The organism is Natrinema salsiterrestre (assembly GCF_029502005.1).
Classification (GTDB): domain Archaea; phylum Halobacteriota; class Halobacteria; order Halobacteriales; family Natrialbaceae; genus Natrinema; species Natrinema salsiterrestre.
Window position 1 is genome coordinate 1 of the sequence record NZ_JAMQOT010000007.1, and the last position, 55,260, is coordinate 55,260.

General features: G+C 64.6%; 56 protein-coding genes and 3 tRNA genes (1 of these 59 only partly in view). 28 read left to right on the plus strand and 31 right to left on the minus strand.

The window, feature by feature from the left end; all coding sequences use genetic code 11:
* The coding region (locus NDI89_RS17680; protein WP_277523737.1) for an integrase core domain-containing protein at positions 1-119 on the plus strand (119 nt) is incomplete at its 5' end.
* A gap of 239 nt (positions 120-358) precedes the next feature.
* Here NDI89_RS17680 and NDI89_RS23855 read toward each other — a convergent pair.
* The 3 genes from NDI89_RS23855 to NDI89_RS17695 form a co-directional block, all read right to left on the minus strand.
* Positions 359-514, minus strand: a complete 156-nt coding sequence (locus NDI89_RS23855) for a hypothetical protein (RefSeq protein WP_307729455.1) — start codon at positions 512-514, stop codon at positions 359-361.
* Positions 515-1,404: 890 nt separating this feature from the next.
* The gene (locus NDI89_RS17690) at positions 1,405-1,644 is read right to left on the minus strand and encodes a DUF7563 family protein (RefSeq protein ID WP_277523399.1); all 240 of its coding nucleotides are present in this window, start codon (positions 1,642-1,644) and stop codon (positions 1,405-1,407) included.
* A gap of 184 nt (positions 1,645-1,828) precedes the next feature.
* Positions 1,829-1,901 (minus strand) — tRNA-Pro (locus NDI89_RS17695).
* 82 nt (positions 1,902-1,983) lie between these two features.
* Between NDI89_RS17695 and NDI89_RS17700 the strand changes: the two genes are divergently transcribed.
* Entirely contained in the window at positions 1,984-2,238 is a 255-nt protein-coding gene (locus tag NDI89_RS17700; RefSeq protein WP_277523401.1) for a pro-sigmaK processing inhibitor BofA family protein, read from the plus strand.
* A gap of 18 nt (positions 2,239-2,256) precedes the next feature.
* On the opposite strand, the gene NDI89_RS17705 is transcribed toward NDI89_RS17700, so the two are convergent.
* The 8 genes from NDI89_RS17705 to NDI89_RS17740 all read right to left on the minus strand — a co-directional run bounded on the left by NDI89_RS17705 (position 2,257) and on the right by NDI89_RS17740 (position 9,763).
* Positions 2,257-2,958, minus strand: a complete 702-nt coding sequence (locus NDI89_RS17705; RefSeq protein WP_277523404.1) for a DUF7504 family protein — start codon at positions 2,956-2,958, stop codon at positions 2,257-2,259.
* Between the two features lie 147 nt (positions 2,959-3,105).
* On the minus strand, positions 3,106-5,172 hold the full coding sequence (locus NDI89_RS17710; RefSeq protein WP_277523406.1) for a DEAD/DEAH box helicase: 2,067 nt from the start codon (positions 5,170-5,172) through the stop codon (positions 3,106-3,108).
* Between the two features lie 102 nt (positions 5,173-5,274).
* A complete protein-coding gene (locus tag NDI89_RS17715; RefSeq protein WP_277523408.1) occupies positions 5,275-6,390 on the minus strand; it encodes an ABC transporter substrate-binding protein in 1,116 nt (371 codons plus the stop codon).
* 53 nt (positions 6,391-6,443) lie between these two features.
* Complete coding sequence (locus NDI89_RS17720) at positions 6,444-7,301, minus strand: ABC transporter ATP-binding protein (protein WP_277523411.1); 858 nt, start codon at positions 7,299-7,301, stop codon at positions 6,444-6,446.
* Positions 7,301-8,410 carry a FecCD family ABC transporter permease gene (locus NDI89_RS17725; RefSeq protein ID WP_277523413.1) on the minus strand — a complete coding sequence of 370 codons (1,110 nt, stop codon included), beginning with the start codon at positions 8,408-8,410 and terminating at the stop codon, positions 7,301-7,303. Before NDI89_RS17725 ends, NDI89_RS17720 begins: the two co-directional genes overlap by 1 nt.
* A gap of 127 nt (positions 8,411-8,537) precedes the next feature.
* A complete protein-coding gene (locus NDI89_RS17730) occupies positions 8,538-8,903 on the minus strand; it encodes a cupin domain-containing protein (protein ID WP_277523416.1) in 366 nt (121 codons plus the stop codon).
* Between the two features lie 336 nt (positions 8,904-9,239).
* Complete coding sequence (locus tag NDI89_RS17735) at positions 9,240-9,434, minus strand: cold-shock protein (RefSeq protein ID WP_005554588.1); 195 nt, start codon at positions 9,432-9,434, stop codon at positions 9,240-9,242.
* Between the two features lie 110 nt (positions 9,435-9,544).
* Positions 9,545-9,763, minus strand: coding sequence for a hypothetical protein (locus NDI89_RS17740; protein ID WP_277523418.1), 219 nt, complete (start codon positions 9,761-9,763; stop codon positions 9,545-9,547).
* Between the two features lie 152 nt (positions 9,764-9,915).
* On the opposite strand from NDI89_RS17740, the gene NDI89_RS17745 reads away from it, so the two are divergent.
* The 3 genes from NDI89_RS17745 (at position 9,916) to NDI89_RS17755 (ending at position 14,660) form a co-directional block, all read left to right on the plus strand.
* The gene (locus NDI89_RS17745; RefSeq protein WP_277523420.1) at positions 9,916-10,380 is read left to right on the plus strand and encodes an Lrp/AsnC family transcriptional regulator; all 465 of its coding nucleotides are present in this window, start codon (positions 9,916-9,918) and stop codon (positions 10,378-10,380) included.
* Between the two features lie 310 nt (positions 10,381-10,690).
* The gene (locus tag NDI89_RS17750) at positions 10,691-12,184 is read left to right on the plus strand and encodes a proton-conducting transporter transmembrane domain-containing protein (RefSeq protein WP_277523422.1); all 1,494 of its coding nucleotides are present in this window, start codon (positions 10,691-10,693) and stop codon (positions 12,182-12,184) included.
* Positions 12,174-14,660, plus strand: coding sequence for a DUF2309 domain-containing protein (locus NDI89_RS17755; protein ID WP_277523424.1), 2,487 nt, complete (start codon positions 12,174-12,176; stop codon positions 14,658-14,660). Before NDI89_RS17750 ends, NDI89_RS17755 begins: the two co-directional genes overlap by 11 nt.
* Before the next feature lie 56 nt (positions 14,661-14,716).
* On the opposite strand, the gene NDI89_RS17760 is transcribed toward NDI89_RS17755, so the two are convergent.
* On the minus strand, positions 14,717-15,421 hold the full coding sequence (locus NDI89_RS17760) for a carbonic anhydrase (protein WP_277523426.1): 705 nt from the start codon (positions 15,419-15,421) through the stop codon (positions 14,717-14,719).
* A gap of 139 nt (positions 15,422-15,560) precedes the next feature.
* Here NDI89_RS17760 and NDI89_RS17765 point away from each other — a divergent pair, with 139 nt between their 5' ends.
* Positions 15,561-16,577 (plus strand): NADP-dependent oxidoreductase, encoded by a 1,017-nt coding sequence (locus NDI89_RS17765; protein ID WP_277523427.1) that lies wholly within the window; start codon positions 15,561-15,563, stop codon positions 16,575-16,577.
* A gap of 37 nt (positions 16,578-16,614) precedes the next feature.
* On the opposite strand, the gene NDI89_RS17770 is transcribed toward NDI89_RS17765, so the two are convergent.
* From NDI89_RS17770 to NDI89_RS17780, 3 genes are all read right to left on the minus strand, one after another.
* On the minus strand, positions 16,615-17,418 hold the full coding sequence (locus NDI89_RS17770) for an ABC transporter permease (RefSeq protein ID WP_277523429.1): 804 nt from the start codon (positions 17,416-17,418) through the stop codon (positions 16,615-16,617).
* A complete protein-coding gene (locus tag NDI89_RS17775; protein ID WP_277523431.1) occupies positions 17,418-18,428 on the minus strand; it encodes an ABC transporter ATP-binding protein in 1,011 nt (336 codons plus the stop codon). The genes NDI89_RS17770 and NDI89_RS17775 overlap by 1 nt, the downstream gene beginning before the upstream one ends.
* Before the next feature lie 101 nt (positions 18,429-18,529).
* A complete protein-coding gene (locus NDI89_RS17780) occupies positions 18,530-19,759 on the minus strand; it encodes a site-2 protease family protein (RefSeq protein WP_277523432.1) in 1,230 nt (409 codons plus the stop codon).
* Between the two features lie 216 nt (positions 19,760-19,975).
* Between NDI89_RS17780 and NDI89_RS17785 the strand changes: the two genes are divergently transcribed.
* The 4 genes from NDI89_RS17785 (at position 19,976) to NDI89_RS17800 (ending at position 22,767) form a co-directional block, all read left to right on the plus strand.
* Positions 19,976-20,206 carry a MarR family transcriptional regulator gene (locus tag NDI89_RS17785; RefSeq protein ID WP_277523433.1) on the plus strand — a complete coding sequence of 77 codons (231 nt, stop codon included), beginning with the start codon at positions 19,976-19,978 and terminating at the stop codon, positions 20,204-20,206.
* A gap of 105 nt (positions 20,207-20,311) precedes the next feature.
* Entirely contained in the window at positions 20,312-20,842 is a 531-nt protein-coding gene (locus NDI89_RS17790; RefSeq protein ID WP_277523434.1) for a 50S ribosomal protein L16, read from the plus strand.
* Between the two features lie 348 nt (positions 20,843-21,190).
* Positions 21,191-21,814 carry a hypothetical protein gene (locus NDI89_RS17795; protein ID WP_277523435.1) on the plus strand — a complete coding sequence of 208 codons (624 nt, stop codon included), beginning with the start codon at positions 21,191-21,193 and terminating at the stop codon, positions 21,812-21,814.
* Positions 21,815-21,900: 86 nt separating this feature from the next.
* The gene (locus NDI89_RS17800; RefSeq protein WP_277523436.1) at positions 21,901-22,767 is read left to right on the plus strand and encodes an ATP-grasp domain-containing protein; all 867 of its coding nucleotides are present in this window, start codon (positions 21,901-21,903) and stop codon (positions 22,765-22,767) included.
* 38 nt (positions 22,768-22,805) lie between these two features.
* On the opposite strand, the gene NDI89_RS17805 is transcribed toward NDI89_RS17800, so the two are convergent.
* The gene (locus tag NDI89_RS17805) at positions 22,806-23,207 is read right to left on the minus strand and encodes an Hsp20/alpha crystallin family protein (RefSeq protein WP_277523437.1); all 402 of its coding nucleotides are present in this window, start codon (positions 23,205-23,207) and stop codon (positions 22,806-22,808) included.
* A gap of 161 nt (positions 23,208-23,368) precedes the next feature.
* On the minus strand, positions 23,369-24,382 hold the full coding sequence (locus NDI89_RS17810; RefSeq protein ID WP_277523438.1) for a type II glyceraldehyde-3-phosphate dehydrogenase: 1,014 nt from the start codon (positions 24,380-24,382) through the stop codon (positions 23,369-23,371).
* A 228-nt stretch (positions 24,383-24,610) separates the two neighbouring features.
* Here NDI89_RS17810 and NDI89_RS17815 point away from each other — a divergent pair, with 228 nt between their 5' ends.
* From NDI89_RS17815 to NDI89_RS17835, 5 genes are all read left to right on the plus strand, one after another.
* Positions 24,611-25,567, plus strand: a complete 957-nt coding sequence (locus tag NDI89_RS17815; protein ID WP_277523439.1) for an aminopeptidase — start codon at positions 24,611-24,613, stop codon at positions 25,565-25,567.
* A gap of 139 nt (positions 25,568-25,706) precedes the next feature.
* Positions 25,707-26,288 carry an LURP-one-related/scramblase family protein gene (locus NDI89_RS17820; protein WP_277523440.1) on the plus strand — a complete coding sequence of 194 codons (582 nt, stop codon included), beginning with the start codon at positions 25,707-25,709 and terminating at the stop codon, positions 26,286-26,288.
* 124 nt (positions 26,289-26,412) lie between these two features.
* Positions 26,413-27,066 carry an HVO_0476 family zinc finger protein gene (locus tag NDI89_RS17825; protein ID WP_277523442.1) on the plus strand — a complete coding sequence of 218 codons (654 nt, stop codon included), beginning with the start codon at positions 26,413-26,415 and terminating at the stop codon, positions 27,064-27,066.
* 87 nt (positions 27,067-27,153) lie between these two features.
* On the plus strand, positions 27,154-27,783 hold the full coding sequence (locus NDI89_RS17830; protein WP_277523445.1) for a protein-L-isoaspartate(D-aspartate) O-methyltransferase: 630 nt from the start codon (positions 27,154-27,156) through the stop codon (positions 27,781-27,783).
* Between the two features lie 54 nt (positions 27,784-27,837).
* Positions 27,838-28,608 (plus strand): protein-L-isoaspartate O-methyltransferase family protein, encoded by a 771-nt coding sequence (locus NDI89_RS17835; protein WP_277523447.1) that lies wholly within the window; start codon positions 27,838-27,840, stop codon positions 28,606-28,608.
* A 640-nt stretch (positions 28,609-29,248) separates the two neighbouring features.
* On the opposite strand, the gene NDI89_RS17840 is transcribed toward NDI89_RS17835, so the two are convergent.
* The 4 genes from NDI89_RS17840 to NDI89_RS17855 form a co-directional block, all read right to left on the minus strand.
* Entirely contained in the window at positions 29,249-31,372 is a 2,124-nt protein-coding gene (locus tag NDI89_RS17840) for a bacterio-opsin activator domain-containing protein (RefSeq protein ID WP_277523450.1), read from the minus strand.
* Positions 31,373-31,492: 120 nt separating this feature from the next.
* Positions 31,493-31,906 carry a group I intron-associated PD-(D/E)XK endonuclease gene (locus NDI89_RS17845; RefSeq protein ID WP_277523452.1) on the minus strand — a complete coding sequence of 138 codons (414 nt, stop codon included), beginning with the start codon at positions 31,904-31,906 and terminating at the stop codon, positions 31,493-31,495.
* 121 nt (positions 31,907-32,027) lie between these two features.
* Positions 32,028-32,100 (minus strand) — tRNA-Asp (locus NDI89_RS17850).
* Between the two features lie 302 nt (positions 32,101-32,402).
* A tRNA-Asp gene (locus NDI89_RS17855) sits at positions 32,403-32,475 on the minus strand.
* Between the two features lie 326 nt (positions 32,476-32,801).
* Between NDI89_RS17855 and NDI89_RS17860 the strand changes: the two genes are divergently transcribed.
* Genes NDI89_RS17860 through NDI89_RS17885 form a run of 6 tightly spaced genes read left to right on the plus strand, consistent with a single transcriptional unit; the run spans position 32,802 to position 40,992 of the window.
* A complete protein-coding gene (locus tag NDI89_RS17860) occupies positions 32,802-33,029 on the plus strand; it encodes a DNA-directed RNA polymerase subunit H (protein WP_277523455.1) in 228 nt (75 codons plus the stop codon).
* Complete coding sequence (locus NDI89_RS17865; protein WP_226005069.1) at positions 33,030-34,610, plus strand: DNA-directed RNA polymerase subunit B''; 1,581 nt, start codon at positions 33,030-33,032, stop codon at positions 34,608-34,610.
* A 3-nt stretch (positions 34,611-34,613) separates the two neighbouring features.
* Positions 34,614-36,443: a DNA-directed RNA polymerase subunit B gene (gene rpoB, locus NDI89_RS17870; RefSeq protein ID WP_277523458.1), complete on the plus strand. Its 1,830-nt coding sequence runs from the start codon at positions 34,614-34,616 to the stop codon at positions 36,441-36,443.
* A 3-nt stretch (positions 36,444-36,446) separates the two neighbouring features.
* Positions 36,447-39,377: a DNA-directed RNA polymerase subunit A' gene (locus NDI89_RS17875; RefSeq protein ID WP_277523460.1), complete on the plus strand. Its 2,931-nt coding sequence runs from the start codon at positions 36,447-36,449 to the stop codon at positions 39,375-39,377.
* Complete coding sequence (gene rpoA2 / locus NDI89_RS17880) at positions 39,370-40,563, plus strand: DNA-directed RNA polymerase subunit A'' (protein WP_277523462.1); 1,194 nt, start codon at positions 39,370-39,372, stop codon at positions 40,561-40,563. The genes NDI89_RS17875 and rpoA2 overlap by 8 nt, the downstream gene beginning before the upstream one ends.
* A 3-nt stretch (positions 40,564-40,566) precedes the next feature.
* Positions 40,567-40,992: a NusA-like transcription termination signal-binding factor gene (locus NDI89_RS17885; protein WP_277523464.1), complete on the plus strand. Its 426-nt coding sequence runs from the start codon at positions 40,567-40,569 to the stop codon at positions 40,990-40,992.
* Between the two features lie 192 nt (positions 40,993-41,184).
* On the opposite strand, the gene NDI89_RS17890 is transcribed toward NDI89_RS17885, so the two are convergent.
* Positions 41,185-41,415, minus strand: a complete 231-nt coding sequence (locus NDI89_RS17890) for a hypothetical protein (protein ID WP_277523465.1) — start codon at positions 41,413-41,415, stop codon at positions 41,185-41,187.
* Positions 41,416-41,993: 578 nt separating this feature from the next.
* On the opposite strand from NDI89_RS17890, the gene NDI89_RS17895 reads away from it, so the two are divergent.
* Positions 41,994-42,422 (plus strand): 30S ribosomal protein S12, encoded by a 429-nt coding sequence (locus NDI89_RS17895; RefSeq protein ID WP_004267302.1) that lies wholly within the window; start codon positions 41,994-41,996, stop codon positions 42,420-42,422.
* A 2-nt stretch (positions 42,423-42,424) separates the two neighbouring features.
* On the plus strand, positions 42,425-43,033 hold the full coding sequence (locus NDI89_RS17900; RefSeq protein WP_277523469.1) for a 30S ribosomal protein S7: 609 nt from the start codon (positions 42,425-42,427) through the stop codon (positions 43,031-43,033).
* 205 nt (positions 43,034-43,238) lie between these two features.
* Here the strand turns inward: NDI89_RS17900 and NDI89_RS17905 are convergent, their stop codons facing one another.
* On the minus strand, positions 43,239-43,916 hold the full coding sequence (locus NDI89_RS17905) for a DUF7504 family protein (protein ID WP_308477881.1): 678 nt from the start codon (positions 43,914-43,916) through the stop codon (positions 43,239-43,241).
* A 130-nt stretch (positions 43,917-44,046) separates the two neighbouring features.
* The gene (locus NDI89_RS17910; RefSeq protein ID WP_277523471.1) at positions 44,047-44,802 is read right to left on the minus strand and encodes a DUF5781 family protein; all 756 of its coding nucleotides are present in this window, start codon (positions 44,800-44,802) and stop codon (positions 44,047-44,049) included.
* A gap of 244 nt (positions 44,803-45,046) precedes the next feature.
* On the opposite strand from NDI89_RS17910, the gene NDI89_RS17915 reads away from it, so the two are divergent.
* From NDI89_RS17915 to NDI89_RS17925, 3 genes are all read left to right on the plus strand, one after another.
* Positions 45,047-47,233 carry an elongation factor EF-2 gene (locus NDI89_RS17915; protein ID WP_277523472.1) on the plus strand — a complete coding sequence of 729 codons (2,187 nt, stop codon included), beginning with the start codon at positions 45,047-45,049 and terminating at the stop codon, positions 47,231-47,233.
* A gap of 148 nt (positions 47,234-47,381) precedes the next feature.
* Complete coding sequence (locus tag NDI89_RS17920; protein ID WP_277523473.1) at positions 47,382-47,615, plus strand: hypothetical protein; 234 nt, start codon at positions 47,382-47,384, stop codon at positions 47,613-47,615.
* A gap of 29 nt (positions 47,616-47,644) precedes the next feature.
* Positions 47,645-48,007 (plus strand): PIN domain-containing protein, encoded by a 363-nt coding sequence (locus NDI89_RS17925; protein WP_277523474.1) that lies wholly within the window; start codon positions 47,645-47,647, stop codon positions 48,005-48,007.
* Positions 48,008-48,109: 102 nt separating this feature from the next.
* Here the strand turns inward: NDI89_RS17925 and NDI89_RS17930 are convergent, their stop codons facing one another.
* Both NDI89_RS17930 and serS read right to left on the minus strand, forming a co-directional pair.
* Positions 48,110-48,256: a hypothetical protein gene (locus tag NDI89_RS17930; protein ID WP_277523475.1), complete on the minus strand. Its 147-nt coding sequence runs from the start codon at positions 48,254-48,256 to the stop codon at positions 48,110-48,112.
* 124 nt (positions 48,257-48,380) lie between these two features.
* The gene (gene serS, locus NDI89_RS17935; RefSeq protein WP_277523476.1) at positions 48,381-49,760 is read right to left on the minus strand and encodes a serine--tRNA ligase; all 1,380 of its coding nucleotides are present in this window, start codon (positions 49,758-49,760) and stop codon (positions 48,381-48,383) included.
* A gap of 125 nt (positions 49,761-49,885) precedes the next feature.
* On the opposite strand from serS, the gene NDI89_RS17940 reads away from it, so the two are divergent.
* Complete coding sequence (locus NDI89_RS17940; RefSeq protein ID WP_277523477.1) at positions 49,886-51,100, plus strand: potassium channel family protein; 1,215 nt, start codon at positions 49,886-49,888, stop codon at positions 51,098-51,100.
* A gap of 160 nt (positions 51,101-51,260) precedes the next feature.
* On the opposite strand, the gene NDI89_RS17945 is transcribed toward NDI89_RS17940, so the two are convergent.
* The 4 genes from NDI89_RS17945 to NDI89_RS17960 all read right to left on the minus strand — a co-directional run bounded on the left by NDI89_RS17945 (position 51,261) and on the right by NDI89_RS17960 (position 53,394).
* Positions 51,261-51,842: a magnesium transporter gene (locus NDI89_RS17945; RefSeq protein ID WP_277523480.1), complete on the minus strand. Its 582-nt coding sequence runs from the start codon at positions 51,840-51,842 to the stop codon at positions 51,261-51,263.
* Positions 51,842-52,417, minus strand: a complete 576-nt coding sequence (locus NDI89_RS17950; protein ID WP_277523481.1) for a magnesium transporter — start codon at positions 52,415-52,417, stop codon at positions 51,842-51,844. The genes NDI89_RS17945 and NDI89_RS17950 overlap by 1 nt, the downstream gene beginning before the upstream one ends.
* Positions 52,418-52,555: 138 nt before the next feature.
* Positions 52,556-52,990: a fluoride efflux transporter CrcB gene (gene crcB, locus NDI89_RS17955; RefSeq protein WP_277523482.1), complete on the minus strand. Its 435-nt coding sequence runs from the start codon at positions 52,988-52,990 to the stop codon at positions 52,556-52,558.
* Positions 52,987-53,394 carry a CrcB family protein gene (locus NDI89_RS17960; protein WP_277523484.1) on the minus strand — a complete coding sequence of 136 codons (408 nt, stop codon included), beginning with the start codon at positions 53,392-53,394 and terminating at the stop codon, positions 52,987-52,989. The genes crcB and NDI89_RS17960 overlap by 4 nt, the downstream gene beginning before the upstream one ends.
* Positions 53,395-53,567: 173 nt before the next feature.
* Between NDI89_RS17960 and NDI89_RS17965 the strand changes: the two genes are divergently transcribed.
* Positions 53,568-54,482 carry a cation diffusion facilitator family transporter gene (locus NDI89_RS17965; RefSeq protein WP_277523486.1) on the plus strand — a complete coding sequence of 305 codons (915 nt, stop codon included), beginning with the start codon at positions 53,568-53,570 and terminating at the stop codon, positions 54,480-54,482.
* Positions 54,483-54,485: 3 nt separating this feature from the next.
* On the opposite strand, the gene NDI89_RS17970 is transcribed toward NDI89_RS17965, so the two are convergent.
* Positions 54,486-55,260 carry the 3' portion of an ATP-binding protein gene (locus NDI89_RS17970; protein WP_277523488.1) on the minus strand. Its footprint extends 377 nt past the window's final position, so the window shows 775 of its 1,152 coding nt (coding positions 378-1,152); the start codon falls outside the window, past its right edge — the gene reads right to left on this strand; the stop codon is at positions 54,486-54,488.

Below are 55,260 nucleotides of genomic sequence, written 5' to 3' on the forward strand. Positions count from 1 at the left end.
CATGGGTCGGCAGTCGGGCGAGCGTCAGAGGATGGATTGAACAGTTCGTACACTACTATAACACACAGCGACCGCACCAGTCACTCAACGGACAGACGCCAGCGGAGGTGCTAAACTAGACAGTGCCCCCCTTCTTTTTGTGTAAGGTAGTACAGTATTGGCCTGTCCTGAACACTACTCACCGTTCATCGGACAAACACAGGATGCTCTTCAAACTGCTCTATATCTCCCTGAATCAGCGGTAGTGGCGGTTTCTGTGTCGATATCGGACGTCACTGCTCGAGTAGAGAGTATCTCGGCGATCTCCCAGTGGCGCACGTTCGGGAACCGCGAGCCGATGCTGTACGATGCTTTCCGTTCACCGCGGCCACGGCCCTCGATATCCCACTCGGAGAGTCGCTCGGCGGTGATCCCGTCTGACAGTCGCACCCTGATACTGGTAACAGACCTGCTTGAACGGCGTGCAGTCAGCCGCCTCGAGGGCGATCGGGTCGGCGTCGGGCCGCTGGTTCATCTCCTCGAAGCTCGCCGTTTGACTCGAGCCTGCCCACAGCCCACGCGGACCGCGTCGACAGGAATGCCGAATCGACTCGCCGCCGAGCTCGCCGGCTCGGCCTCAACGACGCGGCTCATCGAGAACCACCGTCCTCGTAGTTAGCTCTCGTTGAGCGCGTACAAACGGGAGCGAATATCTCTCTGTGACAAATTACGCGATATTTTTCACAGGAATTGAAGATGGCTCGCTGCCCAGATCGGCATGGGGTGATCGCCTTGCGCGACCACAACCGAGTTGTGGCCGTGTGCGTTCGCTGCGAGTCGGCATACGCAGCGAAAAAACTCCTGAACGGAAGCATCCGACCCATCGGGACAGCGGCCTGTTCCTGCGGGTCGAACAACTTCCGCGTGCTGAGGTGAATCGCTCCGTTTCCCAACTGCTTTAGCTACCCTTTTTCGGACTGAAGTAGCCCGCTGACAGCTATTCTTTCCCTCTCTCCGAAGGTAGCGACGTATAATACGCAACTGTCAACATTCGCCCATCCAATATATCGGGGCCCCAGACTGATCTCCCCGTGACGGCTAGAGACCAGTTGCCGGATGCTAGCTCGCTGCCCCAACTGTGATGATGGGCTGGGAGAGCGGGTCGCAAAATACGTTTCCGAGGGAGAGGCCGTCGCAAATTTCGTCTGTACAACCTGCGACCACGAATGGTCGCTCCCGCTCTGATCCGGCCAAATTCCAGCCTTCTTTTTACGAGCGCTATCGGTCGAGAATCGTCCGCGGTCGGCCCGACCGTCGCGATCCTCGAGGGCCTGCCGAACGTCGGTATCAGTTGCTTGGTGGGCCGGATGGGCGATTAGCGACCGACTCTCGACATCCAACAGTTCGCTCCCCCGGACGAACCCGTTACGCATCGTTACCACCTCCGTGACGGCCGGGCGACGTCTCTGGATCCGGAACCGAAACGTCGACGCCAGCTGCAGAGCCGCGGCTCAGTCGCGCGTCGGTATCGCCGTCGCCACAGCGGTGGGCCCGATCATCATCGTCACCGAAGACGCGACGGAACCGATCCGCGACGTGGGCATCGCAGTGGCGACACGTCGAGTTGTCGACCGACGGCCACGGCGCGACCGTCACGCCGACCACCTCGAGAAAGCGGCCGCTAAGTGGTGTGGGAACGACCGAAGCAAAGCGGCAAAAAAGCTCGCTTTACTTATCTATTGTATGGGATCGCCCGGATTTGAACCACGGTCGGAGCAAGCTCCTGCCTGACTCAAATCCGGGCTCTTTCCGATTCCTGCTGCTCGCGGTTTTGCTCGCAGCAGTAGTATGGGATCGCCCGGATTTGAACCGGGGTCACGGGCACCCAAGGCCCGAAGTATACCAAGCTAACCCACGATCCCGTACCACCCCTACCGGTCGCACGTCATAAAGGGTTTCGTTACGGTCCGAACCGTTTTGCCTGCCGCTGTGGTAGCGCCGGCCATGACAGGCCTCGAGCTCCTGATTTTGGTCCTCGTTCTCGTACTCGTCCTCGCTGCGGCACGGATCGTGCGGGCGATCAGCCCGTTCATCGTCAACGCGGTGGTCGGACTCCTGGTGTTGTATCTCGCACAGGCGCTCTTCGGGTTCGCAGTGGCGGTGACGCCGGTTACGATCGCGATCGTCGCTATCGGCGGCGTTCCGGGGTCGCTGCTCGTCCTCGCGCTCTCGTTTTTCGGCGTCGGGTTCGTCCCCTGAGCCCGTCGAACGACCGGCTCACTTCCCGAGCATCTGTGCGATCTCCTCGTCGGTCGCTTCGGTGACCGTGTCCGGATCGGGCGTCAGGTCCACGGCTGATTCGTCTTCCCACTCGGCCAGTAGCGACGCGACCTCGTCGTCGGTCGCTTCCGGGAGGGAATCGTCGGCGTCGTCGGCGACGACGACGCTGTCGAAGATCGTTCCGAACGTGGAGACGACCCGATCCTCGTGGCGGGTCGGATCGAAGTGACAGTGTGCGTAGGCGTCGACGCTCGAGAGCCGGTTCGTGAGGACGTGCGTGAACTGGAAGACGTCCTTGGGTGAGGTGTGTCGGAGGAGGGCATCGAGGGAGTCGAAACAGACCGTGATCTCCTCGTCGGTCTCGGCCCAGTGTTTACAGAATCGACTGACTGCGACGCCGATTTCCGAGAGGTCGGTCGGGTCGGGTACCGTGTCGGAGACGACCGGCTCGGTGAAATCCGGGACTGACTCGGCGCCGTCGTCGGTCAGTACGTTCCCGACGGTGAGCAGTCCGAGTTTGCGGTCGACCGTTTCTCCGTCCGGATACGCCGGCACCTCGTCGTTGAACGTCACCGTGAGATGGGCCGTGCCGCCGTCGTCGTGACACAGCGCTTCGCAGGCGTCCGGCTCGTCGTGTCTCGAGTGGACGAGCAAAACGTTCGCCGGTGGATCGATCGCGGCTGGCGTAGTCGGTTCCATGGTGACAGTGGTGGGGTCGTACCCCGTCGTTGACCACTGATTGTTTCCTCTCGTTCTTTACCGTTCCGGCCGGCGACAGGTTCGAAAAACGACTTTGGCCGCGCCACGGCTGGGATCGGACGGACTCGGTATCCCCGAACGCGACGGCTAGAGGTCCGTATCGCGAAGTTCGAGGTCCGCGACGAGCTCGTAGGGGTGGGCGTCCTTGCGGATGCCGTCGAGGAGCATGAACGCCTGCCCGGGCTCGAGGAAGTGTTCGGTGACGACCTGTCCCAGCGGCGTGGGTTCGAAGCCGTCGATGAAGTCGTACTCGAGGAGCTTCCCGATGGCGTGTTTGGTGGGGACTTCACCGAGCATGCGGTCGTTGAGCGCTTTCGCTGCCTTTCCGCCGACGGTGATGTTCGCGAGGGTTTCCTCGACAGCGGCGGCCTCGTCGTAGTGGGTCATCACCGACTCCATCTCGCCTTTGAGCAGTTTGAACGCGACCTCGTCTTCGGTCATCTCCATGGAGTTGTGGTAGACGGTGTCGGGCTCGACGAGGACGTACACCGTGCCCTTGTCGTGGTAGTCGGGCCGGCCCGCGCGGCCGAGCATCTGGTGGAACTCCTGGACCGAGAGCCACTCGATCCCCATCGCCAGCGAGTCGAAAATCACCTGCGAGGCGGGGAAGTCGACCCCCGCGGCCAGCGCGGCGGTCGTGACGACGGCGGAGAGTTCCTGCTCGCCGAACTTGCGTTCGACCTCTTTCCGGCGCTTGTAGTCGAGGCCGGCGTGGTACGGTGCGGCGGAGTAGTCGAGCTTCCGCGAAATCTCGTGACAGCGCCGCCGGGAGTTGGTGAAGATGATCGTCTGCCCGCGATACCCCTTCGAGGACTCGGTATCGAACTCGCGTCTGACGAGTTTGTTCTCGACGCGGACCTTCTCCTGGCCGTCCGCGAAGGTGACGTGGCGCTCGATCGGCACCGGCCGCTCCTCGAACTCGATGAGCGTCGCCTCGAGGGCCTCGGTGAGCTGTTCGGGGTTCCCGACGGTCGCCGAGAGGTAGACCCACTGCGCGCCGCCGTAGTCGTCCCGTCGCTTCGCTCGCTGCTCGCACGTGTATTTGAGCCGCGAAATCAGGCCGTCGAGTCGGTGACCTCGATCCTCTTCCTTGAGGGTGTGGACCTCGTCGATGACGACGGTTCCGATGTCGCCCATGTCCTTGCCCGTTCGCAGGGCGTGGTCGATCCCCTCGTAGGTGCCGACGATGACGTCGGCGTTGGGGTCGAACCGCTCGCCCTCGTCGGCGACCCGGCTCGCGCCCACGCGAATGGAGACGTCGACGAGGTGGCCGTACTCGTCCTGAAAGTCCTCGTACTTCTGGTTGGCCAGCGCCACGAGGGGAACGAGAAAGAGCATCGTCCCCTTGTTGTTCAGTACGCGGTTGATCCCGGCCAGTTCGCCGATGAGGGTCTTCCCGGTCGCCGTCGCGGAGACGACGAGCTGGTCGTCGCCGTCGAAGAGGCCGTGCTCGACGGAGAGGCTCTGGACCGGCAGCAGGGTATCGAACCGGTCCTCGAGCAGGTCCTGCAGCCCCGGATGCAGGTTCAGCGAGTCGGTCCGAACGGGGTCGACCTCGTCGGTCGTCGCCGAGATGGTATCGAACTTCGTCAGATCGGGATCGAGCTGGCCCTTGAGCAGGTTGACGATCCGCTCGAGGTCCTGGACCTCCATCATGAGGTCCTCGAGGCGGTCTTTCGCGGCACCCGACACCTCGCCGCCGCCGGAAAAGGACAGCTGGCGCTCGAGTTCCTGCCGTGCGCAGTCCCGGCAGATCCAGTCGTCGTCATCCTTGACGGCGGTATCGGTCGTAATCGGCGAATATCGCCCCGCAGAGGCGCAGTAACGGCAGGTCCGGACGGTCTTGACTTTGTCCTCGAGCTGGTAGCCCGCGAGCATCTCTTGTAGGTCGCGTCGCCCCGCGGACGAGGTCTGCTCGGAGATGCGGATCCGCTTCGCTCGGCGAGCGAGCTCGACGAACTCGTCGGGCTGGCGCGGCTCTTCGCTCGAGCCCTCCTTCAGCCGGAACTTCGCGGGCCGGAGGCCGGCCGAGGTCTCGGAGAGCCCGAGTTTCGCCCGGAACAGCCGTTTGCCGTCACGTTCGACGACGATCAGATAGTCGTCGCCCGTCTCGTGACAGAAGATCGTTTCGACCTGCTGGACCTGCTTCGACACGATACCCGATAGACGGGTGGCGTACTTGAGCGATTCGGACTCGGATACGGGGTCGGTCGTTCGAGTCGGAGTGAGAGAAGACGGCGGAGTCGGCCCGGTCGTCTAGAAGTTCCCGTTGACGATGTCGCTGACCCGCTGTGGATCGTACAGCTGCTCGTCGACGTCGTAGAGCTGTTCGGCCGCGCGCTGCGTGACGACGAGGTTCGTGATCGGCCCCTGATAGAGGGGACCGCCGCGGTAGACGTCGTCGTTCTGGACCGCAGTCAGCTCGCGGGCGGTGTCGTCGTCTTCCATCTGCGAGACGATCTCGTCCCGGAACTCCGCGGCGGTCTTGGCTTCCTGTCCGCGGAACAGGATGATCTCGGGATCGATCTCGAGGAGCGTCTCGTAGTCGATCTTTCCGCGCGTGCTGTGGAAGTCTCGTACGTCCGTGTCGGCGAACGCGTCGTTGACCTTCAGCTCGCGCCACTGCTTGAAACTCGTTCCCTCGCCGATCAGGTACGGGGAGAACGAACCCATATCGCTCTCGACGGCCCACATGATCGCGACGGTCGGTCGCTCGCCCTCCGACGGGACGATATCCGCGACGTTCGACTGGAACTCGTCGTGGAGGGAGACGAACTCCTCGTATCGCTCGGTCTCCTGGAACACCTCGGCGAGCTTCCCGAACGCTTCGTACAGGGAGAGGTACGCGTAGTCTTCGTGCCACGGGTAGCCGGTCGAAAAGATGCTGTTGCCGAAGAACGGCGCGATGTCGCGTTCGATGTCTTCGATATCGCTCTCGCTGACGTCGTCGCCGAACCGGTTCGTCAGGAAGTTGGGATCGATGACGTGGACGTCGCCGTCGAGTTCGTAGAACGTCTCCGGATCGATGCCGTCGTCGGAGAGCCGCGTCATTCCGTCTTTGCTGACACTGACGTCGGGGATCTCGTCGTAATACTGCGTGTGGTATCGGGACGGCAGCCAGACCCCTTCCGGCGGCTCCTGTCCGAGCGCGATTCCCATGTCGGCCCAGCTGCCGTTGTTGGCGACCCACGTCTCCGGGACGTCGGGGAACTCGACTTCTCCGACCGGCTCCATCGTCACCGTGTACGAGTCGCCGTCCGATGGCCCTCCCTCGCTTCCCCCACCGGTACAGCCGGCCAACACGCCCATACCGGCGATCGCACTGCTCGTTCGAATGACGTCTCGCCTCGTCCAGCTCCGTTCGTCGGTCATCACGTTTTAGGCGAGCCTAAAAATATAAAACCCTTCCGACTGCCGACGACCGGTCACCGGTCCGAAAGCGCTCGTTTGGGGAGGACCTGCAGTTCGGGCTCGTATTCGACGGTGGCTTCGACCCCGAAGACGTCGGCGAGTAGCTGTTCTGTCACGACCTCTTCGGGCGGCCCCCAGTCGTACAGTTCACCGTCACGCATCGCGACCAGATAGTCCGCGAAGCGAGCGGCCTGCGAGATATCGTGGAGGATGACGGCCACGGTGACGCCCTTCCGCTCGTTGAGCTGGCGGATCGTCTCGAGGACGCGAAACTGGTGGTGGACGTCGAGGAAGGTCGTCGGCTCGTCGAGCAACAGGACGTCGGTGTCCTGTGCTAACACCATGGCGATCCACGCGAGCTGTTTCTGGCCACCGCTCAGCTGGCCGAGTTCGGCGTCGCGGAGCGCTTCGATCCCCGCCAGTTCGATGGCGCGTTCGACCGCCGCGTGATCCTCGTCGCTGACGCCGTCGAAGAAACCCCGGTAGGGGTAGCGGCCGTGATAGACGAGATCCTCGACCGAGATCGAGCTCAGCGAGTCGTTCTCCTGCGAGAGGACGCCCAGTTCGCGCGCCAGCTCCTTCTGACTGAACGACTCGAGATCGCTGCCGTGGATCCGGACCGTCCCCGCGTCCGGCTCGAGGTGGTTCGAGAGCGCCTTCAGGAGCGTACTCTTCCCGCTGCCGTTCGGACCGACGAGTGCGGTCACCGCCTCCTCGGGAATGTCGAGGCGCGCACAGTCGACGACGGTCTCCTCGCTCGTCGGATAACTGAGCTCGAGGCTGTCGCCGACCAGTGCGCTCTCGACTGCGATGCCGTTGTCGTCAGTGATTCGCTCTTGCCCTCGGTCCGCGTCTCCCTGTGTGCGTGCCATTATAGTTCACCCATCGACTGCTGTTTGCGCATCAGATAGAGGAAGTACGGGCCGCCGATAAGTCCGGTCACGACGCCGACGGGCATCTGCGTTCCCCCCAGGGCGAGCCGCGCGCCGACGTCGGCGGTGACCATCAGCGCGGGGCCGGCGAAGACGCAGCCGACCATCAGCCGTCGGTAGTCGCCCCCGACCGTGTTCCGGACGATGTGAGGAACGACGAGACCGAAGAAGCTGACGACGCCCGCCACGGCGATCGCGGCACTCGCGGCCAGAATGGCGACCGCCGAGAGGAAAAAGCGGACCCGCTCGACGCGCATCCCGAGCGAACGGGCGGTGTTCTCACCCAGCATGAGCACGTTCAACTGGCGCGCACCGGCGAGTGCGATCGCGATCGAAACGGCCGCCGGCAGGACCGCGATTCGGACTTCCTCCCAGCCGGTACCGGTGAACGAGCCCGTGATCCAGGCGATCGCCGTCTGTACGACCCCCAGATCGTCCGCGAAGAAGAACAGCCCCTGCTGGAGCGACTGGAAGACCATGTTGACGATCACGCCCGCGAGGACGAGTCGGACGGGGCTCGTGCCGCCTTTCCAGGCGATCGTATAGACGATCGCGAACGCGACCGTCCCGCCCAGCGCGGCGATCAGCGGCAAAAACGGCGTGAGGCCGCTGAAGACGACCAGCGTCGCCAGAACGGCGAACCCCGCACCGGAGCTGACCCCCAGCACGAACGGACTCGCCAGTTCGTTACGCGTCACGGCCTGGAAGACCGCACCGGAGACCGAGAGCGTCGCACCGGTGATGATCGCGACGAACACTCGCGGTAACCGGAGATTCCAGACGACGACGCTCTCGGTGCTCATCTCCGGTCGCTCCGTCCCGAACAGGAACGACGACCAGGCGTCGAGGTCGAAGATCACGGCGGGGTTGAAGACCGCCGTCCAGGCCTGGCGGAACGTCATCGAGTATTCCCCGAAACTCACTTGCACGAGGCCGGCGGCGATGGTAACGACCATGCTCGCCAGACAGAAGAGGACGAGCGTCCCCGTGACCCATCCTTCCCGCTTCCGGGTGGTTGCGCGGTCCACCACCGACTGCGATTCTGCCATTGGCATTTAGGTATCCCTAAAATACGTATAGAAGTTGCGATTGTCGGATCGGGTGCCCCGCCGCTCGCTCTCGGTCGGCTGTTCCCCTCGATTTGGTGCGTACGGTCACCGACCCGGCGAGGGGCCGTCACTCGAGCAATCGGATCTCGTCGTCCCCGTTCGGAACGGCACAGATGAACGCACTGGGCTCGTCGCCCTCGTTGCGGTACCAGTGGACCGTGCCCGCGGGGATGAGCAGCGAGTCGCCCGGTTCGACCGCGTACTCCTCGTCTCCTATCCCGACCGTGTACTCGCCCGCGAGGACGTACTGCTCGTGTTCGACCTCGTTGGTGTGTTCCGGGACGGCGCCACCGGGCTCGAGGACGAACCGCCGGATCGCGAAGTTCGGCGCGCCGTGGTCGTCGGCGATCAGGACGCCCTTCTCGAGGCCGTCGGCGGCGGAGACCGTCTCGTACTCGATCTCGTCGCCGCGTCGCAGCACAGGCTCGGTCATACCGGACGTGGGCGTCGGATCTACAAAACCGTCCGGGTCGGACGCCGGCAGACGGCGTTCCCTGCCCTACACCGTCCGCCGAAGTTTCGTGAGAAGATACCAGAGTCCGCCGACGATTCCACAGACGAGAACGAGATTGAACGCGATGACGAAGAGCTCCGGGATTCCGATCGAGAGCGTAGTCATAAAATAATATCCCAGTCATCGACTCCATAACAGTATCGGTCTTCGATCCGCTATGGATCGATAGCGATACGTTCGCCACCGACGACGGTGCCGTGGCTCGGGAGCGATAAAATACTGCAGTCAAGTGCCGATACCGTTACGAATTCCGCCTTACAGGCGCTCGACGTTCGTCGCGCGCGGGCCCTTGGGGGCCTGCTCGATATCGAACTCGAGCTCCTGTCCTTCTTCCAGGTCGGGGCCGCCGATGTCTTCCATGTGGAAGAACACGTCGTCGTCCGCGTCCTCAGTCTCGATGAATCCGTAGCCGCCAGTGTCGTTGAAGAAATCAACGGTTCCTTTCGCCATTGCTTCTGAAGAGAAGCGCCAGGTAGACATAAAGCCTGCGACTCGAGAATCGGTTCGAAAAGCGGATAGAACGGCGGTTCGCTGCTCAGCTGTTCCCTGTGGGCGTCATATCACACACTGTCGCCGCCCTCCAGTCGCTGGATCGAAATCGCGATGAAGTAGACCAGCATGAACAGGAAGAACCCGCCGGACAGTCCGACGAGCTCGACGGTGCCGACGCCACCGGGGTTGAGTACGGCGAACGTCGCCATCCCGACGACGAACACCCCGATGATGAACACCCCGACGCCGTAGTAGAACCCGAGATCGGACTCGAAGAACGATCGCATGGGTGCGGGTTTCGTCGGTACGACCAAAACGGTATCGACACGCTCGAGGCGGTCTGCTCACCGCGGTCGACGGGTCCGAATCCGGCGGCCGTCTCGCTCGGCTCGGTTCTGTCAGCCGAAGTTCCTTATAGCACTCCGAACAAACGACCGGTATGACGGAGTACGAGCTCGACGCGGTCGATCGGGAAATCCTCTACGCGTTACAGGAAGAGGCCCGGAACCTCTCCTCGAGCGAGATCGCCGAGCGGACCGAGGCCTCCTCGAGTACGGTTCGAAAGCGGATTCAGCGGCTGGAGTCGGAGGGGGTCATCAAGGGGTACAGCGCGAACATCGATTACACGGAGTCCGGCTATCCGATTCGAATGCTCCTGTTCTGTACGGCACCGATCACGGAGCGGGGCGAATACGTCGACGGGATTCTCAATATTTCCGGCGTCGTGTCGGTCCAGGAGCTGATACGGGGCGAGCGTAACCTCCTCGTAACGGTCGTCGGCGAAACTGATAGGGATATCACGCCGATCGCCCGGGAGATTTCGGATATGGGGTTGACGATCACCGACGAGGTGCTCGTTCGCAGTCAACACTCGACGTCGTTCGACGAATTTTCGTCACGGTGAACTCGATGCCGTCGGCGATCTCTCTTCGACGGGACGGTACAGACGCCGCTCGATCGGCCTGAGTTCAGCTGTTAGCGGCTCTATCCCGGCCTTCGTCCGATTTCCGCCCGACTTTTCGGTCGTCTCTGCCTCCTCGTCTCATCGAGTGCTATGCAGTACCAAACTAGATGTCGAACGAATTGTTCGAATCGAAGCCTATAATAACCACTCTGTTCATATATCGTCTGAAGACGACCAGTTCTGCAAGTGTTGCCGCGAACGGCGCGCGGTGACAGGGCGAACCCCGCTGGTCCGCGTGTGAAACCGAAGTATGATCGATGACCCATCACTCGACGGCGACGTCGCACAACTCTCCGAACCGAGGCCACCGAGTTCGTTCGTTCCGCGAGCGTCGACCTGGACGGTCTGGGCGCTCTTTCTGTGCAGCGTCGGGGTACTCGCCCTGACGATCCGAAGCGGAGCCGGATGGGAGCTTTCGGACCTCCTGCGAGTCGACGGGCTGACGGCGATCATGTGGGTCGTGGTCACCTTCTTCAGCGGGATCGTCCACAGTTACTCCCGACGATACATGGCGGGCGACCGCGCTATCGATCGGTTCTACGCCCGCGTCTTCGCGTTCACGCTCGTGGTCATGACGATGACCGCCGCGAATCACATCGCGCTGTTTGCGGCCGCGTGGCTGGCGATGGGGCTGGTGATGGCGTCGCTCATCGGACACGTCCGCGACTGGGCGCAGGCTCAGGCCGCCGCGGCGCTCGCTCGGCGGTACTTCCTCGCCAGCAGCGGACTGCTCGCCGCCGCGCTGGCCGCGCTGGCCTGGGCGACGGGGACGACCACCGTCACCGGCATCCTCGAGGCCCTCGAGAGCGCACCGAACGCGGTCACGTTCGTCGCCGCCGCGGCGATCGTTCTCGCGGCGATCATCCAGTCCGCGCTCTTTCCCTTCCACAACTGGCTGCTGTCGTCGATGACCGCACCGACGCCGGCGTCCGCATTGATGCACGCCGGCTTCGTCAATGCGGGCGGCGTCCTGCTCACCAGATTCGCGCCGCTGCTCGCCGACGAACTCGTCGTCATGTCGGCGATCGTCGTCGTCGGCGCGTGCAGCGCCCTGCTCGGACAGGCCATGGTGCTCGTTCAGCCGAACGTCAAACGCGAACTCGGCTGCTCGACCATGGCCCAGATGGGCTTTATGATACTGCAGTGCGGACTCGGCTTCTTCGCCGCCGCGATCGCACACCTCATCCTGCACGGCTTCTACAAGGCGTATCTCTTCCTGTCGGCGGGCGCGACCGTCGAGCGGACGGCGCCCGGACACGCCGACCACGCCCGACTCGGGTTCCCCGGCGTCGCCGTCAGCCTGCTCACGGCCGTCGGCGGCGGCGTCCTGTTCGGCGTCCTCACCGGGAAAGCGACGAGTCTCTCGTTGAACAGCGGCACCGTCTTGACGATCGTCGTCGTCCTGACGACGCTGACAGCCGCCCGCGATATCCTCCGACGGTCGACGCTCCCGACGTCGGTTCGGTTCGTCAGCGTTCCGCTGGTCGTCCTGTTCGCCATCGGCGGCTACGCCGCACTGTTCAACGCCGTCTCGACGATGCTCTCGGGAGTGCCGATGACGTACGTGTCGACCGACCTGACCGTCGCCCACTCCCTCGTCGTCGCCCTGTTCGTCGGCTCGTATCTCGTGACCGAACTGGGCTGGCACCGCTCGAGCACTCGCCTCTACGTCTCGCTGCTGAACGTCTCGAAACCGGATCCGTCGACCGTTCTCACCACCAAGGAGGAATACGATGACGTCTGACCACACGTCCGACCGCCGTCGCATCGACGACAGTATCGACCGCGCGGCCGACGCGCTCGGCTCGGTCTGGCCGCTGCACTCCTTCGTCACGGCCAACCCCCTCTCGGGGTTCGAAGACGAGCCGTTTCACCGGGCCGTCGCGGACGGCGAGCGACTGTTCGGCGGCCGCGGCTACCCGCGTCCGTCCGTCTTCCGCCGCGCCTGGGACGAGGGCCGGATCGATCCGGACGTGCTGCGCGACGAACTCGAGGCCCGCGGCATCGACCGGGACCCCGAGACGCTCCTCGACGAGCTGGCCGAGGCCGAAACAGACGGCGGCACCGAGACCGATCCCGCGACGGCGACCGTCGACCGGGTGCTCTCGAAGTGGCTCGCCGCGTTTCTCGATCACGGCCAGGCGAAGTGGTCGATGCCCGACCGCGAGCAGGGATTCTACGCCGCCTGGCGCGATGTCGCTCCGTACGATCGCGACGTCCCCGGCTGTAGCGACCCTGACGACCTCCCCGAAGCGCCGATCGACGCGCTCGAGGCGGTCCTCAGCGACTATCCCGAAGGCCGCTGGGTGGACATCGTCGAACACCACCTCGCCGCGCTCCCCGGCTGGAGCGGATTCGTCAAACAGCGTGCCGACGGTGACGCCGATCCGTGGCAACAGGAGTACCCGATCACGCTGAACGGGTATCTCGCGGTGCGGCTAACGCTGGCCGACCTGCTGGACGCACCGATCGATCCCGATGACGCCGACGCTGTCAGCGGGAGTACCGATACTACCGTTCCCGCCGATGGCGACGGCGAGGGCGACGAGGTGCCGCTCCCCGAAATCTGGTTGACCGCCTGGGAGGGGAGCTATCGAGAGCAGCTCCTCGAGGCGATCGACGACACGGTCACGGATCCGTCCCGCGGCGACGGCTCGCGACCGGCGGCACAGCTCGTGTTCTGCATCGACACTCGCTCGGAGGTGATCCGCCGTCACATCGAGGCCCAGGGACCCTACGAGACGCACGGCTACGCGGGCTTCTTCGGCGTTCCGATGCGCTACCGGGGCTACGACGCCGAGATCGATATCGACGCCTGTCCGCCGATCGTCGACCCGGCCCATCGCGTCGTCGACCGTCCGGCGGACGATTCGGACGCCGCGACCGCCCGCGACCGGTGGACCGGACTGGTGAACGCGGCCCGCAAACACTTCGGGGCGCTCAAGCACAACGTCGTCTCCGCGTTCACGTTCGTCGAGGGCGGCGGGGCCGCCTACGGCTCCGCGATGGCGACGCGGACGCTGTCGCCCGGGACCGTCTCCGCGCTCGAGGGCGCCCTGGAGGAGCGCGTGCCGAGCCTTCAGGAGTTCTGTTCCCCCGCCGTCGACGAGGACGAGTACGGCGATCACGCCCACGGCGCGGCCGAGCTCCCGCAGGGGATGCGCCTCGAGGAAAAGGTCGAGTACGCCGCCACCGCCTTCGAGCTCATGGGCTGGGAGGAGTTCGCTCGCCTGGTCGTCTTCACCGGCCACGCGAGCGAGACGACGAACAATCCCTTCGACTCGAGCCTCGACTGCGGCGCCTGCGCCGGGAATCCGGGCGGACCGAACGCCCGCGTGCTCGCGGCGATCTGCAACGACGAGGACGTCCGCGAGGCCCTCCGCGATCGCGGCTTCGACGTCCCCGAGGACACCGTCTTCCTCGCGGGCGAACACAACACCACGACCGACGAGATCACCCTGTTCGACGATGCAGTACCGGAGAGTCACCGCGACGACCTCGAGACGCTCCGCGAGGACCTCGCCCGCGCGCAGACCGGGGCCGCGGCCGAGCGCACTCCGTCGGCGGACGACGCCGACGCGGCCGTCGACGAGGTGAAACGGAAGGCGGCCGACTGGGCCGAGACGCGTCCCGAGTGGGGGCTTGCCGGGAACGCCTCCTTCGTCATCGGCCCGCGCGAACTCACCGACGATCGGAATCTCGCCGGCCGCGCGTTCCTCCACTCCTACGACTGGACGACCGATCCGGACGGCGAGGCGCTCGAGGCGATCCTGGCCGGGCCGCTGGTCGTCACCCAGTGGATCAACAACCAGTACTACTTCGCGACCGTGGACAACGCCGTCTACGGGAGCGGCTCGAAGGTCACCCAGAACCCGGTCGGCAACGTCGGCGTCGTACAGGGCAACGGCGGCGACCTGATGACCGGCCTGCCGCTCCAGTCGTTGAAGAGCGGCGACGACCGACCGCACCACCAGCCGCTCCGCCTGACGGCGGTCGTCCACGCCCCGGTCGACCGCGTAACGGAAATCCTGCGCGAGCACGAGGACGTCCGTCGACTGCTCGACAACGGCTGGATCGGGGACCTGACCGTCGTCGATCCCGACCGCGGCAACGAGCGGTTCCGCTACGGCGGCGACCTCGAGTGGGAGACCGACGCCGAGATCGAGGCCGCGGCGGAGAGCGAGCCCGCGCCGACGCCACAGCCGGCGGCCGACGACTGAAGCCCCGTTCCCTCTTGTTCCGACGCCCGTTCTGGCTACCGAACGCGTTCCACTGACTACCGAGAGAGGAGACTGCGGGTCGTGGCCTCGTAGCCCTCGGGAACGAGGGCCGCGAGCGCGTCGGGATCGGTCTCGCCGTTGACGGAGACGAGATACGTTCGGCCGGATTCGTCGCCGTAGATCCCCTGGAAATCGTAGACGAACCCGTAGACGTCGACGGTGTCCGGCACGTCGGCTGCCTCGCGGAGGGACCGCGCCTGGTAGTCGACGTTGTACTCGACGAGCTGGTTGATCACGCGCTCGTCGTCCGCGTCGGCGTCGACCAGCCCGCTCTCGAGGGCCTCCTCGACGACGGGAACGAGCATGTCGACCCACTTGTCGACCCCCTGCGGACCCGGCGGGCGCTCGCCGGTCGCGACCCGGTAGGCGGCGGTGACGGCGCCACAGCCGGTGTGGCCGACGACGGCGACGACGTCGGTCCCGGTGTGGTATATCGGATAGAGGATTCCCCCGTCGATGATCCGCTCGCCGTCGTCCTCGTCCCAGACCTGATTCCCGATGTTGCTCGGCGTGAAGACCGCACCCGGACGATCGATACCCCACATGCCTTCGTGTGAGACCCGCGAATCCGAACAACAGATCGCGACGACGGTCGGGTGCTGGCCCGTCTGGACCTCCGCGAAGTAGTCGTCGGGCAGCGCCTCGACGTGGCGCTCGTTGCCCGCGAGGAGCCGCTCGAGGATCTCGTGATCAGTCCCCATACGTCACGTACACGGACGCGTCCCAAAAAGATTCGACCGACGAGGGCCTGAACTGTTGGTTTCGGCCGCTGCGGTGGTATATTCTATCGTGAACTTCCGCGAGCCCAATATTAACCTACTGGAACTCCCATAGGGACGTATGGCAGAAACCAGACAATGGCAACTCGCCAGCCGGCCCGTCGGCGAACCGACGCACGACAACTTCGAACTCGTCACCGTCGAGCGGCCCGAACCGGGCGACGGCGAGGTCCTCGTGAAGACGCTGTATCAGTCCGTCGACCCCTATATGCGCGGCCGGATGCGCGACGCGGAATCGTACGCCGAGCCGTGGGACGTGGGCGACCCGATGCGGGCGGGGATCGTCGGCGAGGTCCTCGAGTCAAACGCCGACGGGTTCGACGAGGGTGACGTCGTCACCGGCGACCTCCTCTGGGCGGAGCACGCGGTCGGCGACGCGGACGAACTCCGGAACGTGAACCCGGAACTCGGCCCGGTCTCGACGGCGCTCGGCGTCCTGGGGATGCCCGGCGTGACGGCCTACTGGGGGCTGCTCGACGTCGGCGACCCGAAGCCCGGCGACACCGTGTTCGTCTCCGCCGCCGCGGGAGCGGTCGGCTCCGTCGTCGGCCAGCTCGCCCGGCTCAACGGCGCGCGCGTCGTCGGAACCGCCGGTAGCGACGAGAAGATCGACTGGCTCACCGAGGAGCTCGGCTTCGACGCCGCGATCAACTACAAGGAGACCGACGACCTCTCCGGCGCAGTGGCCGAGACCTGTCCGAACGGGATCGACGTCTACTTCGACAACGTCGGCGGCCCGATCACCGACGCCGTCTGGCCCCGCCTCAACGAGTTCTCTCGAGTCGCGATCTGCGGCCAGATCTCGCTGTACAACGAGACCGAGGTCCCGACCGGCCCCCGAAAGCTCGCGACGCTCATCGAGAAGCGCGCGAAAGTCGAAGGCCTGCTCGTCAGCGACTACGAGAACCGCTGGGGCGAAGCCCTCACGCGACTCTCGCAGTTCATCGGCGAGGGCGAACTGCAGTACCGCGAGAACGTCGTCGAGGGCTTCGAGAACGCGCCCGACGCGTTCCTCGGGCTGTTCGAGGGTGACAACATCGGCAAACAGCTGGTCAAAGTCGCGGATCGAGACGCGTAAGCGCGCGGACGAACGGAGGTTTCCGAATTTTTGTCGCTCAGTCCGTCAGCCCGTAGCCGATCTCGAACAGGTAGACGTCGATCGCCAGGACGAGAACGGTTCCCGTCGTGAGCACCCCGAGCGAGACCAGCGGCGCGAACTCGGTGTAGGGCGCGGGCAGGATGCCGACTCCGATCAGATCCGAGTAGCCCAGCAGTCCGTACCGGACGCTGTCGACCATGTAGACCATCGGGTTCAGCAGGGAGAGGTTCACCTGCCAGGCCTGCTCGAACGTCTCGAGCGAGTAGAAGACTGCGCCGAAGAACACCAGCGGCCGGAGGATGAACTGGTTCATCACGGTCAGGTCGTCGAAGTCCCGCGCGATGAGCCCGCCGATGATGCCGAACCCGGCGAACAGCGACGTGATGACGACCATCGTGGCCACGAGGTAGAGGCCGTGTTTGATACCGATCGGGACGAACACCCGACCGACGGCGGCGATGATGAGGCCGACGACGAGCCCTCGCACCGCGCTGGCGCCGACGTAGGCGACGACCATCTCGACGTAGGACAGCGGCGAGGTCAGCGTCTCGTGGATGTACTCGTTCCACCGGCCGTGGAAGATCGAGAACGAGGCGTTCTCGAAGGCGTTCGAGATCGCACCCAGCACGATGAGGCCGGGCACGATGAAGAGGATGTAGTCGTAGCCCGCGATCTGGTCGATCCGGTTGCCGAGGATCACGCCGAAGACGGCGAAGTAGAGCACGTTCGTGATCGCCGGCGGCATGAACGTGTTCTTGGGTCGGCGGACGAATCGCAGTATTTCACGGCGGAAGAGCGCGCGGAAGCCCACCGACAGCATCAGGCGACCCCCTCCTGCTCTCGCTCTCGCTCCTGCTCGCGGCTCACCGGTGGTTCCTCGTCCGCGCCGTCCGCCGACGACCGAGTCACGGTCCGATCCTCGCTTCGCGTCAGGTCGACGAAGATCTCCTCGAGCGAGGTCCGGGTGATCTCGAGGTCGGCGATCTCGTGGCCCATCGCCTCGAGGTCGTTGAGCAACTGCGGCGCGGTCGACCCGCCGTCGTCGACCCGGACCTCGAGTCGGTCACCCGAGACCGTCGTTTCGTGTGCGTAGGGGCCGAGTTCGGGCTCGACGGACGGTGCGGACTCGAGGCGCACGGCGATCGTGTCGGTGCCGCGCTGTTTCAGTTCGTCCGGCGTCGCGACGGTCACCTTCCGGCCCTCGTTCATGATCGCGACCCGATCACAGAGGCGTTCGGCCTCCTCGATGTAGTGGGTCGTCAGGAGGATCGTCGTCCCCTCCTCGTTGAGTTCCCGCACGAGTTCCCAGAGGTCGTGCCGGAGCTGGACGTCGACGCCGGCGGTCGGTTCGTCCAGGATCAGCAGGTCGGGTTCGGTCACCAGCGCTCGAGCGAGCAGGAGGCGGCGTTTCATCCCGCCGGAGAGCCAGTCGAAGCGCTCGTCGCGCTTGTCGTAGATTCCGACGCGCTTGAGGACCTCGTCGGCTCGGTCGGCCGCTTCGTCTTCGGGGACGCCGTGATAGCCCGCCTTGTGTTTCAACACCTCTCGAATCGTAAAGAACCGGTCGACGTTGAACTCCTGCGGTGCGAGCCCGATCGCGTCCCGAGCCCGTCGATAGTCGTCCTCGACGTCGTAGCCGAAGACTCGCGCCTCGCCGCCGGTCTTGCGAACCAGGCCGACCAGCGTGTTGATGAACGTCGTCTTCCCCGCCCCGTTGGGGCCGAGGAGACCGAAGAACTCGCCTTCCTCGACGGTCAGCGACAGCTCCTGCAGGGCGCGCAACTCACCATACTCCTTCACGAGGTCGACGGTCTCGATGGCCGGTGGCATCGGCCCAGCATCGGCCCCGACCGCGGTTAAGAATGTTGGTCTCGGCACTCTCGCCGGCCGCTACGGCCGGTACCGGCTCTCATACCCGCTCGCCGATCGGCCTAATCCGCGCTCTGCAGTCGACTCGAGAGCGCGACCGCACCGCTCTGTTGGACGATGTCGAAGGCCGTCATCACGTCGGTCCGCGAGATCAGCCCCACGAGGTCGTCGTCTTCGCCCGGCGTCTCACTGCGCGAACCGTCAGCGGACCGGTGGTCCGCGCTATCGACGACGATCAGGCGGCCGATATCGTGTTCCCGCATTCGTTCGATGGCCGTCATCGCGTCCGAATCGGCGGTGATCGTCTGCAGATCGGTCGTCATCACGTCTTCGACGGTGTAGGCGTCGCGCTCGACCGGCTCGACGTCGCGGGCGTCGGACAGCGTCACGAGACCGACGAGTCGTTCCCCCTCGAACGCGTTGCTATCGACGACCGGATAGCCGGTGTGGCGCTCCGTGAACATCCGCTGGATCAGCTCCGCGATCGTCGTCTCCGGCTCGACGGTGTGGAGATCCGCCGCCGACGTCATGATGTCGCCGACGGTGACGTCCTGAAACGCGGCCTTCATCGTCACCTGTTGGGCTTCGCTCGAGGCCGCGATGTAGACGAAGAAGGCGACGCCGATCAGGATGGGGTTGAACGTGACGAAGAGGCCGAACAGCCCCATGGCGACCGCGAACAGCTTGCCGACGCTGGCTGCCTGCTGGGTCGCCCGCGCGTACGGTTGGTTACGCGCCAACAGCGCGCGGAGAACGCGACCGCCGTCCATCGGAAACGCGGGGACCATATTGAAGAACGCGAGTGCGACGTTCAGGATGGCGAGGTAGCCGAGCACGAACCGCGCGCCGCTGAGGCTCTCGGGGGTGACGACGAAGAGCCCGTAGGAGCCGACGCCGACCAGGATGCTGACGATCGGGCCGGCGACGGCGATGGTGAGTTCCTGTCGCCAGTTCTCGGGCATCTCCGAGAAGGCGGCGATGCCGCCGAACAGCCAGAGCGTGATCGAGTCGATCGGAAACCCGTAGCGCTGGGCGGTCAGCGAGTGGCCGAGTTCGTGGAGGACGACGCCGACGAACAGGCCGACCGCGGCGGCCAGTCCGAGCAGCCACGGTGACAGGCCGCCGGTGACCGCACCGATATCGATTCCCGCACCGAGCCCCTGGTTCAGTATCCCCGCGACCTCGTCGATCTGCGCACCGATGAGATACGCGAACAACGGGAGCACCAGCAGGAAGGTCAGATCCAGTTTGATCGGGATTCCGAAGAGGGAGCCGATCCGGAAACTCCTCATACCAACCCGTTCCGGCGGCGGAACCTTAAATACGCCGACGAGATGACCGGTCGGTCGCGGAACTCCGTGACGGCACCGCGTGTTACCTGCATCCTAATTTTACATTGTGGGACTCATGACCGTCTCGAGAATAGTGTATAAACACGATAATACGTACTAGTGACTATATACCCACTTCACCACAGACTTTTACGCGTGTTCGGCATCGGTGGTGGTATGATGCGCGACGCCCAGACGACCGATCCGATCACCCGGCTACCGTCCGAACTCGACTCCGCACAGAGCAAACTCGTCTACCTCACGCTCGAGGCCACCGGCGGAGCCACGACCGACGACCTGAGCCAGTTGCTGAACATGCAGAAACTCTCGATCCTGAGCGTCTGCGCCTCGCTCTCGAGCGAGGGGCTGATCGAACGGCCCGGTGCCGAGTACGTTCCCGTCAACTGAGCCCCGGCGGCAGTCACCGGCTGTCGTCCCCGGAACTGTTCCGACGCGGCGCTTCGAAGCCTTTATCCGCGCGGTGGGCCTCCGTTTTCGTAAGTAACCACAACCATGTCAGACAAGCCTGCCTCCATGTACCGGGAAATCAGTAAGCCGGCCTACACGCGCCGCGAATACATTACTGGTATCCCCGGATCGAAGATCGCACAGCACGATATGGGCGACGCCCAGGCGGACGCCGAGGACTACCCCGTCCAGATCAGCCTCGTCACGGAAGAAGAGGTCCAGATCCGCCACGGCTCCCTCGAGGCCTCGCGTCTCTCTGCGAACCGTCACATGCTGAAAAACGCCGGCGAGAACAATTACAAGATGGTTCTCCGCAAGTTCCCCCACCACGTCATCCGGGAGAACAAGCAGGCGACGGGCGCAGGGGCGGACCGCGTCTCCGACGGGATGCGTCAGGCCTTCGGGAAGATCGTCGGCACCGCCGCTCGTATCGACGCCGGCGAGCGCATCTTCACCATCTGGTGTGACGTGGACGACGCCGAGTTCGCCAAGGACGCGCTCCGCCGCTCCTACAACAAGATTTCGCCGCCGTGTCGCGTCATCGTCGAGCGCGGCGAGGAACAGCTGATCGCATAAACCGAAGTTTTGCTCTGCGGGTGCGCCTTCGGCGCACCCTCGGCAAAAATTCGATTAAAAGCACTCCTCCTTCCGTTCGCTCGTCCTTCCAGTCCTCGCTCACATCAGTCGTCGGCCCGCTCGTTCGTGCCTTCGGCACTCACTCGCGGTCGGTTCGGTGAACTGCCTGCCCTCCCCCGAGTCGTGCGTCTCTCGCGTCTGCTCGAGACCCACTCCCGGCCGTAGGGAATTCGGGCGCTCGAGCGGTCCGCTCGTCTCCGTACTACACGCCGCGATCACGTCGGCATCGGTTTGTTCGGTGGCCGACCAGACGAAAGAATAACGTGGCGGCGCTGTGGCGTACGGCGTATGGATCGCCGCGGAGTCCTCGCCACTGCGGGAAGTCTGTTCACGATCTCAGCCGCAGGATGTGCCGCGTTCGAGTCCGAACCCGACGACGAGGACCCGCCGGAACCGATCGTCGAAGACGTTCGAGTCCCGGCAGTCGAGCACGTCGACCGCGACGTCCTTCCGCCGGTCGAGTCGATCGACCCGGACTCCGACTCGGACCGCGAGTTCGCCGGGACGTTCGAAAACGCCGGCGACGCCGGTGACGCCGCGATCTCGCTGTACCTCCTCGAGGCAGACGACGCCGACGCGGACGTCCTCACGGCCGGCGCTCCCGCTCGCGTGACCGTCGTCCGCTTCGCGGCCGGCGAACGGCGCGACGTCACCTTTGACGACGTGTCGCCGGAGGGGGACGACGCCTACTACCTCGAGGCGCAGATCGGCAGCGTCGAGGCGGACGTCCGAAACGACGGCGAAGACGGGCTCGTGGAGGTGGTGCTCACGTCGCCGGACGGCGAACCGACGGGCAAACGGCGGACGCTCGAGCTGGACGCGGACGCGACCGAGACCGTCTCGTTCGACGGGGCGTTCATGCGGGACGCGTACGACGTGCGGGCCGAGGCGGCCGACGAGCAGCGCCGGTGATCACGATACGTTCTTTTCGTTTCGGTCCCGGTCTCCCGCTCGAGCCACGAGACACCTTTTTCCCCGTCTCCTCCCGAGTACCGCGTATGATCGATCTCGCGGTCGCGAACGACCAGGAGACCTTCGAGCGGATGGGGGAGCCGCTGGCCGAGCGCGGCATAGCGGTTCACCACGTGCCCGTGCGCGAGCGCACGATTCCGCTCGGCGAACCGCCGTGGGGGCCCGACGAGTACGACGTCGGCTTCGTCTATCCGGGACGGCTCATGGAAGGCGGGGTCGCCGACGCTTTGCTCGAGATCCCGTGGCTCAACGACCACGAGACGGTGTTGACCTCGCGGAACAAGGGCGAGGTGCTGGCGCGCCTCGAGCGGGCCGACCTGCCGGTCCCGAGATCAGTCTATGTCTCTAACGATGTCAGTGAGGACGAGCTAGCGGCGGTCTTCGACCGGTTCGACCCGCCGGTCGTCGTCAAGCCCAACTCGACGACGCGGGGGGTCGGCGTCGCGAAGGCCCACGATCTGGACTCCTTTCTGGGGATCTGTGACTACCTCTCATTGGTCCACGACTACCGGGCGACCGGCGACCAGTCCTTTCTCGTCCAGGAGTACCTGCCCAACGCGACCGATTACCGCGTGATGGTGCTCGAGGGGGAGTACGTCGGCGCGGTCGAGCGCCGACTCCCCGACGAGGCGATCGGCGAGGGCCAGTGGAAGCACAACGTCCACCGCGGTGCCGAGGCGACCGGCGTCGAGCTTCCCGACGCGTGGCGCGAACTCGCCGAGTCCGTCGCCGCCGAACTCGAGATCCCGTTCGTGGGCGTCGATCTGCTCGAGACGGACGATCGGCTGGTGGTCAACGAGACGAACGCGCGGCCGACGATCGACGAGGAGACGAAGTACGAACCGGACTTCTACGATCGGCTGGCGGCCGCGATACGCACGACTGCCGACTGAAAATACCGAAACCGAACGATTCGACCGCGACTGCTCGATTACTCGAGGCTGATGTCCGAGGACTGTTCGGCGCGATCGAAGACGACTTCGAGAACGCCGTTGTTGTAGGTCGCGGAGGCGGTGTGCTCGTTGACTCGGGTCGGCAGGGAGACGCGCTCGTCGTACTGGCGGTGGTCGCTCTCGGCGGAGATGGTCAGGGTCGTGCCGTCGCACTCGAGTTCGATGTTGTCCTTCTCGACGCCGGGGAGGTCGGCGATGATGCGGACCTCGTCGTCGGTCTCGTGGATATCGACGTGCGTGTCCATGCCGAACCCGTTGTCGACGTCCCTGGAGGAGTCGAAATCGACGTTGCCGTCGGCTCCGTTCATCATCTCGTTCATCATTCGTTCGATCTCGCGGAACAGATCGTCGAAGGGTTCGTCGCGGTCGTCTCGGCGCATGTGGCCACCTAGGGTGCGGCGTGGCAAAAACTTTCTGTCGTTGCAATACGAGCGGAAACGACCGCCGACCACCGACCGCCGTCGGGACGTTGCGTGAGGACTTCGCTCGCTCGTGGCGTCTCGACGATTCGGAACGGAATCGACTCGTTCGCGCGGACGGCCTACAGGCCGATCCCGAGCGTTTCGTCGGTCGTTTCGATGCTCTCCTGGGCGTCGGCCGCACCGGTCACGGCGCGGATCGCGTCGACGTTCTCCGGCACGACGTCGCTCTCCTGGTGGATCGCCTGGAAGCAGTAGAAGTCCCGTCCGACGGTCGAAATAGACTCCTCCCAGATGCAGTTCTCCCAGATGTCGCCGCGGGGCCGACCCGCGTCCAGGGCGTACTCCTTGAGTTTCCCGCTGCCGTCGATGTCCATCCGCTCGGGGATCGAAAAGAGGCGCGACTCGTCGGCGAACAGTTCGCGAACGTCCGCGGCGTCGACCTCCTCTTCCAGCGTGACGTTGAGGCTGTGCATGTGCATCTGCGTCGCGGGCACTTTCATCCCGAGCGTGTCGATGTCGAGATCGGGGAAGATGGTCTCGACGTCGGGGCCGTGGTGGGAGGGAATCGTCACCGGATTCGGGAGGATGTCGTTGATCGGGCCGCGGTCGGACTGTCCGGGGTCGCCGCCGCGGCGGACGAGCGTCGCGCGGACCTTCTCGACGCCGTAGGCCTCTCGGAGCGGCGCGATGACTCGAGAGAGACCGGTCGTGTTACAGGAGACGACGCGCACGTGATCTGCGTCGACGGCGTCTTCGAAGTTCGAGCGCGCGTTGAAACTCACCTCGGCGAGGTCGGCGTCCTCGCCGCCCTGGTAGAGCGCGGGCGTGTCGTACTCCTCGTAGAGTTCTTTGTTCTGCGCGCCGATCCCCGACGGCGTGGCGTCGACGACGACGTCGGCCTCGGCGACGAGGTCCTCGACCGGCCCCGCGATCTCGAGACCGGCCTCGGCGAACAGCTCCGCGCGCTCCTCGACGGCGGCGTAGAGCGGGAATCCCTTCTCGATCGCCGTCTCGGCTTCGAAGTTCGGGCGCGTCTTCGCGACGCCCAGCACCTCCATGTCGGGCTGTTGCCGAACCGCGTCCGCGACGCGTTTGCCGATCGTGCCGTAGCCGTTGATCGCGACCTGTTGCATGTGCTCGGGAGTGAACCACCGAAGGGGATAATCGTTTCGAGGCCTCTCAGCCGATATTCACTCGGTCTGGAGTTCTCGATCACTCTCGAGGCCGATCTCGAGACGCCGCTTCCCCGCTCGTTAGCCGATCGATTCGACCTTCCGGCACGGCACAGGGCCGAATCTGATCGAGAACCGCAAGCGGGGCCGAGGGCAAGACATATCGGCCCGCTGGACGGAGACGAAGGTATGGCAGCACTTCGAGCCGCGGCGGAGACGGCGGTCCGCCAGTGTCTGAACCTCGAGGCCGAGGAGTCGTGTGCGGTCGTCACGGACGACGAGCGCGAACCGATCGGAGAGGCGCTCTACGAGGTGGCGAGCGAGATCACCGACGACGCCGTGATCGTCCGCTATCCGCCGGGCGAGACCCACGGCAGTGAACCGCCGGAACCGGTGGCAGCGGCGATGGCCGGCGCGGACGTCGTCCTCGCGCCGACGACGAAGAGCCTGAGCCACACGCGGGCCCGCACCGAGGCGAACGAGGCCGGAGCGCGGGTCGCGACGCTCCCCGGGATCACCGAGGACGTCTTCACGACGGGGCTCGACGCCGACTACGAGTCCATCGCGGCCCACTGCGAGGCGGTCCGCGAGCAGGTCGCCGACGCCGACGAGATCCGCGTCACGACCGACGCCGGGACCGACATCGCCTTCGGCGTCGGCAACCGGGAGTGGTTCTCGGACACCGGTATCGTCCACGAAGCCGGCCAGATGTCGAACCTCCCGGCCGGCGAGGTGTTCGTCAGCCCGACCACGGCGAACGGTACGTTCGTCGTCGACGGGACGATGCGTCCCCATGGCCTGCTCGAGGACGGCCACCGGCTCACTTTCGACGTCGAAGACGGGCTCGTCACGCACATCTCCGACGACGAGATCCGGGCGACGGTCGAGGACGCGGCTGACGAAGTCGGTGACGCCGCCTACAACCTCGCCGAACTCGGTATCGGCACGAACGTGGCCGTCACCGAACTCGTCGGTTCGGTGCTGCTCGACGAGAAGGCCGGCGGGACCGTTCACATCGCGATCGGCGACAACGCGGGCATCGGCGGCGAGACGGAAGCGCCGATTCACCTCGACGGAATCCTTCGGGAGCCGACCGTCTTCGCCGACGGTGTCCCCATCGACCTTCCGCAATCGGACGATTTCTGATCGGTTCCGCGTCGCTCGACGCTCGAAGCCGTTTCGTTCCGATCCCGAGGCGAAATTCAGACTCTATCGATAGATTAAATCTTCACCGTTTCTGTGAGAACCTAGTGGTTTCAAGTGGAGATAGCGTGAGTTCCGACCGATGAGCGAGACACAGGGGTACGACATTCGGGGAATCGAGTTGACTGACGACAGCTACACGGTCGAGCAGGGGCTCGTCCGAAACAAGTACAGGGCGCTCGACGCCGACGGGAACACCGTTCTCAAGGGGAAACAGAAGATGTTGAAGATGAAAGAGGAGTTCCCGTTTACCGACGGGGACGGCAACGAGGTGTTCACCGTGAAGGCCGGGGGAATCATCGACGTCGCGGGGAACTACGTCCTCTCGGACGCCCGGACCGGTGAGGATCTGGTCATTCTGGACAACGACTACTCCCTGCTGCAGGACACGTGGACGATCCGCGACGCGACCACCGAGGAGAAACTGGCCGAGATCAACTCCCGCGGTGCGATGGTGACGCTGGCGCGCAACAACGTTCCGTTCGGCGGCTGGATTCCGCACAAGTACGAGATCACCGATCAATCGGGCGCTCACGTCGGCTCGATCGACGGCCAGTTCTCGCTGCGCGACCGCTACGAGATCACCATCGACGACGCCAGTTCCGTCCCGAAAGAGCCCGTCGTGGCCGCCGCGATGGTTATCGACGCGATTCAGGGACACTAGCCGGTTTCGACCCGATCGTTCGGTTTCACCGGTCGACACGTCGGACCCCGCGCTGGGGTCGGTCGCCGGGGGAGCGCTACCGCGGGTTCAATCGCTTTTTAGGTACGTAGCCGCTACACCGTCCATGAACGATATTCCGGAGCGCGTTCCGACGGTCTGTCCGTCGTGCTCGCCGGACCTCGAGACGGTCCACGAAGTACTCACGGACGGCGGCGGGACCCTCACCGTTCGGTGCAGCGAGTGCAGTCACGTCCACAAGATCCAGCCCGACCGCGAGCGCGAGGTCACGCTCGACGTCGTCGTCTCGCAGGGCGGCGAATCCTTCACCGCGAACGTCACGACTCCCGAGGACGAGACCATCGAGGTCGGCGACGAGTTCATCCTCGAGACGGAGGAAGTGCTCTCGACGGTTCGCGTGACCAGCGTCGAACTCGACGGACAGAAGCGTGTCGAGGAGGCTCCCGCCGACGAGATCGAGACCGTCTGGACCCGCGAGGTGGACAACGTCGGGGTCAACGTGACGGTTCACCCGCAGGACGGCTCGAGAGACGACAGCCGGAGCGTCACGGTCCACGTCCCCGGGGACTACGAGTTCGAGGTCGGCGCGGTCGAGTCCTTCGGCGACGACGAGTTCGAGATCGACGCCTTCGTCGTCCGGAAGGACGCGGACGGCTACCGCCGAGACCGCTTCGAGGAAGCGGGCGATACCGCCTTCGCGAAGGACATCAAGCGGGTCTACGCCTACGACGAGCAGAGCAGCGCCTGGTCGGCCTGGTAGGCGATCCGAGAATTCGTATGGGCGCCGAACCCCGGTACTCGCTACCCGATTCCCTACTGTCCTCGAGTGCGTACGTGATCGTACACCATGTCCGACACCCACGAGGATCGCCGCCGACGGATGGTCGAGACGGTCGCGCCGCGCGTCGACGACGGCCGCGTCCTCGAGGCCCTCGAGGCGGTCCCGCGCCACGAGTTCGTCCCGCCGGACCGTCGGGACAGCGCCTACGTCGACCGTCCGCTTCCGATCGGTGACGGACAGACGATCAGCGCGCCGCACATGGTCGCGATCATGGCCGACCTGCTCGAGCCCGACCCCGACGACACCGTCCTCGAAATCGGCACCGGCTGTGGCTATCACGCCGCGGTAACCGCCGAACTGGTCGGTGACGAGAACGTCTACACCGTCGAGTACGGCGAAGAGCTGGCCCAGCGGGCCCGCGACCGGCTCGCGGACCTGGGCTACGACGGCGTCTCGATCCGCGTCGGCGACGGTCGCGAGGGCTGGGCCGAGCACGCGCCCTACGACGCCGCCTACCTCACCTGCGCGACGCCGTCGCTTCCGGAGCCGGTCGTCGACCAGCTTCGACCCGGCGGTCAGCTGCTCGCACCGGTCGGGACCGGTCGCCAGCGGCTCGTGGCGGCGACGAAACGTCCCGACGGCTCGCTCGATCGGACCGAACGCGGCGGCGTTCGGTTCGTCCGGATGCGCGGCTAGAGCCGCGGACCGCGCAAGCGCGCCATTGATTACGACCGCTCCGATAGCTGGCGTATGGACCCCGCGGTACTGCGCGAAGATATGGTCGACGGCCTCGAGTCCCCGCCCAGGGACGTCCTCGCCGACGAGGACCTCGCCGTCGCGATGCGCGACGTCCCGCGACACGCGTTCGTCGGCGACGAGCGGACGGCCTACGCGGATCGCGATCACGAGGCGCTCGGCACCCGCGTTCTCGCACCGAGCACCGTCGCCCGCCTCTTCGAGGCGCTCGCCCTCGAGGAGGACGGTAGCGTACTGATCGTCGGCGTTGGAGTCGGCTACACGGCCGCGCTGGCGGCCGAGCTCGTCGGCGAGACGAACGTCCACGCCGTCGACATCTCCCGTCCGCTGGTCGTCGAGGCGCGACGGAACCTCGCGGAGGCGGGGTACGACGGCGTCCTCGTCGACTGCCGCGACGGCGCGAACGGGCTCTCCGAGTACGCCCCCTTCGATCGCATCCTGCTCGAGGCCGCCGCGGTCGATCCGCCCCGCGCGCTGCTCGAGCAGTTGTCCGATGAGGGACGACTGGTCCTCCCGCGAGGGACCCGGCAACAGCGGCTCGAGGCCGTCTCTGCTGACGGTGAGACGGACGCGTTCGACCCCGTTTCGTTCGACCCGCTGTTGGTCGAGGGCGAACAGTCGGGTGCCGTCGAGCGGAATCGAACGACGCGCGAGGACCGCGAGCGAGCACATCGTCGCGCCGAATCCCGGCGCGGCTGGGAGCAGGACTGGATCGAGTGGGAGGAGACGATCGACCGACAGTCCCGACAACAACGATCTCGATAGCAAATTGTCGCGGCGAACGTCCGTGCAGATCTGTTTCTGAAACGATTCCGACTGCTTCGCTCCGGGTTTCGCTCGAGCGACCGCCTGCTGGAAGTCCGGGAGTATCGAAATCGCAACTATCGGTCGTGTCTCGTCGTCTTCCGGGAAGCGGCGATGCGTCTGTCCGGTGGTCGGGTGGAAAGGGGTGGGGGGAAAGGGGGTGGCGACAGTCTGTCTCAGATCGCCACTTCTGGGTACACACTGGTGGGGGTTAAAAATAGCTTCTAACTGATTAGTGGGTCTTAATCGAAACTCCTAATCAATTAGTGCCAATGGGGGAGATTACCGATAGCGATATTTAGTCAACAGCAACTACCTGCTTCGAAGCAGAATCCGTCGATGCGTCTCTCGAAAACGGTGCTATTCGCCCTGAAAAACCGCGACGGCGGCTGGTGCCGTGCGAAAGATCGTCTCCGTTCGTCCCGCTTCGTGTCTGAAGCCGACCGAGAGATCGCGGTCGCTATCGAACGGTAGTTCGCGGAAAGGGGGTGGGGGGATTGGGGTGGCGAGGGATAATCCCTGATCGCCATTCCGTGGTATGGTTTGTCGATTGTTAAGTATACCTTCTAACTGCTTAGGGTCCCCTCGAAACAGGCTCTAATCAATTAGAATGCCCGTCGAAGGCCACCGTCACGAGCTTCCGTTCGGCTGCCCGCAGGTGATAGTGATACGTCGGCGACGAGACGTCGAGTGCATCCGCGAGGTCCTCGCCGGTACTCTCGCGCGGCCACTCGAAGAAGCCGCTGTAGTGAGCCGCCTGCAGCGCTTCGAACTGCTTGTCCGTGAGCCGTTCCGCGAGGTGGGCGTCGAGCCGTCGTGCCGAACGCGTATGTGTGGTCTCCCGTTTGGCCACCAGTTCCGTCTCCGGATACTCCTCCCGGATCGCTTCCACCAGCGACCGCGTCTCGACTCCCTGTGGCACCTCGAGGACGAGCGTCGCCGTTCCGTCTTCGGCCGTCGCCATCCGTATCTGGACGTCGTAGGTCCGCAGGACGTCGAGAAACGGCGTCGACGTTACCGTTAGTTCGAACAGCGTCTCCTCGTCGCCCTCGGACACCACCGACAGCGTCTCGATCGACGCCCACTCGTTCTCGAGAGCGGTCAACGACGCCGTCACCGGCGCGCTGACGAACAGTACGATCCCGTCCTCGCCGCGGTCGATGACGCCATCGAGCGTTATCCGTTCGCTGGCCGCAAGGTGGTCCGAGAGCCGGTTGAGCAGCAACCGCGAATCCCCGACGGCGAGTTCCAGCTCGAGCCGGCTGTCGGTTAGCATCGCCCGCGTTTGCTCGACCGACCGGATCGCGTGACCGATGGTTTCCCCGAGTTCGGCGAGGACCTCCCGCTCGCTCTCACCGACCGAATCGGCGCCCGCGACGTGGACGACGAGGACACCGTACCGGCGCTCGTCGGCGACCAGGGGAACCCCGAGCACCGTCTGGTAGCCGTACGTCAACGCTTCCTTGCGCCGCGATCGCCATTGCTCGTCCTCGAGGACGTCGTGTATCAGCCGTAGCCGTCCCGACTCGAGGGTCTCCCGAACCAGCGTGATCTCGGGGGCGCGATCGCCGTCGCCGCGGATCGTGTCGATGTAGGCTGCGTCGATCCCGGACCACGCGGTCGGCGTCGGCGGTTCGTCGTCGCTCGCGGCGATCCAGGCGAAGCGATACCGGTCCGTCTCAGCGAGGCGATCGCACACCGTTTCCTCGATCGCCGCTCGCGTCGACGCCTGCGCGACGCCGTGGTTGATCTCCCGGACGATCTCGTTCGTGTGATTGAGTCGCGTCAGTTCCTCGTTTTGCCGCGTGAGCGTTCGGTCGTGGTCGCGGAGCAACTGCTCCCGTTCGGCCCGGTCCAGCGCGGCCTCGGTGTTGGCCGCCAGAATGTGCAACAGCTCGGTCATCGTCTCGTCGAACCCGTCGACGTCCTCGCAGCCCGCGACCAGCACGCCGTGTGTCCCGAGCGGAACGATCAACTCGCTCCGGCCCGACGCACCCGTCGCCTCGACGCCGTCCTCGCGCGTCACGTCCTCGTAGTAGGCGCTTTCCCCCTCCGAGAACACGTCCCAGACCAGCCCCTCACCGCGCTCGAAGGTCTCCGCCGGATCGCCACGTTCGGGGGATCGCCGCGTCGATGCCGCGTGCTCGAGACTGCCCGCCGTGGGTTCGAACGCGTACGACGCGGCGACCGCCACGTCGAGGATCTCGCTCGCGGTCTCGACCGCCGACCGGTAGATCTCGTCTTTGGTCTCCGCTCGCATCAGATCCCGCGTCGTCTCGTGTAACGTCGTCAGCGTCCGCTCGTAACGGCGCTCGCTCTCCCGGAGCTCCGTCTCCGTGCGGTACTGGGCGACCGCGTTCGTGATCTGATTCGCCAGCAACGCGTACTGCTTCTTTCCGGATTCCTTCTGCAGATACTGCGTCACGCCCGCCGCGATCGCCTCGCTGGCGATCTCCTCCGATCCCCGCCCGGTGAAGAGAACGAACGGTAGATCGGGATCGTCCTCGCGAACGCGCTCGAGCAACTCGAGCCCCGTCATCTCCGGCATCTCGTAATCGCTGACGATGCAGTCGACAGCCCGCCGTTCGAGGATCTCGAGCGCTTCCGCGCCGTCCGTCGCCGCTTCGGCCTCGATCGCGTCGTGCTCGCGCTCGAGCATCTCTCCGGCGAGATCCGCGAATCCCGGTTCGTTGTCGACGACGAGTACAGTGATCGGTTTCGTCATTGATTTCGCTGTTCGCTGTTCCGTTTACCGACACATCGATGAAGAAGTACTAAACAATTAGCATTCGACTCGAACCCGCTCGAACCACCTAGTATCTTCGTCGGCTCAAATCGGGGAAACTCACGGAATATCTCCGTCGAATTCGTATTCGTTCGCCCAGTTGATCGACGGATGATCGATTTCGGATTCGAATCGGAGTTCCATCTTCTGCTCCGTTGCGTCGACTGCATCGATCCAATACAACTGCTCGTTTTCGGGATAGTAGACCAGAAACGCGTCGATTAACCCGTGATACGTCTCTTCGTGATAGACGCCGTTCTTCGTCGTTTGCGAGTGGGTGTTAAATCGGAGTGTTTCCGCTTTGTTCGACCAGCCAGTCTTGCACTGTATTCGGTGGAGCTCAGTCCCATCGTCGACGATGAGATCGTACTTGTCGTTATCTCCGAACGGAACCGAGACGCTGTAGCCACATGCAACGAGTTCGGCTACTGCTCTTGCTTCGGTCTCGTCACCGACAGCTTTCGAATTTCGCACGGTACGATGAGCCTCGCTTTCCAATAAAAACGAACGGAGAAACCAGCGTTCCTGAGTCCTTTCGTTTCGTCTTTCGAGTATCAGCGACTCGCTTCGCTCGTCGATTTGTTCCTCGAAAAAGCGCCCGAGGCGGGATTTGAACCCGCGTCACAACCGTGACAGGGTTGTATGATGGGCCACTACACCACCCGGGCTCCCTGCAACTCTCCATTTCCCGGTAACAGTATTAAGGGTTTTGCTCTCCGATCATGTGTCGTGTCCAGTGACAGATACTTTGTTTCGTGAGGCAAGAAACGCGCCAACGTCGGTCAATGATCTCCGATAGGTAGGTCCTATTTGGAACATGATTGATGTGCACGATCGAGGGCGAACTGAACTCGGGATTCCCACTCGGTCTGCTCGGTCCGTCGGTCAACTCGCGTATCGAGCTCTCCCGAATGGGGATATCCGCTACATAGCGAGCTGGTGGCTCACTGGTTTGGGTTCCTCGAAAAAGCGCCCGAGGCGGGATTTGAACCCGCGTCACAACCGTGACAGGGTTGTATGATGGGCCACTACACCACCCGGGCTCCCTGCAACTCTTCGTTTCCCCGACGGAGTATTAAGGGTTTTCAATCGAACACCGTATGGTACGGTCAATCGGGACACGATTCCCCGATCGAGCCCGCCACGTATATCGTACCGTGATACCAATCCGCACGGCCCACAAGGAATATAACTGAGAACCGGATACTCTCGAGTGTGATCGACGGTTCCGGTCAGGTCCGCCCGGCCGGATAGCTCCGCTTGTGCATCGAGTTAGAAACCGTTAAATGCCTCCCGCCGCTACCTGCCTGTAGTATCTCGTGATAGCCGCTTCTCTCCCGATAGCCGACACGCACACCCACACCAATACATGGTAGACGTAAGCCAACACGAACTGGTTCCGGAGCACACGGTCCTCGAGGACGACACGCTCGAGGAGGTGCTCGAGGAATACGACATCGATCGCACAGATTTACCGAAAATACAGCGCAAAGATCCCGCACTCCCCGACGAGGCGGAGATCGGCGACGTGATCAAGATCGTTCGCGACTCGCGGACGACCGAGCAGGCAATCATCTATCGACTCGTGGTAGAATAAATGGCAATGGAACTGAATCGCGACAAACGACGAGAGATTTCACGCGAGTATTTCTCGAAGGAACGGATCGCCGAACACCACTACCGGTCGTTCAACGCCTTCCTCAACCGAGGGATGCAGGAGGTCGTCGACGAGAAGGCGACGATCGACACGGACATCGGCGACAAGGAAGGGGAAGAGCCGGTCCACGTCGAACTGGGCGACGTTCGCGTCGTCACGCCGCGCGTTCGGGAGGCGGACGGCTCCGAGGAACTGCTGTACCCACAGGAGGCGCGCCTTCGGAACATCACCTACTCCGCGCCGGTGTTCATGGAGATGTCCATCGTCAAGGGCGAGGAGGGCGACCAGCGGGTCGTCGACTCGACCGAGACGAAGATCGGCCGGATGCCGATCATGGTCGGCTCCGATAAGTGTAACATCGCCGGTTTCTCCGACGAGGAACTGATCGAAATCGGCGAGGACCCCGCAGACCCGGGCGGCTACTTCATCGTCAACGGCTCCGAGCGGGTGCTGATGACGAGCGAGGACCTCGCACCGAACAAGATCCTCGCGGAGTACGACACCAAGTACGGCGACGAGATTCAGGTCGCCAAGACCTTCTCCCAGCGCCGGGGCTACCGCGCGCTGGTGCTCTGTGAACGGACGCGCGACGGCCTGCTCGAGGTCTCGTTCCCCTCGGTATCGGGCTCGATCAACTTCGTGACGCTCGTTCGTGCGCTGGGCCTCGAATCGGACGAGGAGATCGTCCACAAGGTCTCGAACGACCCGGAGGTCGTCAAGTACATGCTGGAGAACCTCGAGGAAGCGGAAGTCCAGACCGAGGAGGAAGCCATCGAGGAACTCGGGAAGCGCGTCGCCTCCGGCCAGGGGAAGAACTACCAGCTCAAGCGGGCCAACTACGTCATCGACCGCTACCTCCTCCCCCATCTCCACGAGGACGGCGTCGAAGAGGAAGACGTCCGGATCAACAAGGCCCACTACCTCTGTCGGATGGCGGAGGCCTGTTTCGAACTCGCGCTCGGACGGCGCGAATCCGACGACAAGGACCACTACGCGAACAAGCGACTGAAGGTCAGCGGCGACCTGATGAAGGACCTGTTCCGGACCGCGCTGAACAAGCTGGCCCGGGACGTGAAGTACCAGCTCGAGCGCGCCAACATGCGCAACCGACAGCTCTCGGTCAACACGGTCGTCCGCTCGGACGTCCTGACCGAGCGCCTCGAGCACCCGATCGCGACGGGGAACTGGGTCGGCGGGCGCTCCGGCGTGAGCCAGCTGGTCGACCGGACGGACTTCATGGGGGTTCTCTCCCACCTGCGCCGCCTTCGCAGTCCGCTCTCGCGGAGCCAACCCCACTTCGAAGCGCGGGACCTGCACGCGACCCAGTGGGGTCGCATCGGCCCCTCCGAGACGCCGGAGGGACCGAACTGCGGACTGGTGAAGAACTTCGCGCAGTCGATGGAGCTCTCCCAGAACGTCGAGGACGAACAGGAACTCAAACGCGAACTCGCGTCGATGGGCGTCGAGGGCATTCCGGGCCTCGAGGGTATCGAACGGACGACCGCATCAGGGGACGACTAACTCATGAGCAGCCAACAACGAGAGGCGAAAGTATACGTCAACGGGTCGCTGGTCGGGACGCATCCCGACCCGCACGAACTCGCAGAACAGATCCGCGAAGCGCGACGCATCGGCGACGTCAGCGAGATGGTCAACGTCTCGGTGAAAGACCGCACCCGCGAAGTGATCGTCAACGCCGACGCGGGACGGGCCCGACGACCGCTACTGGTTGTCGAGGACGGCGAACCTCGCATCTCCCAGCAGGAGATCGAGGCGCTCCAGGACGGCGACCTCGAGTTCGAGGACCTCGTCGATCACGGCTACATCGAGTTCATCGACGCCGAGGAGGAAGAGGACATCCTCGTCGGCGTCGACGAGGACGATCTGACCGAGAAGCACACGCACCTCGAGATCGACCCGTCGCTGATCTTCTCGATCGGTGCGGGGATGATCCCCTATCCCGAGCACAACGCCTCGCCCCGCATTACGATGGGGGCGGGGATGATCAAGCAGTCGCTGGGGCTGCCGAGCGCGAACTACCGGATCCGACCGGACACGCGCCAGCACCTGCTGCACTACCCGCAGCTCTCGATGGTGAAGACCCAGACGACCGAGCAGATCGGCTACGACGAGCGGCCGGCCGCACAGAACTTCGTCGTCGCCGTGATGAGCTACGAGGGGTTCAACATCGAGGACGCGCTGGTCATGAACAAGGCCAGCGTCGAGCGCGCGCTCGCGCGCTCACACTTCTTCCGGACCTACGAGGGCGAGGAACGCCGCTACCCCGGCGGTCAGGAGGACCGCTTCGAGATTCCGAGCCAGGACGTCCGCGGTGCCCGCGGCGAGGAAGCCTACACCCACCTCGACGAGGACGGCCTCGTCAACCCCGAGACGACGGTCGACGAGAATAGCGTCCTGCTGGGGAAGACGAGCCCGCCGCGCTTCCTCGAGGAGCCCGACGATATGGGCGGTCTCTCGCCCCAGAAGCGGCGTGAGACCTCCGTCACCATGCGCTCGGGCGAGTCCGGGATCGTCGACACCGTCACGCTCATGGAGGGCGAGGACGGCTCGAAGCTCTCGAAGGTCTCCGTGCGCGACGAACGGATCCCCGAACTCGGGGACAAGTTCGCGTCGCGACACGGCCAGAAGGGGGTCGTCGGCCACCTCGCGCCACAGGAGGACATGCCCTTCACCGAGGAGGGCGTCGTCCCCGACCTCGTCCTGAATCCGCACGCGCTGCCGTCGCGGATGACCGTCGGACACATTCTCGAGATGATCGGCGGCAAACTCGGCTCGATGGAAGGACGCCGGGTCGACGGGACGCCGTTCCTCGGCGAGGACGAGGACGAGCTCCGCGAGGGGCTCGAGGACGCCGGCTTCAACTCCGCCGGCAAGGAGACCATGTACTCCGGGATCTCCGGCGAGAAGATCGACGCCGAGATCTTCGTCGGTGTCATTTTCTACCAGAAGCTCTACCACATGGTCTCGAATAAGCTGCACGCCCGTTCGCGCGGGCCGGTGCAGGTGCTGACCCGCCAGCCGACCGAGGGGCGCGCCCGCGAGGGTGGGCTCCGTATCGGAGAGATGGAACGCGACGTGTTCATCGGCCACGGGGCGGCCATGACGCTGAAGGAACGACTGCTCGACGAGTCCGACCGCGAGTTCATCCACGTCTGTGCGAACTGCGGGATGAGCGCGGTCGAGAACGTCGAACAACGGCGCGTCTACTGTCCGAACTGCGACGAGGAGACCGATATCCACGAGATCGAGATGAGCTACGCCTTCAAGCTCCTGCTCGACGAGATGAAGGCCCTGGGTATCGCACCGCGACTCGAACTGGAGGACGCCGTCTAAACCATGCAAAACAGTAGCACACCGAAAGACATCGGACAGATCTCCTTCGGGCTCATGGAGCCCGAGGAATACCGGGAGATGAGCGCGACGAAGATCATCACCGCCGACACCTACGACGACGACGGGTTCCCCATCGACATGGGACTGATGGACCCGCGACTCGGCGTGATCGACCCCGGCCTCGAGTGCAAGACCTGCGGCAAGCACTCGGGTTCCTGTAACGGCCACTTCGGCCACATCGAACTGGCCGCGCCCGTGATCCACGTCGGCTTCACGAAACTCATCCGGCGGCTCCTGCGCGGGACCTGTCGGGAGTGTTCGAAGCTCCTCCTCACCGAGGACGAACGCGACGAGTTCCGCGATCAGCTCGACGAGTCCCGCAAGCTGAGCCGGGATCTCAACGACGTGACCAAGGCCGCGATCCGGCAGGCCCGCAAGAAGGACAAGTGTCCCTTCTGTGGCGAGATCCAGTACGATATCGACCACGAGAAGCCGACGACCTACTACGAGGTCCAGCAGGTCCTGACCAGCGAGTACTCCCAGCGCATCGCCGGTGCGATGCAGGGCGACGAGGAGGAGGGCATCGAGCGGACGACGCCCGACGAACTCGCCGAGAAGACCGAGATCGAACTCACTCGAGTCAACGAGATCCTCTCGGGCTCGTTCCGCCCGCGCGAAAGTCAGCGCAAGGCCATCGAGAAGGCCCTGGACATCGACCTGACCGAGGAGGACACGAACAAGCTGATGCCCAGCGACATCCGGGACTGGTTCGAGAACATCCCGGACGAGGACATCGAGGTACTGGGGATCAATCCAGAGCGGTCCCGTCCCGAGTGGATGATCCTCACCGTCCTTCCCGTCCCGCCGGTCACCGCGCGACCGTCGATCACGCTGGACAACGGCCAGCGTTCCGAGGACGACCTCACGCACAAGCTGGTCGACATCATCCGGATCAACCAGCGGTTCATGGAGAACCGCGAGGCCGGTGCGCCCCAGCTGATCATCGAGGACCTCTGGGAACTGCTGCAGTACCACGTCACGACGTTCATGGACAACGAGATCTCGGGGACGCCGCCGGCGCGACACCGCTCCGGCCGGCCGCTCAAGACCCTCTCCCAGCGACTCAAGGGCAAGGAGGGTCGCTTCCGCGGGTCGCTGTCCGGGAAGCGCGTGAACTTCTCGGCTCGGACCGTCATCTCGCCGGACCCGACGCTCAGTCTGAACGAGGTCGGCGTCCCGGACCGCGTCGCAAAGGAGATGACCCAGACGATGAACGTCACCGAGCGAAATCTTCAGGACGCCCGTCGGTTCGTCTCGAACGGGCCCGAGGGCCACCCCGGCGCGAACTACGTCCGACGGCCGGACGGTCGTCGACTGAAGGTGACCGAGAAGAACTGCGAACAGCTCGCCGAGAAGGTCGAGGCCGGCTGGGAGGTCAACCGCCACCTCATCGACGGCGACATCGTCATCTTCAACCGCCAGCCGTCGCTCCACCGGATGTCGATCATGGCCCACGAGGTCGTGGTCATGCCGTACAAGACGTTCCGGCTGAACACCGTCGTCTGTCCGCCGTACAACGCCGACTTCGACGGCGACGAGATGAACATGCACGCGCTGCAAAACGAGGAGGCCCGCGCCGAAGCGCGCGTCCTCATGCGCGTCCAGGAACAGATGCTCTCGCCGCGCTTCGGCGAGAACATCATCGGGGCCATTCAGGACCACATCTCCGGGATGTACCTCCTGACCCACGACAACCCCCGATTCAACGAGACGCAGGCGCTGGACCTGCTCCGTGCGACCCGGATCGACGAGCTGCCGGAACCCAGCGGCATCGACGACGAGGGCGAGCCGTTCTGGACCGGTCACGCCGTCTTCTCCGAACTCCTGCCCGACGACCTCGACCTCGAGTTCACGGGCACGATCGGCGACGAGGTCGTCATCGAGGACGGCCAGTTGCTGCAGGGAACCATCGCCGAGGACGAGGTCGGCGAGTTCGGCGGCGAGATCGTCGACACGATCACGAAGGTCTACGGCAACACCCGCGCCCGGATCTTCGTCAACGAGGTCTCGACGCTGGCGATGCGTGCCATCATGCACTTCGGGTTCTCGATCGGGATCGACGACGAGACGATTCCGGAGGAGGCCCAGTCCCGCATCGACGAGACGATCGACGACGCCAACGACCGCGTCGAAGAGCTGATCGAGGCCTACGATAACGGCGAGCTCGAGAGCCTCCCCGGTCGAACGATCGACGAGACCCTCGAGATGAAGATCATGCAGACGCTCTCGCGTGCGCGTGACAACGCCGGGAACATCGCCGACGAGCACTTCCAGGACGACAACCCGGCCGTCGTCATGGCCAACTCCGGTGCCCGCGGATCGATGCTCAACCTGACCCAGATGGCCGGTGCGGTCGGTCAGCAGGCGGTTCGTGGCGAGCGAATCAACCGCGGCTACGAGGATCGAACGCTCAGCCACTACGAGCCAAACGACCTCTCGGCGGAGGCACACGGCTTCGTCGAGAACTCCTATACGAGCGGGCTCACGCCGCGGGAGTTCTTCTTCCACGCGATGGGCGGCCGCGAGGGCCTGGTCGACACGGCGGTCCGGACCTCCAAGTCCGGCTACCTCCAGCGGCGGCTGATCAACGCCCTCTCCGAACTCGAGACGCAGTACGACGGCACGGTCCGAGACACCTCGGACACGATCGTCCAGTTCGAGTTCGGCGAGGACGGCACCTCGCCGGTCAAGGTCTCCTCGGGAGACGACAACGACATCGACGTCGAGCACATCGCCAGCCGCGTGCTCGACTCCGAGTTCGACTCTGAGGAAGAGCGCGAGGCGTTCTTCGACTCCAAGCCGCGGCCGACGAACCTCTCCGAACACGCCGACGATCGACTGACCGAGGGCACGGAGGTGACCTCCGATGACTAACGTCCACTACAACGTCGACGACGACACGATCGCGGTCGTCGAGGACACCGACCTCCCCCGGCGGCTCAAGGACGAAGTCTACGAGACGCTCGAGGCCCGCGAGGGCGCGACGGTCGAGGAGGCCGACGAACTCGCGAAGGCGGTCGAGTCTCGGTACCTCGACACTCGCGTCGATCCGCTCGACCCCGTCGGGACGGTCTCGGCCCAGTCGATCGGCGAACCCGGCACGCAGCTGACGATGAACACGTTCCACTACGCGGGGGTCGCGGAGATCGACGTGACCCAGGGGCTGCCCCGGCTGATCGAGCTGGTCGACGCGCGGAAGACCCCGGACACGCCGATGATGACCGTCTACCTCGAGGGCGAGTACGCCACCGAGCGCGAGAAGGCCCACGAGGTCGTCTGGAACATCGAGGCGACCAAGATCCTCGCGCTGGGCGACGTCTCGACGAACGTCGCGGACATGCGCGTCCAGATCGCGCTCAACGAGGACACCCTCGAAGAGCGGATGATCTCCGCCGAGGAAGTCGCCGGAATCATCGAGGACTCGCTGGGCGTGAAGACGGTCCAGCAGGGCACGCAGATCGAGTTCGGCCCCGAGGAGCCGTCCTATCGCGACCTCCTCCAGCTCGTCGAGGAGCTCCGCGAGATCACCTTCAAGGGAATCGAAGAGGTCTCGCGCGTCGTCATCCGCCGCGAAGAACTCGAGGACGGCGAGGAGTTCGTCCTCTACACCGAGGGGTCGGCCTTCGGGGACGCCCTCGAGATCGAGGGCGTCGACGCGTCGCGGACGACGTGTAACAACATTCACGAGATCCACCGGAATCTCGGAATCGAGGCGGCCCGCGAAGCGATCATCGAGGAGACGAACAACACGCTCGCCGAGCAGGGGCTGGACGACGTGAACGTCCGGCACCTGATGCTCGTCGCGGACATGATGACGAACCGCGGCGAGATCGAGTCGATCGGTCGCCACGGGATTTCGGGCTCGAAGGAGTCCGTCCTCGCCCGCGCGGCGTTCGAGGTGACGGTCAACCACCTGCTCAACGCCGCGATCCACGGCGAGGTCGACGACCTCGACGGCGTGACGGAGAACGTTATCGTCGGCAAACCGATCAAGCTCGGGACCGGCGACGTCGATCTCCGGATGGGATCGACCACCTCCGGAAACAGTCAAGCCGACTGATCGATGGGAGTCACCCTCGACGACGACGCTCGGCAGTACCTCGCCGCCTTCGAGGACGTAACGGGCGTGGACGGTCGGGACTGTCTCGTCACCGACGGCGGTGACAGCCTCCTGATCGTCGTCGAACGCGGCGGTATGAGCGAGGCGATCGGCCCCGGCGGGCGGACTGTCCAGCAGTTCGAAGAGCGGACCGACGCACAGGTCCGCCTCGTCGAAGACGCGGACGAGGCGGAGGCGTTCGTCGCGAACGTCCTCGCACCGGCGGCGGTGTACAACGTCACGATCAGCGAGAACAACGACACCGTCGCCTACGTCGAGGTCGCGGAGGACGATCGCGGCGTCGCGATCGGCTCGAACGGGCGAACGATCGACGCCGCCCGCACCCTCGCGGAGCGCCACTTCGGAATCGACGACATCCAGCTGATCTGACGGTCCTCGCTTCGAGGGCGAACGTTCGGCTCGATGCACGACCGGTGTGATTTCTGACGTTCGGTTCCGTCCCTGACCCCGTAACAGTCGCGCGTCTCGCGTTCCGTTCGAGTTTTAGAGCACGGCTCGTTCGTCGGCAGCGATTTCGTTCGACGATAAAAACGGGTATCCCGCCGCCACCTCCCCAATCCCTTACCTCGAGCCCCCTCGCTTCCCCTCGAGGAGGTCGGCAGGGACCGGACACCCACAGGGCGTGGCCTTGTGGGTGATCGGGCCGTAGCTGACGACCAGCGCGATGGGGGAATCACAGTGCGGACACCGAAGCGGCTCTTCTCCACCCGGCGAGTTACTGGCGGGGATCGAGTCCGCGTCGACCGTCAGATCGCCGAGCCCGGACGACTCGTCGACATCATCGTCGCTCATCGGCTCCCTCGTTCGGCTCGGTTCCGTTGTCGGAACGGCCACTCGAGCGCGGCGGCCAGTTGCGTGCGATACTGTCGTCGTGCGAGACGTTTATGTCTCGGTGGGAGTAAGCGAAACATGGCTTTCAGATCCCGGCTAGGGGATTGGAAGCCAGTCTCGGGTGTCCTATCACCCGGGGCACTTTCGTACGCCCCCGCTGGAGTCTGACTTCCAGCTAAATATTCGGCTGAATTCTACTTATATCTAATGGAAAATGGGAGGTAGGAAGCGGCGCTTCTATCGAAAGCTGCCATGGTGTGCATTCCGGCCGGTACTCGACAGTTCGACGCGCTTTGGTTCCGACTCGTTCGCGACCGACGGGTGGTTGCCCGTTCGCGTGCGACAGCTCACCGGTCGTCCCGCACGTGTGACAACCAAGAAACCTCTCGCCCGCCGAGCGTCGCTAACCATCGCTCCGACGGTAACTCGAGTCAGCGAAACGCCCGCAGAGTCGGCGAACAATGTGCCTAAAGCGATCTGGCGGCGTTACGGCGATTCGAAACGGGTCGCTTAAGTGCCTTCGTTGGGAAATCACCTCCATGGCAAACGGCAAATACGCCGCGCGCAAGCTCAAGAAGGACCGCCAGAATCAGCGGTGGTCCGACTCGGACTACGCGCGCCGCGCCCGTGGACTTCGCGAGAAGTCCGACCCGCTCGAGGGCGCGCCCCAGGCTCGTGGTATCGTACTCGAAAAGGTCGGCATCGAAGCCAAACAGCCCAACTCGGCGATCCGAAAGTGCGTCCGAGTGCAGCTGATCAAGAACGGGAAGCAGGTCACCGCGTTCTGTCCCGGTGACGGCGCTATTTCGTTCATCGACGAACACGACGAAGTCACCATCGCCGGGATCGGTGGGGCGAAGGGTCGTGCGATGGGCGACCTCTCCGGCGTCAACTACAAGGTCGACAAGGTCAACGGCGTCGCGCTGAAAGAACTCGTTCGCGGAAACGCCGAAAAGCCGGTGCGATAATCATGGCTGCAGAAGATCAACCGGATCCGGACGCCCCGGCCGGTGGCGCAGACGTTTCGGCGAAGCTGTTCGGCACGTGGGAGATCGGCGAGCTCGAGTACGCCGACCCCTCGACCGAGCGCTACATCACGGTTTCCCCCGTCGCTCACACCGCGGGTCGCCACGCCAGCAAGCAGTTCAAGAAATCCGAGATCTCGATCGTCGAGCGCTTCATCAACCGCTTGATGCAGACCGAGGAGAACACGGGCAAGAAACAGCAGTCGCTCAACTACGTCCGCGATGCGTTCGATCTCATCCACGAGCGCACCGAGGAGAACCCGATTCAGGTGCTCGTCACGGCCGTCGAGAACGCGGCCCCGCGAGAGGAGACGGTTCGCCTGAAGTACGGCGGGATTTCGGTCCCGAAGGCCGTCGACGTCGCCCCGCAGCGCCGCGTCGACCAGGCCCTGAAGTTCCTCGCGGAGGGCGTCTACAACGAGTCGTTCAAGACGACGACGGACGTCGAGGAGGCCATCGCCAACCAGCTCATCGGCGCGTCCAACTACGACGTTCAGACCTACGCGGTCAGCCAGAAAGAGGAGAAAGAGCGCGTCGCGGCAGCCGCACGCTAACGCGATTCGGCTTCGGTTTTCTTCGTTTTCTCCGTCGCCACCAGTGACGTCGACGAGCCAGCACGGCGGTGTTTCGATGTCGATTCGATCGGCCTCGTGCGTGCGAGTCGAGTCGAAAGGGAGTCTATCGGACCGCCGAGCGTCGCGACGCCGACACTGAGCGGCTTGGCTCGTAGTATCGACGCGGAAGCCCTGTCGTGGTGCGTTACGCTCGATCTACCGGGAGCCAACCGGACGAGTAGGTGCCGTCGTCGATGACCCATCGTTCCTGTGCGTCGCCGTTCCGTTCCCGGAGTTCGACGACCACGTCGAAAAGCGGCGACAGGGTCGGGACGATCCTGTCGTCCCGGTCTACCGGCAGGTGGTACTGGGCCATCCCGCCGACGTGCTGGGTTCGCCCGTTGATCAGGTGCAGAAACTTGAACACGCGCTGGTTTCCGTACGCCTCGAGGAGCGGGACCAGCGAGTCGATGCTGACCCTGACCTCGGCGGGCTCGAGCCCGTTCGCGTCGGCTTCGAAGGCGTCGATCGCGTTCGCGATGGCGATCCCGAGATCGGTTAAGGTGTCGACGTCCGTCGGTCCGGTTTCGCTCGGCCGGCTCGATACGGCACCGCGTGCAGCGACTGGGGGATCCGCCGGATCGTAGCTGATGACCGAGAGCGTGTCCGAGTCGACGTCGCCGACGAAGCGGGAAATGTGGTGGGGGCCGCTGGTCGTCGAGACGAGGACGCGTCGCCGGACCCGATCGCTGCCGCGGCTGAGGAGTCGCTGGCTGGCGTCTCGATGCCGGGCGGGTTGGACGGACCCGACGACGAGGACGCTCGTTCCCTGCCGTTTCAATCGCGACAGTTCGTTGGAAAACCCCTCTCCTGCCCTTCCCACGCGGTCCGTTCCCGAAAGCATCTCGTCTATGTTGCAGTAATATTGGTCCGTAAACAATAAGCGTTCGGGTCGAATTCCGTTTTTTGCAGCCTCGAGCGGTTGTACTGGCGTTTCAGCCGGGTTTGACGAATCAGTCCGCGGCACGTCCGCCGCCGCCGACGTACGAGCGCGTCGCGTCGACGAGCACCTGTCGATAGGTGCTCGTATCGGGTTCCCGTGCGAGTTCCCTGAACCGGCGTTTGAACCCCTCGAAGTCGATCTCGGGGGCGTCCATCGCGGCCGCGTGCGCGAGATCATACAATCGATGGTCCTCGTCGACGAGGTCGTGGCGTTCCGCGAGCGCCAACGCGAACGCCGCGTTGACGGCCGTAATATCCGGATCGGCGCTCGCGGAGAGCCGCTCGAATCCCGGTCCCGGCGGCGTGCCCGGCCGATCGGCGACCGCCGTCGCGAGACTCGACTCGAGGAAGGAGAGGAGCTTCTCGCCGGGGCCGACCGAGAGCGTGATGTCGTCGGCGTAGATGTCCTTCATGTGATTGGCGATCTGGTAGCAATGAGACAGTTTGCGCCGTTCGACGCTCTTGCCGGCCAGCGCGAGGTAGAGCACTTCTTCGGTCGACTGCGTGTGGGAGGGGTGTTGTTGTTCGTGGCGGGCCATGTGGGCGAACTCGTGGAGGGCGAGTTCGCGGGCCATGGCGCTCGAGGCGGCCTGTCTCGAGATGTTCAGGACGTGGCGGTCGTCGTAGTGGCCGGCCCAGGTCCGTTCGTCGGGATCGTCGCGCAACTGGACGTGGACCGGCAGCGACAGTTCCTGTTCGGTTTCGAAGAGGTCCCGGGCGCTGAGGAACGGAGAGGTCGGGCCCGGCCCCTGAACGCGGATATCCATGCGTGGCTATACCAAGAGGCCGACGGGATTTGACTCTTGCGTGCAGTTGCACGGGGTCGAACTCCCCGCCGAGACGCCGACGGCTCCCGCTCGAGGCGAGCGCTCGCCGTCACACCGGCGCGAATTATGAGAAGGGTTCACTCACTCAAATTGGATATTTCAGCGTTCGGACCGGGAAACCCGACGAATTCCGGCGGGGACGAAACACTACCCTTTTGACCCCGCTGGCGGTATTGGGGGATATATGGGCCGACGCAAGAAGATCGTCCAAGAGTGCGAACGGCTGATGGACGACCCGGAGAACATCCGGAACATCGCCATCGCCGCTCACGTTGACCACGGGAAAACGACGCTGACAGACAATCTGCTGGCCGGTGCCGGTATGATCTCCGACGAGACTGCCGGCGAGCAGCTCGCGATGGACACCGAAGAAGACGAGCAGGAACGCGGGATCACCATCGACGCGGCGAACGTCTCGATGACTCACGAGTACGAGGATCAGAACCACCTGATCAACCTCATCGACACGCCGGGCCACGTCGACTTCGGTGGCGACGTGACCCGAGCGATGCGCGCCGTCGACGGTGCGCTCGTCGTCGTCGACGCCGTCGAAGGGGCGATGCCCCAGACCGAGACGGTGCTCCGCCAGGCCCTCCGCGAGGGCGTCAAGCCGACCCTGTTCATCAACAAGGTCGACCGCCTCATCTCCGAGCTCCAGGAGGGGCCCGAGGAGATGCAGAAGCGACTCCTCTCGGTCATCCGCGACGTGAACGAACTCATCCGCGGGATGACCGAGGACATGGACGACATCGACGACTGGACCGTCTCCGTCGAAGAGGGGACCGTCGGCTTCGGCTCCGCGCTGTACAAGTGGGGCGTCTCCATGCCCTCGATGCAGCGCACCGGGATGGACTTCGCCGAGATCATGGAGCTCGAGCGCGCCGACAAGCGCCAGGAGCTCCACGAGCGGACGCCGCTGTCGGACGTCGTGCTCGACATGGTCTGTGAGCACTTCCCGAACCCGGTCAACGCACAGCCCCGTCGTATTCCGCGCATCTGGCGCGGCGACGCCGACTCCGACCTCGCCGACTCGATGCGTCTCGTCGACGAGGACGGCGACGTCGTCCTGATGGTCACCGACATCGCGATGGACCCCCACGCGGGCGAAGTCGCCAGTGGCCGCGTCTTCTCGGGCACTCTCGAGAAGGGTCAGGAACTGTACGTCTCCGGGACCGCGGGCAAGAACCGCGTCCAGTCCGTCGGCGTCTACATGGGCGGCGAGCGCGAGGAAGTCGAGGAAGTTCCGGCCGGGAACATCGCAGCCGTCACCGGTCTCAAGGACGCAATCGCCGGTTCGACCGTCTCCAGCGTCGAGATGACGCCGTTCGAGACGATCGAGCACATCTCCGAGCCGGTCATTACGAAGGCCGTCGAGGCGAAGAACATGGACGACCTGCCGAAGCTGATCGAGACGCTCCGACAGGTCTCCAAGGAGGACCCGACGATCCAGATCGAGATCAACGAGGACACCGGCGAACACCTGATCTCCGGACAGGGCGAGCTCCACCTCGAGGTCATCACCCAGCGTATCGAGAAGAATCAGGGCATTCCGGTCAACACCGGGGAACCGATCGTCGTCTACCGCGAGCAGCCCCAGGAAGCCAGCGATCAGGTCGAGGGCATCTCGCCGAACCGTCACAACCGCTTCTACATCTCCATCGAACCGATGACGGACGACCTCGTCGAGACGATCCAGCGCGGCGAGGCCTCGATGGACATGCCCGAGCAGGACCGCCGTGAGGCCCTGCAGGAGGCCGGCATGGACAAGGACACGTCCCAGAACGTCGAGCACATGCACGGGACGAACATCCTCATCGACGACACGAAGGGTATCCAGCACCTGAACGAGACGATGGAACTCGTCATCGAGGGCCTCGAGGAAGCCCTCGACAACGGCCCGCTGGCGAACGAGCCGGTCCAGGGGACGCTCATCCGGCTCCACGACGCCCGACTCCACGAGGACACCATCCACCGCGGCCCGGCACAGGTCATTCCCGCGACCCGGAACGCGCTCCACAAGGCGCTGATCGACGGGAAGATCAAGATGCTCGAGCCGATGCAGGACGTCCGTATCGACGTGCCCAACGACCACATGGGCGCCGCGTCCGGCGAGATTCAGGGTCGTCGTGGCCGCGTCGACGACATGTACCAGGAAGGGGACCTCATGGTCGTCGAGGGCATCGCGCCCGTCGGCGAGATGATCGGCTTCGCGAGCGACATTCGCTCCGCGACCGAGGGCCGTGCCTCCTGGAACACCGAGAACGCCGGCTTCGAGGTCATGTCCAACTCCCTCCAGCGCGACAAGATCATGGAGATCCGCGAGCGCAAGGGCATGAAGCTCGAGCTGCCGCCGGCGATCGACTACATATAAGTCGCTGCTGACTTCGGTTCCGAACTCTCCGGGTTTTTTCTCTCGTATCGTACGTCGTTAGCGGTCAGTGTCTTGCGTGCAGGAACTTCCGTCTCACCCACCCGAGATCGACAAAACGCTTTTGATCTCGTAAAACGAGTTTTACGGCATGGCCAAGATGATTCGCGTTCCCGACGAGTACCACGCGTGGGTGAAAGCACACAACCAGGAGGGTGAAACGATGTTCGAGACGCTTCGGCGACTGACTCGAGAGCCGGATCCGGAAGCACTTGCGGGGATCTTGTCCTCGGATGAGGTTGATGACGCACGAGAAGCAGCGGAACGGTTCGGCGGCCGAGACGAGGAGCGACTGAAGCGCGCTCGAGAGGCGTTCAAAGAGTGATTCTCGACTCGTCGTACATTTTCGATCTGATGGATGGAAGCCCGGAAGCGATCGAGAAAGGACATCGACTGACGAAAACGGGAGAGGTACAGTGGCTCCCATCACCAGTGGTCGCCGAAGTCTACTACGGTGTTGCGTATACGAAAAGCGAGGACGAACGACGGCAGGTACAGAACGCGTTACTCGGGTACCCGCGAGTCGATATCGACGAAGAAATAGCTCGTACGGCCAGTATATTGCTTGCCAGAGCCGACAGAGAAGCGAGTGGTGACAGCGGTGTCGAGACGAACGATGCGTATATCGGTGCGGTTGCCGACGTGCTTGACGATGCTGTCCTGACAGCAAACTCGACGGACTTCGAGACGCTGGACGTCGACGTAGTCACTTATTGACATTCCGAGCAGTTCCCGCTCCCCAGCACCGTCTCACACAGGCTTCTTGTGTTCCTCGAGAACTGTCTGGACTTATTCCGGTTGAACAGGTATTCTGTACTATCAGGCCGGTAGGATCTTCACGTAGAAGGGGACCATCACGAGAAAGACGAAGAACGCGACCGCCCACGAGAACAGGGCCAGCGCACCGACGACGAACATCACCCCAACGAGCAACGCGACTACTTTCTCTCGGAGATCGATATACATAGGCTTCGATTCACGTTTCAATATATAGCTCTTTTGTTGATAGAAATTCCGGGGATCGAACCGGCTCATTCGTACGACCGGCCGCAGTCGCGAGACGCCGAAATTAGGACCGGACGCGGCCGTTTCACTCCCGCTCGCCCGCTCCCAGTGCGCTTTCGCCGACCTTCTCGTGGCCCTCGATGACTTCCTTGCCGCCCATGTACGACTGGAGGGGCTCGGGGATCGTCACCGTGCCGTCCTCGTTCTGGTAGTACTCGAGGACGGCCACCATGACCCGCGGAATCGCGAGCCCGGAGGCGTTGAGGGTGTGGAGGTAGTCGGCCGATTCGTGGCGCTCGGGCCGGTAGCGCAGGCCTGCGCGGCGGGCCTGGAAGTCCTCGAAGTTCGAGGCCGAGGAGACCTCGAGCCAGCGGCCGCCCTCCTCGGGGCCGTCGTCCATGTCGTCGCCGGGGGCCCAGACCTCGATGTCGTAGGTCTTGGCGCTGGCGAAGGTCAGATCGCCGGTACAGAGCTCGAGGATTCGGTACGGGAGGCCGAGCCGTTTGAGGACTTCCTCGGCTTCATCGAGGAGGTTCTCGAGGCGGTCGTAGCTCTCCTCGGGTTCGACGAAGTTGACGAGTTCGACCTTGTTGAACTGGTGGACGCGGACGATGCCCCGCGTTTCGGTGCCGTGCTCGCCGGCCTCCCGCCGGAAGTTCGGGGTGTAGGCCTGGTGTTTGAGCGGGAGGTCGTCCTGCAGGAGGATCTCGTCGGCGTACATGTTGGTGACCGGCACCTCGGCGGTGGGACAGAGCCAGAGGTCGTCGTCCTCGTAGTCCGCCTCGTTGCTGCCGCCCAGCCGGTAGGCGTCGTCGGCGAACTTCGGCAGCTGACCCGTACCCCGCATCGCGGAACTCTTGACAGGAACCGGCGGAAATAGGTCGACGTACCCCTGCTCGCGGTGGAGGTCCAGCATGAACTGGATCAGGGCGTGCTCGAGTTGGGCGCCCTCGCCTTTGAGGAAGTAAAAGCCCGAGCCGGTCGTCTTGGCGGCGCGTTCCTCGTCGATGATGTCTAACTCCTCGCCGAGTTCGTAGTGGGGGGTGACCTCCTCGGGCAGGTCGTGGGCGTCGTCGAAGCCCCAGCGGCGGTCCTCGACGTTGTGGCGCTCGTCGACCCCCAGCGGGACGCTCTCGTGGGGGATCTGCGGGACCTCGAGCATCCGGTTCCGGAGCTCGTCCCGGAGCTCGGCGGCTTCGGCTTCGACCTCGTCGATTTCGGCTTTGAGTTCCCGCGAGCGCTGGATGGCCTCTTCCCGTTCCTCGTCCTTGCCGTCGGCGACGAGTTCGCCGATCTTCTGGGTGATCTGGTTGCGATCGTGGCGCAGGTCGTCGCCGCGGGCCTTCAGCTCCCGCCAGCGCTCGTCGAGGCCGAGGAGCTCGTCGAGGTCGACGTCGGCCCCGCGGTCGTCGAGGGCGGCGCGTACCTCGTCGGGGTTCTCGCGTAGATAGGTCCGGTCGAGCATTGGTATTGGTGGTGCGTTCTTTGCGCCCGGGCAAAACCGTGTCGGAAGGCCGCGCGGTCAGTTCGAGCCGCCGCGGCGTCACCCAGCGGGAAACGCTTTTTCGGCGGGGGGTCCTCTCTCGAGCCATGGACCCGCTCGAGGGCGAGACGTCGTCGGTGCCGATCGAGTACGAGCCCGTCAGCGTCAAGGACGTGCTGGTCGAGATGAAAGACACCGCCGAGCTGTTGATCGACCTCTCGTACTCGGCCGTCCTCCACCAGAGCGAGCAGCTCGCGACGGAGGTGCTCCGGCTCGAAGAGCGGATGGACGTCCTCGAGATGCGGGCGCGAATGAGCCTCCTGATGGCCGCTCGGAAGCCGGCCGACGCGGAACAGCTCGCGCCGGTGCTGGGGATCGTCGGAGCCGCCGACGGGATCAGCGACGCCGCCGGCGACATCGCGAAGATCGTCCTCGAGGACATGGGCCTGCCCGAAGCGATGCGGGCCGCCCTCCCCGACGCCGCCGAGGCGCTCCTCCGGGGCGTCGTCGCGGCCGACTCGTCGTACGCCGGTCGAACGCTCGCGGACATCGACCTCGAGTCCGAGACGGGCGTGCGCGTGATCGCGCTCCGGCGAGGTAGCGACTGGCTGCTCAACCCGGGGCCGACGACTCGAATCGAGGCCGACGACGTCGCGTTGCTCCGCGGGCCGGAGGCGGCGATCGGCGACGTCTGCGAGGAACTGACCGGCGAGGTATACGAGGCACCGACCGCCGAAACGCCGGACATCGACGACCTCGAGCGCGCCGTGGACACGATCATCCACATGAAGGACTTCTCCGAGCTGGCGGTCGATCTGGCCTACAGCAGCGTGCTGTTCGACAGCGAGGAGCTCGCAGAGGAGGTCCGCAACCTCGAGGTCGAGGTCGACGCGATGCAGTCCCGATTCGAAGCCTGGACGCTCCGGGCGGCCGCCGACGCCACGGATCCGGTCGTCCTCCGCGGACTGATCCAGCTGGGGAGCTGTACGGAGCGGATCAGCGACGCCGCGATCGAGATCAGCGAGGGCGTCCTCCGGGATATCGACGTCCATCCGGTCGTGCAGATGGCCGTACAGGAGAGCGACGAGATCATCACCCGGGTCGCGGTCGCCGAGGGGAGCGAGCTCGACGGAACCGCGGTGACCGCCGGCGTACCCGACGCCGAATCGACGATGTCGGTGATCGCCATCCGCCGGCCCGGCGAGGGGTGGTTGCTGGTCGCCGACGCCGACGCGGAGCTACGCGGGGGCGACGTGCTCATCTCGAAGGGGACCCGGACGGCTGCGGCGGCGTTCCGGGACCTCGCGTCCGCGTCCCCGTAACCCGTTTCGGCGCGATGGAACGCCGTCCGCCACTCGTTCGGTAAGCGTGCTAGTTACGAGCTGCAGATGCGACGAGCGCACGGTTCCTTCTCGAGTGGCCTCTGATCGACGAGCGACCGAGTCCGACCACCCCGAGTCCGCTGCACTGTATCGCCGGAACTCAGTTCAACACGACGATCGCGACCCCCGAGAGGACGATCACGCCGAGGATGTCACAGACGTTCGTGACGACGGGAATCGTCGTGTCGTCGGGGTCCAGTCCTCGCGTGTAGGAGACGTAGGTCGCGACGAGGCTGAGGACGATCGCGATCACGGCCAGCAGCATGCCGCTGACGATGGAGATGAGCACGAGATCGCGCAGTGCCATCGGTTCGGCGATGACCCGTCCGACGGCCCAGGCGGCGACGCCCAGCGCCGAGAAGATCGTCGCCGCGAGGGCCAAAATCGCCAGTATATTGGTCCACAGCACCTCGTCCCGGGGATCGAACTCGAGCAGGCCCAGATGCAGCCGCGTCGAGAGTCGCGAGGAGAGGATCGCGCCGAGGTTGCCGCCCATCCCGATCATCACGGGGACGAGTACGAGCAGCGTCGGGTTCGCGAGGTAGGTCTCCTTCAGCTCTTCGAGGATGTATCCCGACCCCATCTCGAGGACGGAGAGGACGAGCAAGATTGGAAACATCGTGCCGACGATGTGGCGGATGGACCACGAGCCGAGCGAGTCGTCGGGACCTGCCGACGCCATCAGAAGACCCCTCCCACGACCGTGATCGCGACGAAGAGGAAGATGACGCCGAAGACGTCGCCGAGCGTGGTGACGATCGGTCCGATCAGGTTGTCCGGATCGAGCCCGTGCTTGTAGCCCGCGAACACCAGCGCGAGGAGCCCGAAGATCAACGTGATCGAGGTCAGGATACCGGAGATCAGCATGATCCCGAGGAGTTCGACGAGTCTGGCCGATTCGCGGCCGAGGACCCGCAAGATACCCCACGAGAGGACCGCGATGATCACCGAGATCCCGATGCCGTTGATAAACGAGGCGGCGACGGCGTTGACGAGCCGTCGGTCCCACGAGAACGACGGATCGATCATCCCCTGATGGAGCCCGCTCGAGATGCGCGCGCCCATCGCGCCGTAGACGTTCCCCCGCGTCGCGAGGAAGGCGGGGAGCAACAGTAGGAGCCCGGGAAATCGCTCGAACCCCTCGGTCATCCCCGCCGATCCGAGGACCGAGCCCGCGAAGATTCCGCCGGCGAGACTGACCACGAGAATCGGCAGCGACTCGCGGTAGATTCGCCACGCGTTTCGGCGCGCCTCCATAGCGTCGTCTAACGGAGTCCGAACATAAACCTACCGCGGGTCGAACGCGAACGGATCGCTCGATGTCGTGTCGATTGCGACCGTTCGTGACCGATCGCTAACGGGTTTCGACCGGGCCCGTCGCGGGAAGGTCGGTTCTCAGACGGGACTGACCGTGACGAGGCCCCACGCGAGCCCGATCGCTGCGAGCGAACCGGCGAGGTTGATCGCGGCGTTGGCGACCGCGAGTGCTCGATCGCCGCGTTCGTACAGCCGGAGCGTCTCGACCGAAAAGGAGGAAAACGTCGTGAACGAGCCACAGATTCCCGTTCCGACGAGTTGGATCGTCGATTCGCCCACGCCGGCGAAGACCGCGAGGCCGAAGACGAAACTGCCGACGACGTTGACCGCGATCGTCGCGTACGGGAACCGTTCGCTCCCGGCCCGTTTAGCGACCAGCTGTGAAACCCAGTATCTGAAGATCGCGCCGATCGCCCCGCCGGTGCCGACGACGTGGGCCGGGTCGGGATCGACGGTGATGGCCGCTCGAGCGAGCAGCACGCCGGCTTCGAGTCCCTCGAGCGGTGCGCTCATGCGGTCTCACCGCCGGCGGGACGGGGGTCGTCGACTCGGCGCGCGAGCGCTCGTCCCGCGAGCACGCCGACCAGTCCGAGTCCGTAGTTCGCGGCGACGATGCCGCCGACCGCGAGCGGCGTCGCTGCGAGCGCGGTCTGCAGCGCGAACGTGCTGTAGGTCGTCAGCGACGAGAGAAAGCCCGTCGTGAAGACGAGTCGGGTCCGCGATCCGAGGTGACCCGCGTACTCGGCCTCGTAGACGACGAAGGCGAGGACGGCACTCCCGACCGCGTTGACGAGGACGATCGAGGCGACGTCCGGGAGCAGCCCCATCGCGAACGAGCGGAGGTTCGACCCGGCGAAGCCGCCGACGGCGATCAGCGCGAGCGTCTCGAGTCGGACGAGCGGGTGAGCGTCCGTCATGGCTGGGTGGTCGCGCGGGGACCGTCGGCCGACCGACGCTCGACGCGCGCTGTCATCGAATCTCACCTCTCGTGGGGTCACAATGAGGATTGCGATAGCCGCGCCGATCGAGAGCGGGCGGCGTCGAGCCGCGGAAGGAAAGACCCAAGGTTAGACTGGCTCTAAATCGAACCATGTCCGAAGACGTTGCCGCGGACGGCGGCCGGAGCGCGTTCGCGAGAGCGTCCTGGGCGAACGTACTGGGCAACGTCGTGAAGATCGTCGTCGAAGGTGCGGCGGGCTACGCGTTCGGGAGCGTCGCCCTGCTGGCCGACGCGGCGCACTCGGTCGCGGATCTCGTCGCGAGCGTCGTCGTCCTCGTCTGGGGGCGGAGCGCGTTCGACGAACCCGACGATACGCACCCCCACGGCCACACCCGAATCGAACCGCTGACGGCGCTGTTCGTCGGTGCGGTGATCGCACTCCTCGGATTGAACTTGCTCTATCGGTCGATCCAGGGGCTCCTCGCCGGACCCGACATCGAGTTCAGCGTCCTGTTGCTCGCGGCGCTCGCGTTCTCCATTGCCGATATGTATCTGGTTTACCGGTACACGATCGGAATCAACGAGCGCCTGCAGTCGACGGCGCTCGCGGCGCTCGCGAAAGACTGCCTGAACGACATTTACACCTCCGTCGCCGCGGTCGTCGGCGTCCTCGGCGTGCTGGTCGACCTCCCGATACTCGATCCCATCGCCGGCGGTCTCGTCAGCGTGTTGGTCGTCTATCAGGGCGTCGAGATCGGCCGGGAAAACGTCGACTACCTCATCGGAGCGGCACCCGGCCCGGAGAAACGCACTGAGATCACCGACTGCCTGCGGCGGCACGCGGCCGTCGAGGGGGTCCACGACCTGACAGTCTTCTACGACGGCACCGTCCTCGAGGTCGAAGTCCACGTCGAGGTCGACGGCGATATGCCGTTTCGGGACGCCCACGACATCGAGTCGGAACTGGTCGACTGCCTGCGGCGGCTCGAGAACGTGGGGGACGCACACGTCCACCTCGATCCCTCGGGAATCGGCGAGTGGAAGGAGTCGGCCGACGATCGCTGACCGTCAGTCGAGCGCCGGCTCGTCGACCGCAGACGTCGCGTGCGGCAGCGTGACGACGAAAACGCTGCCGTCCGAGCCGGTTTCGGCCAGTTCGACGCTGCCGCCGTACCTGTCCGCCAGGATGTGGGAGAGGTAGAGTCCGAGGCCGTGATTGTTCGACTTGCGCTCGAACAGCGTCTCTCTGACGTCGTCGGGGATCCCCGGCCCGTCGTCGGCCACCCTGACGGTGACCGTTTCGGGCGTCGCGTCGACGGTCACCCGAACGCGCGCCGTCCCGCCGTCGTTGTGCTCGATCGCGTTCTCGAGGAGGTTCGAAAAGATCCACGTCAAACCCTTGTTTCCCCTGACGAGTGCCGTCTCCGGGAGGTCGACCTCGAGCTCGACGTCGTCGGATCGGGCACGGAACGCGTCGATCTCCTCCGTCAGCAAGGCGGTGAGATCGACGACGGAGTAGGGTTCGGGTCTCCGATTCGCGTCGAGCATCGCCCGCACGTCCGTGATCACGTCGATGAGCTCGTCGCTCTCGCGTTCGATCGTCTCGAGGCGGTCGCGAGCACCGTCGTCGTCGCACTCCGTCCGGAGCAGCGACGCGTGACCGCCGATGATCTGGGAGGAGTTCAGCACCTCGTGTCGCAGGAGGTCGTTCAGGTAGGTGAGCAGTTCGCGCTCGTCCTCGAGTCGTTCGGCGCGGACGGTGGCGGCCGTCGCCTCGACCTCGCGCTGGATGGCCCTCGCTTCGACGTAGCCGACGGTGAATCCGCCGACAGCGCCCGTATTG

Coding starts and splice junctions, on each gene's coding strand:
- NDI89_RS17805 (WP_277523437.1), bottom strand. CDS start 23,207: ATGCGCCGAGACGACCGCGACGAACCCTTCGACGATCTGTTCCGCGAG.
- NDI89_RS17795 (WP_277523435.1), top strand. CDS start 21,191: ATGGATCGCCGCGGAGTCCTCGCCACTGCGGGAAGTCTGTTCACGATC.
- rpoA2 (WP_277523462.1), top strand. CDS start 39,370: ATGACTAACGTCCACTACAACGTCGACGACGACACGATCGCGGTCGTC.
- NDI89_RS23855 (WP_307729455.1), bottom strand. CDS start 514: ATGAACCAGCGGCCCGACGCCGACCCGATCGCCCTCGAGGCGGCTGAC.
- NDI89_RS17875 (WP_277523460.1), top strand. CDS start 36,447: ATGCAAAACAGTAGCACACCGAAAGACATCGGACAGATCTCCTTCGGG.
- NDI89_RS17900 (WP_277523469.1), top strand. CDS start 42,425: ATGGCTGCAGAAGATCAACCGGATCCGGACGCCCCGGCCGGTGGCGCA.
- NDI89_RS17940 (WP_277523477.1), top strand. CDS start 49,886: ATGGACCCGCTCGAGGGCGAGACGTCGTCGGTGCCGATCGAGTACGAG.
- NDI89_RS17780 (WP_277523432.1), bottom strand. CDS start 19,759: ATGAGGAGTTTCCGGATCGGCTCCCTCTTCGGAATCCCGATCAAACTG.
- NDI89_RS17730 (WP_277523416.1), bottom strand. CDS start 8,903: ATGACCGAGCCTGTGCTGCGACGCGGCGACGAGATCGAGTACGAGACG.
- crcB (WP_277523482.1), bottom strand. CDS start 52,990: ATGAGCGCACCGCTCGAGGGACTCGAAGCCGGCGTGCTGCTCGCTCGA.
- NDI89_RS17700 (WP_277523401.1), top strand. CDS start 1,984: ATGACAGGCCTCGAGCTCCTGATTTTGGTCCTCGTTCTCGTACTCGTC.
- NDI89_RS17775 (WP_277523431.1), bottom strand. CDS start 18,428: ATGCCACCGGCCATCGAGACCGTCGACCTCGTGAAGGAGTATGGTGAG.
- NDI89_RS17965 (WP_277523486.1), top strand. CDS start 53,568: ATGTCCGAAGACGTTGCCGCGGACGGCGGCCGGAGCGCGTTCGCGAGA.
- NDI89_RS17885 (WP_277523464.1), top strand. CDS start 40,567: ATGGGAGTCACCCTCGACGACGACGCTCGGCAGTACCTCGCCGCCTTC.
- rpoB (WP_277523458.1), top strand. CDS start 34,614: ATGAGCAGCCAACAACGAGAGGCGAAAGTATACGTCAACGGGTCGCTG.
- NDI89_RS17725 (WP_277523413.1), bottom strand. CDS start 8,410: ATGGCAGAATCGCAGTCGGTGGTGGACCGCGCAACCACCCGGAAGCGG.
- NDI89_RS17800 (WP_277523436.1), top strand. CDS start 21,901: ATGATCGATCTCGCGGTCGCGAACGACCAGGAGACCTTCGAGCGGATG.
- serS (WP_277523476.1), bottom strand. CDS start 49,760: ATGCTCGACCGGACCTATCTACGCGAGAACCCCGACGAGGTACGCGCC.
- NDI89_RS17765 (WP_277523427.1), top strand. CDS start 15,561: ATGGCAGAAACCAGACAATGGCAACTCGCCAGCCGGCCCGTCGGCGAA.
- NDI89_RS17950 (WP_277523481.1), bottom strand. CDS start 52,417: ATGGAGGCGCGCCGAAACGCGTGGCGAATCTACCGCGAGTCGCTGCCG.
- NDI89_RS17760 (WP_277523426.1), bottom strand. CDS start 15,421: ATGGGGACTGATCACGAGATCCTCGAGCGGCTCCTCGCGGGCAACGAG.
- NDI89_RS17920 (WP_277523473.1), top strand. CDS start 47,382: ATGGCCAAGATGATTCGCGTTCCCGACGAGTACCACGCGTGGGTGAAA.
- NDI89_RS17745 (WP_277523420.1), top strand. CDS start 9,916: ATGACGGAGTACGAGCTCGACGCGGTCGATCGGGAAATCCTCTACGCG.
- NDI89_RS17915 (WP_277523472.1), top strand. CDS start 45,047: ATGGGCCGACGCAAGAAGATCGTCCAAGAGTGCGAACGGCTGATGGAC.
- NDI89_RS17715 (WP_277523408.1), bottom strand. CDS start 6,390: ATGACCGACGAACGGAGCTGGACGAGGCGAGACGTCATTCGAACGAGC.
- NDI89_RS17960 (WP_277523484.1), bottom strand. CDS start 53,394: ATGACGGACGCTCACCCGCTCGTCCGACTCGAGACGCTCGCGCTGATC.
- NDI89_RS17720 (WP_277523411.1), bottom strand. CDS start 7,301: ATGGCACGCACACAGGGAGACGCGGACCGAGGGCAAGAGCGAATCACT.
- NDI89_RS17925 (WP_277523474.1), top strand. CDS start 47,645: ATGGATGGAAGCCCGGAAGCGATCGAGAAAGGACATCGACTGACGAAA.
- NDI89_RS17865 (WP_226005069.1), top strand. CDS start 33,030: ATGGCAATGGAACTGAATCGCGACAAACGACGAGAGATTTCACGCGAG.
- NDI89_RS17705 (WP_277523404.1), bottom strand. CDS start 2,958: ATGGAACCGACTACGCCAGCCGCGATCGATCCACCGGCGAACGTTTTG.
- NDI89_RS17810 (WP_277523438.1), bottom strand. CDS start 24,382: ATGCAACAGGTCGCGATCAACGGCTACGGCACGATCGGCAAACGCGTC.
- NDI89_RS17825 (WP_277523442.1), top strand. CDS start 26,413: ATGAACGATATTCCGGAGCGCGTTCCGACGGTCTGTCCGTCGTGCTCG.
- NDI89_RS17945 (WP_277523480.1), bottom strand. CDS start 51,842: ATGGCGTCGGCAGGTCCCGACGACTCGCTCGGCTCGTGGTCCATCCGC.
- NDI89_RS17840 (WP_277523450.1), bottom strand. CDS start 31,372: ATGACGAAACCGATCACTGTACTCGTCGTCGACAACGAACCGGGATTC.
- NDI89_RS17770 (WP_277523429.1), bottom strand. CDS start 17,418: ATGCTGTCGGTGGGCTTCCGCGCGCTCTTCCGCCGTGAAATACTGCGA.
- NDI89_RS17910 (WP_277523471.1), bottom strand. CDS start 44,802: ATGGATATCCGCGTTCAGGGGCCGGGCCCGACCTCTCCGTTCCTCAGC.
- NDI89_RS17835 (WP_277523447.1), top strand. CDS start 27,838: ATGGACCCCGCGGTACTGCGCGAAGATATGGTCGACGGCCTCGAGTCC.
- NDI89_RS17860 (WP_277523455.1), top strand. CDS start 32,802: ATGGTAGACGTAAGCCAACACGAACTGGTTCCGGAGCACACGGTCCTC.
- NDI89_RS17890 (WP_277523465.1), bottom strand. CDS start 41,415: ATGAGCGACGATGATGTCGACGAGTCGTCCGGGCTCGGCGATCTGACG.
- NDI89_RS17895 (WP_004267302.1), top strand. CDS start 41,994: ATGGCAAACGGCAAATACGCCGCGCGCAAGCTCAAGAAGGACCGCCAG.
- NDI89_RS17930 (WP_277523475.1), bottom strand. CDS start 48,256: ATGTATATCGATCTCCGAGAGAAAGTAGTCGCGTTGCTCGTTGGGGTG.
- NDI89_RS17735 (WP_005554588.1), bottom strand. CDS start 9,434: ATGGCGAAAGGAACCGTTGATTTCTTCAACGACACTGGCGGCTACGGA.
- NDI89_RS17785 (WP_277523433.1), top strand. CDS start 19,976: ATGATGCGCGACGCCCAGACGACCGATCCGATCACCCGGCTACCGTCC.
- NDI89_RS17750 (WP_277523422.1), top strand. CDS start 10,691: ATGATCGATGACCCATCACTCGACGGCGACGTCGCACAACTCTCCGAA.
- NDI89_RS17740 (WP_277523418.1), bottom strand. CDS start 9,763: ATGCGATCGTTCTTCGAGTCCGATCTCGGGTTCTACTACGGCGTCGGG.
- NDI89_RS17790 (WP_277523434.1), top strand. CDS start 20,312: ATGTCAGACAAGCCTGCCTCCATGTACCGGGAAATCAGTAAGCCGGCC.
- NDI89_RS17830 (WP_277523445.1), top strand. CDS start 27,154: ATGTCCGACACCCACGAGGATCGCCGCCGACGGATGGTCGAGACGGTC.
- NDI89_RS17755 (WP_277523424.1), top strand. CDS start 12,174: ATGACGTCTGACCACACGTCCGACCGCCGTCGCATCGACGACAGTATC.
- NDI89_RS17815 (WP_277523439.1), top strand. CDS start 24,611: ATGGCAGCACTTCGAGCCGCGGCGGAGACGGCGGTCCGCCAGTGTCTG.
- NDI89_RS17820 (WP_277523440.1), top strand. CDS start 25,707: ATGAGCGAGACACAGGGGTACGACATTCGGGGAATCGAGTTGACTGAC.